The 54,822-nt window shown below is 72.1% G+C and carries 55 protein-coding genes, 4 tRNA genes and 1 riboswitch (2 of these 60 running past the window's edge); of the genes, 36 read left to right on the plus strand and 23 right to left on the minus strand.

Translation table 11 applies throughout. The features are described 5' to 3' along the window. The 5 genes from IE94_RS0100825 to fahA form a co-directional block, all read right to left on the minus strand. Positions 1–975 carry the 5' portion of an ABC transporter substrate-binding protein gene (locus IE94_RS0100825; RefSeq protein WP_030145385.1) on the minus strand. The gene continues 393 nt to the left of window position 1, outside the view, so the window shows 975 of its 1,368 coding nt (coding positions 1–975); it begins with the start codon at positions 973–975; its stop codon lies off the left edge, out of view. Positions 976–989: 14 nt separating this feature from the next. Continuing rightward, positions 990–1,217, minus strand: a complete 228-nt coding sequence (locus IE94_RS0100830; RefSeq protein WP_030145386.1) for a 4Fe-4S dicluster domain-containing protein — start codon at positions 1,215–1,217, stop codon at positions 990–992. A gap of 41 nt (positions 1,218–1,258) precedes the next feature. Then, positions 1,259–2,047 carry a GntR family transcriptional regulator gene (locus tag IE94_RS0100835; RefSeq protein WP_030145387.1) on the minus strand — a complete coding sequence of 263 codons (789 nt, stop codon included), beginning with the start codon at positions 2,045–2,047 and terminating at the stop codon, positions 1,259–1,261. A 342-nt stretch (positions 2,048–2,389) separates the two neighbouring features. After that, entirely contained in the window at positions 2,390–3,328 is a 939-nt protein-coding gene (locus tag IE94_RS0100840; RefSeq protein ID WP_030145388.1) for a M56 family metallopeptidase, read from the minus strand. 401 nt (positions 3,329–3,729) lie between these two features. After that, on the minus strand, positions 3,730–4,965 hold the full coding sequence (fahA, locus tag IE94_RS0100845; RefSeq protein WP_030145389.1) for a fumarylacetoacetase: 1,236 nt from the start codon (positions 4,963–4,965) through the stop codon (positions 3,730–3,732). Positions 4,966–5,387: 422 nt separating this feature from the next. Between fahA and IE94_RS0100850 the strand changes: the two genes are divergently transcribed. Then, on the plus strand, positions 5,388–6,197 hold the full coding sequence (locus IE94_RS0100850) for an HAD family hydrolase (protein WP_030145390.1): 810 nt from the start codon (positions 5,388–5,390) through the stop codon (positions 6,195–6,197). 23 nt (positions 6,198–6,220) lie between these two features. On the opposite strand, the gene IE94_RS0100855 is transcribed toward IE94_RS0100850, so the two are convergent. Then, entirely contained in the window at positions 6,221–6,712 is a 492-nt protein-coding gene (locus IE94_RS0100855) for a transglycosylase SLT domain-containing protein (RefSeq protein ID WP_030145391.1), read from the minus strand. Between the two features lie 4 nt (positions 6,713–6,716). Beyond that, positions 6,717–6,885, minus strand: a riboswitch (cyclic di-AMP (ydaO/yuaA leader). A gap of 736 nt (positions 6,886–7,621) precedes the next feature. Between IE94_RS0100855 and IE94_RS0100860 the strand changes: the two genes are divergently transcribed. The 4 genes from IE94_RS0100860 (at position 7,622) to IE94_RS0100875 (ending at position 12,233) form a co-directional block, all read left to right on the plus strand. After that, the gene (locus IE94_RS0100860) at positions 7,622–8,632 is read left to right on the plus strand and encodes a polyprenyl synthetase family protein (RefSeq protein WP_030145392.1); all 1,011 of its coding nucleotides are present in this window, start codon (positions 7,622–7,624) and stop codon (positions 8,630–8,632) included. A gap of 364 nt (positions 8,633–8,996) precedes the next feature. After that, entirely contained in the window at positions 8,997–10,271 is a 1,275-nt protein-coding gene (locus IE94_RS0100865; protein ID WP_030145393.1) for a LolA family protein, read from the plus strand. Positions 10,272–10,324: 53 nt separating this feature from the next. Then, complete coding sequence (locus IE94_RS0100870) at positions 10,325–11,308, plus strand: ABC transporter ATP-binding protein (RefSeq protein WP_030145394.1); 984 nt, start codon at positions 10,325–10,327, stop codon at positions 11,306–11,308. After that, positions 11,295–12,233: an ABC transporter permease gene (locus tag IE94_RS0100875; protein ID WP_030145395.1), complete on the plus strand. Its 939-nt coding sequence runs from the start codon at positions 11,295–11,297 to the stop codon at positions 12,231–12,233. Before IE94_RS0100870 ends, IE94_RS0100875 begins: the two co-directional genes overlap by 14 nt. On the opposite strand, the gene IE94_RS0100880 is transcribed toward IE94_RS0100875, so the two are convergent. After that, the gene (locus tag IE94_RS0100880; protein WP_030145396.1) at positions 12,223–12,825 is read right to left on the minus strand and encodes a flavodoxin family protein; all 603 of its coding nucleotides are present in this window, start codon (positions 12,823–12,825) and stop codon (positions 12,223–12,225) included. The genes IE94_RS0100875 and IE94_RS0100880 overlap by 11 nt on opposite strands. 249 nt (positions 12,826–13,074) lie before the next feature. Here IE94_RS0100880 and IE94_RS0100885 point away from each other — a divergent pair, with 249 nt between their 5' ends. After that, entirely contained in the window at positions 13,075–14,394 is a 1,320-nt protein-coding gene (locus IE94_RS0100885; protein ID WP_030145397.1) for a hypothetical protein, read from the plus strand. Between the two features lie 66 nt (positions 14,395–14,460). Here IE94_RS0100885 and IE94_RS0100890 read toward each other — a convergent pair whose 3' ends face one another. Then, the gene (locus IE94_RS0100890; protein WP_030145398.1) at positions 14,461–15,414 is read right to left on the minus strand and encodes a M28 family metallopeptidase; all 954 of its coding nucleotides are present in this window, start codon (positions 15,412–15,414) and stop codon (positions 14,461–14,463) included. A gap of 167 nt (positions 15,415–15,581) precedes the next feature. Beyond that, positions 15,582–16,052, minus strand: a complete 471-nt coding sequence (locus tag IE94_RS0100895; protein WP_030145399.1) for a VOC family protein — start codon at positions 16,050–16,052, stop codon at positions 15,582–15,584. A gap of 21 nt (positions 16,053–16,073) precedes the next feature. On the opposite strand from IE94_RS0100895, the gene IE94_RS0100900 reads away from it, so the two are divergent. Next, positions 16,074–16,718 carry a CGNR zinc finger domain-containing protein gene (locus tag IE94_RS0100900; RefSeq protein ID WP_209441018.1) on the plus strand — a complete coding sequence of 215 codons (645 nt, stop codon included), beginning with the start codon at positions 16,074–16,076 and terminating at the stop codon, positions 16,716–16,718. 21 nt (positions 16,719–16,739) lie between these two features. On the opposite strand, the gene rarD is transcribed toward IE94_RS0100900, so the two are convergent. From rarD to IE94_RS0100935, 7 genes are all read right to left on the minus strand, one after another. Beyond that, on the minus strand, positions 16,740–17,798 hold the full coding sequence (gene rarD / locus IE94_RS0100905) for an EamA family transporter RarD (protein ID WP_030145401.1): 1,059 nt from the start codon (positions 17,796–17,798) through the stop codon (positions 16,740–16,742). A 138-nt stretch (positions 17,799–17,936) separates the two neighbouring features. Beyond that, positions 17,937–18,791: an SDR family oxidoreductase gene (locus tag IE94_RS0100910; RefSeq protein WP_030145402.1), complete on the minus strand. Its 855-nt coding sequence runs from the start codon at positions 18,789–18,791 to the stop codon at positions 17,937–17,939. A gap of 157 nt (positions 18,792–18,948) precedes the next feature. Continuing rightward, positions 18,949–20,007 carry a 2-oxoacid:ferredoxin oxidoreductase subunit beta gene (locus tag IE94_RS0100915; RefSeq protein WP_030145403.1) on the minus strand — a complete coding sequence of 353 codons (1,059 nt, stop codon included), beginning with the start codon at positions 20,005–20,007 and terminating at the stop codon, positions 18,949–18,951. Then, positions 20,000–21,937, minus strand: coding sequence for a 2-oxoacid:acceptor oxidoreductase subunit alpha (locus IE94_RS0100920; RefSeq protein WP_030145404.1), 1,938 nt, complete (start codon positions 21,935–21,937; stop codon positions 20,000–20,002). Before IE94_RS0100920 ends, IE94_RS0100915 begins: the two co-directional genes overlap by 8 nt. A 270-nt stretch (positions 21,938–22,207) precedes the next feature. Beyond that, entirely contained in the window at positions 22,208–22,867 is a 660-nt protein-coding gene (locus IE94_RS0100925; protein WP_007443820.1) for a response regulator transcription factor, read from the minus strand. A 266-nt stretch (positions 22,868–23,133) separates the two neighbouring features. Continuing rightward, positions 23,134–24,501 (minus strand): sensor histidine kinase, encoded by a 1,368-nt coding sequence (locus IE94_RS0100930; RefSeq protein WP_030145406.1) that lies wholly within the window; start codon positions 24,499–24,501, stop codon positions 23,134–23,136. A 112-nt stretch (positions 24,502–24,613) separates the two neighbouring features. After that, complete coding sequence (locus IE94_RS0100935) at positions 24,614–25,840, minus strand: sensor histidine kinase (protein ID WP_030145407.1); 1,227 nt, start codon at positions 25,838–25,840, stop codon at positions 24,614–24,616. 196 nt (positions 25,841–26,036) lie between these two features. On the opposite strand from IE94_RS0100935, the gene IE94_RS0100940 reads away from it, so the two are divergent. From IE94_RS0100940 to IE94_RS0101000, 13 genes are all read left to right on the plus strand, one after another. After that, positions 26,037–26,477 carry an NADH-quinone oxidoreductase subunit A gene (locus IE94_RS0100940; RefSeq protein ID WP_030145408.1) on the plus strand — a complete coding sequence of 147 codons (441 nt, stop codon included), beginning with the start codon at positions 26,037–26,039 and terminating at the stop codon, positions 26,475–26,477. Continuing rightward, on the plus strand, positions 26,468–27,079 hold the full coding sequence (locus IE94_RS0100945) for an NADH-quinone oxidoreductase subunit B (protein ID WP_030145409.1): 612 nt from the start codon (positions 26,468–26,470) through the stop codon (positions 27,077–27,079). Before IE94_RS0100940 ends, IE94_RS0100945 begins: the two co-directional genes overlap by 10 nt. Beyond that, positions 27,076–28,698: an NADH-quinone oxidoreductase subunit C gene (locus IE94_RS0100950; RefSeq protein WP_030145410.1), complete on the plus strand. Its 1,623-nt coding sequence runs from the start codon at positions 27,076–27,078 to the stop codon at positions 28,696–28,698. The genes IE94_RS0100945 and IE94_RS0100950 overlap by 4 nt, the downstream gene beginning before the upstream one ends. Beyond that, a complete protein-coding gene (locus IE94_RS0100955) occupies positions 28,695–29,663 on the plus strand; it encodes a complex I subunit 1/NuoH family protein (RefSeq protein ID WP_030145411.1) in 969 nt (322 codons plus the stop codon). The genes IE94_RS0100950 and IE94_RS0100955 overlap by 4 nt, the downstream gene beginning before the upstream one ends. Before the next feature lie 2 nt (positions 29,664–29,665). Beyond that, a complete protein-coding gene (locus IE94_RS0100960) occupies positions 29,666–30,250 on the plus strand; it encodes a NuoI/complex I 23 kDa subunit family protein (protein ID WP_030145412.1) in 585 nt (194 codons plus the stop codon). Further along, positions 30,247–31,008: an NADH-quinone oxidoreductase subunit J family protein gene (locus IE94_RS0100965; protein WP_030145413.1), complete on the plus strand. Its 762-nt coding sequence runs from the start codon at positions 30,247–30,249 to the stop codon at positions 31,006–31,008. Before IE94_RS0100960 ends, IE94_RS0100965 begins: the two co-directional genes overlap by 4 nt. Then, on the plus strand, positions 31,008–31,415 hold the full coding sequence (nuoK, locus tag IE94_RS0100970; RefSeq protein ID WP_030145414.1) for an NADH-quinone oxidoreductase subunit NuoK: 408 nt from the start codon (positions 31,008–31,010) through the stop codon (positions 31,413–31,415). The genes IE94_RS0100965 and nuoK overlap by 1 nt, the downstream gene beginning before the upstream one ends. After that, positions 31,412–33,406, plus strand: a complete 1,995-nt coding sequence (locus IE94_RS0100975; RefSeq protein ID WP_030145415.1) for an NADH-quinone oxidoreductase subunit 5 family protein — start codon at positions 31,412–31,414, stop codon at positions 33,404–33,406. Before nuoK ends, IE94_RS0100975 begins: the two co-directional genes overlap by 4 nt. A gap of 6 nt (positions 33,407–33,412) precedes the next feature. Beyond that, positions 33,413–34,993 carry an NADH-quinone oxidoreductase subunit M gene (locus IE94_RS0100980; protein ID WP_030145416.1) on the plus strand — a complete coding sequence of 527 codons (1,581 nt, stop codon included), beginning with the start codon at positions 33,413–33,415 and terminating at the stop codon, positions 34,991–34,993. Next, positions 34,990–36,540 (plus strand): NADH-quinone oxidoreductase subunit N, encoded by a 1,551-nt coding sequence (locus IE94_RS0100985; RefSeq protein WP_030145417.1) that lies wholly within the window; start codon positions 34,990–34,992, stop codon positions 36,538–36,540. Before IE94_RS0100980 ends, IE94_RS0100985 begins: the two co-directional genes overlap by 4 nt. A gap of 258 nt (positions 36,541–36,798) precedes the next feature. Next, positions 36,799–37,662: a zinc metalloprotease HtpX gene (gene htpX / locus IE94_RS0100990; protein ID WP_030145418.1), complete on the plus strand. Its 864-nt coding sequence runs from the start codon at positions 36,799–36,801 to the stop codon at positions 37,660–37,662. Further along, the gene (locus IE94_RS0100995; protein WP_030145419.1) at positions 37,659–38,075 is read left to right on the plus strand and encodes a YccF domain-containing protein; all 417 of its coding nucleotides are present in this window, start codon (positions 37,659–37,661) and stop codon (positions 38,073–38,075) included. Before htpX ends, IE94_RS0100995 begins: the two co-directional genes overlap by 4 nt. A gap of 96 nt (positions 38,076–38,171) precedes the next feature. Continuing rightward, on the plus strand, positions 38,172–38,777 hold the full coding sequence (locus IE94_RS0101000) for an SMI1/KNR4 family protein (RefSeq protein WP_030145420.1): 606 nt from the start codon (positions 38,172–38,174) through the stop codon (positions 38,775–38,777). 79 nt (positions 38,778–38,856) lie between these two features. Here the strand turns inward: IE94_RS0101000 and IE94_RS0101005 are convergent, their stop codons facing one another. After that, positions 38,857–40,101 (minus strand): APC family permease, encoded by a 1,245-nt coding sequence (locus IE94_RS0101005; protein WP_030145421.1) that lies wholly within the window; start codon positions 40,099–40,101, stop codon positions 38,857–38,859. A gap of 140 nt (positions 40,102–40,241) precedes the next feature. Here IE94_RS0101005 and IE94_RS0101010 point away from each other — a divergent pair, with 140 nt between their 5' ends. Continuing rightward, positions 40,242–40,508 carry a GlsB/YeaQ/YmgE family stress response membrane protein gene (locus IE94_RS0101010; protein ID WP_030145422.1) on the plus strand — a complete coding sequence of 89 codons (267 nt, stop codon included), beginning with the start codon at positions 40,242–40,244 and terminating at the stop codon, positions 40,506–40,508. A 66-nt stretch (positions 40,509–40,574) separates the two neighbouring features. Here IE94_RS0101010 and IE94_RS0101015 read toward each other — a convergent pair whose 3' ends face one another. Then, the gene (locus IE94_RS0101015; RefSeq protein ID WP_030145423.1) at positions 40,575–41,063 is read right to left on the minus strand and encodes a YajQ family cyclic di-GMP-binding protein; all 489 of its coding nucleotides are present in this window, start codon (positions 41,061–41,063) and stop codon (positions 40,575–40,577) included. Positions 41,064–41,298: 235 nt separating this feature from the next. Here IE94_RS0101015 and IE94_RS0101020 point away from each other — a divergent pair. Both IE94_RS0101020 and IE94_RS37585 read left to right on the plus strand, forming a co-directional pair. After that, positions 41,299–41,380: transfer RNA gene (locus tag IE94_RS0101020), tRNA-Tyr, on the plus strand. 126 nt (positions 41,381–41,506) lie between these two features. Continuing rightward, positions 41,507–41,725 (plus strand): hypothetical protein, encoded by a 219-nt coding sequence (locus tag IE94_RS37585; RefSeq protein ID WP_076975826.1) that lies wholly within the window; start codon positions 41,507–41,509, stop codon positions 41,723–41,725. A 92-nt stretch (positions 41,726–41,817) separates the two neighbouring features. Here IE94_RS37585 and IE94_RS0101025 read toward each other — a convergent pair whose 3' ends face one another. Together IE94_RS0101025 and IE94_RS0101030 are read right to left on the minus strand one after the other, a co-directional pair. Then, positions 41,818–42,474, minus strand: coding sequence for an NAD(P)H-binding protein (locus IE94_RS0101025; RefSeq protein WP_030145424.1), 657 nt, complete (start codon positions 42,472–42,474; stop codon positions 41,818–41,820). Between the two features lie 89 nt (positions 42,475–42,563). Further along, entirely contained in the window at positions 42,564–43,994 is a 1,431-nt protein-coding gene (locus IE94_RS0101030) for an amidohydrolase family protein (RefSeq protein ID WP_245235144.1), read from the minus strand. Positions 43,995–44,240: 246 nt separating this feature from the next. Here IE94_RS0101030 and IE94_RS0101035 point away from each other — a divergent pair. The 5 genes from IE94_RS0101035 to IE94_RS0101055 all read left to right on the plus strand — a co-directional run bounded on the left by IE94_RS0101035 (position 44,241) and on the right by IE94_RS0101055 (position 45,714). After that, a tRNA-Thr gene (locus IE94_RS0101035) sits at positions 44,241–44,313 on the plus strand. A 46-nt stretch (positions 44,314–44,359) separates the two neighbouring features. Then, a tRNA-Met gene (locus IE94_RS0101040) sits at positions 44,360–44,432 on the plus strand. Positions 44,433–44,523: 91 nt separating this feature from the next. Continuing rightward, complete coding sequence (gene rpmG, locus IE94_RS0101045; RefSeq protein WP_003948671.1) at positions 44,524–44,688, plus strand: 50S ribosomal protein L33; 165 nt, start codon at positions 44,524–44,526, stop codon at positions 44,686–44,688. Positions 44,689–44,795: 107 nt separating this feature from the next. Beyond that, positions 44,796–45,248 (plus strand): MaoC family dehydratase N-terminal domain-containing protein, encoded by a 453-nt coding sequence (locus IE94_RS0101050; protein ID WP_030145426.1) that lies wholly within the window; start codon positions 44,796–44,798, stop codon positions 45,246–45,248. Positions 45,249–45,255: 7 nt separating this feature from the next. Continuing rightward, on the plus strand, positions 45,256–45,714 hold the full coding sequence (locus tag IE94_RS0101055) for a MaoC family dehydratase (protein WP_030145427.1): 459 nt from the start codon (positions 45,256–45,258) through the stop codon (positions 45,712–45,714). Between the two features lie 63 nt (positions 45,715–45,777). Here the strand turns inward: IE94_RS0101055 and IE94_RS0101060 are convergent, their stop codons facing one another. Further along, on the minus strand, positions 45,778–46,626 hold the full coding sequence (locus tag IE94_RS0101060; RefSeq protein ID WP_030145428.1) for a class I SAM-dependent methyltransferase: 849 nt from the start codon (positions 46,624–46,626) through the stop codon (positions 45,778–45,780). Positions 46,627–46,799: 173 nt separating this feature from the next. Between IE94_RS0101060 and IE94_RS0101065 the strand changes: the two genes are divergently transcribed. The 5 genes from IE94_RS0101065 (at position 46,800) to IE94_RS0101085 (ending at position 51,393) form a co-directional block, all read left to right on the plus strand. Beyond that, positions 46,800–47,402 carry a TetR/AcrR family transcriptional regulator gene (locus tag IE94_RS0101065; RefSeq protein ID WP_030145429.1) on the plus strand — a complete coding sequence of 201 codons (603 nt, stop codon included), beginning with the start codon at positions 46,800–46,802 and terminating at the stop codon, positions 47,400–47,402. A gap of 85 nt (positions 47,403–47,487) precedes the next feature. Then, entirely contained in the window at positions 47,488–48,060 is a 573-nt protein-coding gene (locus IE94_RS0101070) for a TetR/AcrR family transcriptional regulator (protein WP_030145430.1), read from the plus strand. Between the two features lie 143 nt (positions 48,061–48,203). Next, entirely contained in the window at positions 48,204–49,712 is a 1,509-nt protein-coding gene (locus IE94_RS0101075) for an MFS transporter (protein ID WP_030145431.1), read from the plus strand. A 73-nt stretch (positions 49,713–49,785) separates the two neighbouring features. After that, the gene (locus tag IE94_RS0101080; RefSeq protein ID WP_030145432.1) at positions 49,786–50,166 is read left to right on the plus strand and encodes a DUF3291 domain-containing protein; all 381 of its coding nucleotides are present in this window, start codon (positions 49,786–49,788) and stop codon (positions 50,164–50,166) included. A gap of 171 nt (positions 50,167–50,337) precedes the next feature. Further along, positions 50,338–51,393, plus strand: a complete 1,056-nt coding sequence (locus tag IE94_RS0101085; RefSeq protein ID WP_030145433.1) for a UDP-N-acetylmuramate dehydrogenase — start codon at positions 50,338–50,340, stop codon at positions 51,391–51,393. Between the two features lie 88 nt (positions 51,394–51,481). Here the strand turns inward: IE94_RS0101085 and IE94_RS0101090 are convergent, their stop codons facing one another. Further along, on the minus strand, positions 51,482–52,513 hold the full coding sequence (locus tag IE94_RS0101090; RefSeq protein ID WP_030145434.1) for an adenosine deaminase: 1,032 nt from the start codon (positions 52,511–52,513) through the stop codon (positions 51,482–51,484). A 125-nt stretch (positions 52,514–52,638) separates the two neighbouring features. Further along, positions 52,639–53,865, minus strand: a complete 1,227-nt coding sequence (locus IE94_RS0101095) for a pyridoxal phosphate-dependent aminotransferase (protein WP_030145435.1) — start codon at positions 53,863–53,865, stop codon at positions 52,639–52,641. Between the two features lie 239 nt (positions 53,866–54,104). Here IE94_RS0101095 and IE94_RS0101100 point away from each other — a divergent pair. The 3 genes from IE94_RS0101100 to nusG form a co-directional block, all read left to right on the plus strand. Further along, positions 54,105–54,177: transfer RNA gene (locus tag IE94_RS0101100), tRNA-Trp, on the plus strand. A gap of 108 nt (positions 54,178–54,285) precedes the next feature. Further along, complete coding sequence (secE, locus tag IE94_RS0101105; RefSeq protein ID WP_003974317.1) at positions 54,286–54,570, plus strand: preprotein translocase subunit SecE; 285 nt, start codon at positions 54,286–54,288, stop codon at positions 54,568–54,570. Between the two features lie 80 nt (positions 54,571–54,650). Beyond that, positions 54,651–54,822, plus strand: partial view of a transcription termination/antitermination protein NusG gene (gene nusG / locus IE94_RS0101110; protein WP_030145436.1) — the 5' portion only. The gene runs 686 nt beyond the window's last position; only the first 172 of its 858 coding nucleotides appear in the window; it begins with the start codon at positions 54,651–54,653; the stop codon falls past the right edge of the window.

The raw sequence follows: 54,822 nt of genomic DNA on the forward strand, positions 1-54,822 counted from the left end.
GTCCTTGAGGACCGAGACGTCCTCGTTGAGGGCCTCGACGAGCTGCGGCTTGATCGCCGGGTCGAAGGTGGCGATGCCCTGGGCGCCGTTGTAGAGGTAGACGGTCTCCGTGGGCAGGCCGGTGGCCTTCGCGACCTTCTCGGCGGCGGCCACGGGATGGGCGTCCAGATAGTCGGTCGCTTGCGCCTGGGCCTTCAGGAAAGCCTCCAGCACGGCGGGGCGCCGTTTCGCGAACTCCTCGACGGCGGTGACGCCGTGGAAGGTGGGCAGGTTCAGCTGAGCCCCGTCGTACAGGGCCTTCGCCTTGCCCTGCTGGGCGAGCAGGCCGGGCCAGGCGACGAACTGGGACAGGGCGTCCGCGCTTCCCGCGTCCAGGGCCGAGGCGCCCACGGCGGGCTGCTGGTTGAGCTTCTCGATGTCCTCGGCGGGGTCGAGACCGGCGCGTTGCAGGGCGCGTACGAGGGTCCCGTCGGCGGCCGAGCCGACGCTGGTCGAGACCTTCTTGCCCTTGAGGTCCTTCAGGGAGGCGAGGGAGGAACCGGGTGGGACGACGATGGTGTTGAGGCCGCCGCGCAGGTTGTAGCCGGTGACCGAGACCAGGCGGGTCGGCTTGCCGAGCTGCTTGCCGCGGGCCGCGTTGATGAGCAGGGGGAAGTCACCCATCGAGCCGATGTCGATCTTCCCGGCGGTCATCTGGGCGGTGATGGGCGCGCCGGTCGCGTAGTCCTGCCAGTCGACCTTGTAGGTGACTCCGTCGCCGAGGGAGTCGAGTTGCTTCTCGAAGTAGCCGAGGGAGCGCAGGAGGGTGCCGGCGGTGACCGTGTTGATCGTCCTGGACTGGTAGCCGACCGTCACGGTGACCGTGGAGCCGTCCCCGTCGGCGGAGGCGTCGCCGCCGCAGGCGGTGAGGGGGAGGAGCAGGGCCGCGGCGGCAGCGGCGGCGCCGGCGGGGAGCGAGGTGCGTTTCGCTTTCATGGGGGGTCGGCCTCTCACCGGAGCAGGTAGGGCATGTTGACCGTGACCGCCCCGGTGGGGCAGCGGGCGGCGCACGGGCCGCAGTACCAGCACTCGTCGACGTGCATGTACGCCTTGCCGTTGCGCTCGTCGATGGCGAGGGAGTCCAGCGGGCACATGTCCACGCAGAGCGTGCAGCCTTCGATGCACTTCGACTCGTCGATGGTCACGGGCACGTCGGCCCGCTGGGGCGCCAAGGGCATGGCTGTCTCCAGGGAGGGTGCGCGAAAGGGGGTTCAGCGGGTCACAGCGACCGGTGCAGCAGGCCGCTCATCGCGATGCGGTCGCCGCGGAAGCGGACGAACTCCAGGTCCACCGGGCGGCCGTCGGCGAGGTGGGTGAGCCGTTCCAGCATGAGGACCGCCGTGCCGCGCGGTGCCTCCAGTACGGCGGCGGAGTGCGCGTCGGCGGTGACGGCCTCCAGGGTGATCTCGGCGTGGCCGAGCGGCCGGCCGGTGACGGATTCCAGGAGCCGGAACACGTCGGTGTTCTCCAGGTCCGCGCCGAGCAGGGCGGTGCCGATGTCGAGGGGGAGGTAGGTGAGGTCGAGGGAGAGGGGGACGCCGTTGAGGCGGCGCAGGCGTTCGATGTAGAGGACGTCGGCGCCCGGTGGGACGCGGAGGCGTTCGGCAACCGGGGCGGGGGCCGGTACGGGGACGGTCGTACGGACCTCGTTGGTGACGCGGCCGTGTTCGTGCAGGGTCTCGGCGAGGCCCATCAGCCGGTCGAGCCCGTGGGCGTACTTGCGGGCCACGACCACGGTGCCGATCCCGGGCCGGCGGGCGACGAGGTCTTCGGCGCGCAGCAGGTCGAGCGCCTGGCGGACGGTGTTGCGGGTGGTGGCGTAGTCGGCGGCGAGGGTGTCCTCGTGGGGGAGGACGCCGTCGGGAAAGGAGTCGTCGAGGAGCTGGCAGCGCAGCAGGTCGGCCAGTTGACGGGCCCGGTCGGCGCGCAGCCGACGCCGCGTGCGGTGGGCGGCGACGGTGGTCGCGCCCTGGCCGGCGTGGTCTCGGATACGGTCGGTGGGCGGCATGGCTGGAACCATACCTATCCGGTGGGATTAGTGGTGTTGCGGCAATGTTGCGCCACCCCGGGCTCCGCGGTCCGCCGGGGTGAGCTGGGGTTTCTGTCGACGGCGGGGGAGTTCTGCCACCGCGGTTCCCATCGCGGTTCCCATCGGGGCTCCCACTGCGGTTCCTACCGGGGTTCTCCCACCAGGGTTCCCACCCGCGGGCCCCATCCTGGTTCCCCCCGGCGGCTCCACCGGGGGCGCAAGGCGCGCGGCGGGCTGTGCGGCCGGGCGCTCGCGGGGGTGCCGCTGCGACCGCCCCACCAGGCGCTGGAGGAGACACGGCCGCCTTCGGGACGCAGGGGGCTATGCCAGGGCCGTCAGACCCGGGGCGAAGGTGATCAGGAGGGGAAGGAGGGGGATCAGCGCGGCTGTCGCCGTGGTCAGGGCGCGGTGGCGGCGGGGCAGGCGGGGCCGGGGCTCCAGCAGGCGGTCGACCCGTTCGCCGAGGAGGCGGTGGCTGGAGGCGCAGGACAGGACGCCGCGGTGCTGGTTCAGCTCGATCAGGGCCAGCGCGGTGGTCAGGTGGCCGCAGCGCCGGGAGGCGGTGTCGTCGGCCGAGAGCTCGACCAGGCGGTGGGTCTGGTCGCAGAAGTGGGCGAAGAGCGGGACGCTCGGGAATCCGGTGGCGAGAGCGATCGACAGGTGCAGCAGCCAGTCGTGGCGGGCCCGCGCGTGGCCGCGCTCGTGGGTGAGGACGGCGTCCAGCTGGTGGTCGGTGAGGCGGTGCAGGGCGCCGGTGGTGACGATCAGCTGGGGCGGGCTGCCGGGCATCCACCAGGCGTCCGGGTACTCGTCCTCCAGCACCAGCAGGGGCCCGCGGGCGGCCGGGAGCCCGGCGGGCAGGTCGGGGGCGCGCTCGCGCAGATGGGCGCGGGACCGGGCGCGCCGACGGCGGGCCTCGACGAGTTCGCGCACGAGCATCGCGGTCGTCCAGGCGGCGCCGGCCGCCAGCAGCAGGGTGAGGACGGCTGCCCAGACCGGACCGGCGGAAAGGTTGTACGCCGCGGTGACCGCGGGCGGCGCCGGGGCGAAGAGCTGGGCGCGGACGGTCCCGAAGACGGCGGTGACACCGAGGACGAGAGCCGTCAGACAGCACAGCAGCACGGTGGCGACCAGGCACTGCCACACCCACAGCCCGACCACGGGGTCCCGCTCGGGCCACGCCGAACGGGTCAGCGCGCGCGGCACCGGCACCGCGGCGGTCACGGCGACGACGAACAGCAGGAGCAGGCAGACGGTCATGCCACTGGCTCCGGATCCTGGTCGAAGGATGGGCGGCTCTGGCTGTACAGGGCTGTGCTGGGTGCTGAGTTGGTTGCAGTGCTGAGTGCTGAGTGCTGAGTGCTGGGTGCTGCGCTGCGCCGGGCCGGGCCGTGTGCGCGCACCGCCCGACGCCAGTATGACGGGGCGGGGCGGTGCGAGTCAGGTGTCGGCGGGCACCGGATCCGGAATCCGTGCCCTCGCCCACCGGTCGGGAACAGCCTCCCGGCCGCACACGGCACCGCACGCAGCACCGCACGCAGCACCGCACACGGCACCGCACACGGCACCGCACACGGCACCGCACGCAGCACCGCACACGGCACCGCACGCAGCACCGCACGCAGCACCGCGCACGCCGCCGGGAGCCCTCCCGCGTCCGCTCAGGCGCCCCGTCCGACCACCCGCCCGGTCACCTCTCCCAGCCCCACCCGGGCACCGCCGGGTCCCGGCGCCCAGGCCGAGAGGGTCACCACGTCCCCGTCCTCCAGGAACGTCCGCTTGCCGTCGGGGAGTTCCAGCGGGTCGCGGCCGTTCCAGGTCAGTTCGAGCAGCGACCCCCGCTCCCGCTCGGCCGGCCCGCTCACCGTGCCCGAGCCGTAGAGGTCGCCGGTGCGCAGCGACGCGCCGTTGACGGTCAGGTGGGCCAACTGCTGGGCGGCCGTCCAGTACATGGTGGAGAACGGCGGCTCGGAGACGACGTGGCCGTTGAGGGCGACGGAGATCCGCAGGTCGTAGCCGCCGGGACCGTCCTGGTCGGTGTTCGTGTCGTCGAGGTAGGGCAGCAGCTCGTGGGTGCGCTCCGGCGGCGCCACCCGTGCCTCCTCCAGCGCGTCCAGCGGGGTGATCCACGCCGACACCGACGTGGCGAAGGACTTGCCGAGGAACGGTCCGAGGGGCACGTACTCCCAGGCCTGGACGTCCCGCGCGGACCAGTCGTTGAGCAGGCAGAGCCCGAAGACGTGCTCGCGGAAGTCGCCGAGCGCCACCGGACTGCCCGGCTCGGACGGCACGCCCACCACGAAGCCGACCTCGGCCTCGATGTCGAGGCGGACGGACGGGCCGAAGACGGGAGCGGCGTCGGCCGGTGCCTTGCGCTGCCCCGACGGGCGTACGACGTCGGTGCCGGACACGACGACCGTGCCGGAGCGGCCGTGGTAGCCGATCGGGAGGTGCTTCCAGTTCGGGGTGAGGGAGTCGGCGGCGTCGGGGCGGAAGATCCGGCCGACGTTGCGGGCGTGGTTCTCGGAGGCGTAGAAGTCGACGTAGTCGGCGACCTCGAAGGGCAGGTGCAGGGTCACCGACGACAGCGGATGGAGGAGCGGCTCCAGGACCTCCCGGTGGGAGGGGACCGTCACCCACGCCGTCAGCGCGCGTCGCACGTCCGACCACGCCGTGCGCCCGGCCGCCAGCAGCGGGTTGAGGGTGGGCCGGGCGAGCAGGGACGCGTACGGCGAGCCGAGTGCGTGGGCCGCCGCGCCCGCGTCGAGGACGTGGTCGCCGAGCCGGACGCCCACCGTCCGGTCCGACCGGTCGCGCGAGCCGGGGATCGAGAACACGCCGTAGGGAAGGTTGTGCGGACCGAAGGGATCGCCCTCGGGGACATCGAAGGGGGGCATCGGGTGCTGCCTCGCTTTCGTGCTCGCCATGTGCGCCGTGTGAAGCGGTGCGCCACATGAGCGGTGTGCGTCACGTGACATGTGGTCGGGCCACACGTTACGGCCGACCCACCGGTCTTGGGCAGAGCGGCGGATGGTGACCGCGCCCCGGACGCGATCTGGACGCGGTGGTGCGTACAGGGGCAAGTCACCCAGAACAAAAGGAAGGTACCGGCGAGATCGCCCGGAGGGCGGGCGGCGTTCCATGGTGACGCCAACCGGTGCAGAGGCCCTGAACCGGCTTTAGACGATGATGTGTCAGGTTTCGGGCACGAGTGGCCGTCCTCGGGCATTCTCGTTCCGGTACGAACGCACTCGCTACGCCCTCGTTCGGAAGCGGTCACGGGTGAGGCGGAGGGGTGCGGTGTCCGTATTCTCTGATCATGGACCGCACCGCATATTCACTCGTCGCCACCGACCTGGACGGCACACTGCTCCGCGGCGACGACACCGTCTCCGACCGGTCGCTGGCCGCGCTGGCGCGGGTCGCCGGGGCGGGTGCGCGGCACCTGGTGGTGACGGGGCGGCCGGCCCCCCGGGTGCGCCCCCTGCTCGACCGGCTCGGCTGCACGGGACTCGCGGTGTGCGGGCAGGGCGCGCAGGTGTACGACGCCGGGGCGCACCGGATGCTGTGGTCGGTCACCCTGGACCGGGAGCTGGCCGAGACCGCGCTCGGCAAGATCGAGGCCGAGGTGGGCCAGGTGTACGCCGCCGTCGACCAGGACGGCGTGGACGGGCTGACGCTCATCGAACCGGGCTACCTGATGCCCCACCCGACCCTGCCCGCGGTCCGCGTCGAGCGGCGCGAGCAGCTGTGGTCCACGCCGATCAGCAAGGTGCTGCTGCGCCACCCCGAGCTGACGGACGACGAGCTGGCGACGACGGCGCGCGCGGTGGTCGGTTCCCTCGCGACGGTCACCATGTCGGGGCCCGGCACAGTGGAGCTGCAACCGTGCGGCATCACCAAGGCGACCGGCCTGGCGCTGGCCGCCGAGCACCTGGGCCTCGGCCGGCGGCGGACGATCGCCTTCGGGGACATGCCCAACGACATCCCCATGTTCCACTGGGCGTCCCACGGCGTCGCCATGGCGGACGCCCACCCCGAACTCAAGGCGGTGGCCGACGAGGTCACCACGACGAACGAGGACGACGGCGTGGCCGTCGTCCTCGAGCGGATCTTCGGTACCTCCTAGGCGAGGCCCAGGCGGTGTACGGCTCAGTACGCGCTGAAGACGTTGTCCATCGAGCCGTAGCGGTCGGCCGCGTAGTTGCAGGCCGCGGTGATGTTGGCGACCGGGTCGTACGGGTCCCAGGAGGTGCCCTCGACGTGGTAGGCCTGGAAGGTCGGGTCGATCACCTGGAGCAGCCCCTTGGACGGGGTGCCGTTGATGGCGTTGATGTCCCAGTTGTTGATGGCGAGCGGGTTGCCGGAGGACTCACGCATGATGTTGCGGTGAATGCCCTCGTAGGTCCCGGGGATGCCGTGCTGGGCCATGATGTCGAGCGACTCGCGGATCCAGCCGTCGAGGTTGTCCGGGTAGGTCGTGGCCGCCGTGGTGGCGGTCGTGGCGGCGGCCGGGGTGGCCGCGGAAGCGGTGGTGGCGCCGATGAGCGGCAGCGCGAGCACCGCGGCACCGACGCCGGCCACGGCGAGCTTGCGGGCGAGGCGGCTGGTGCGGGCGTGACGGTTCTGACCGTTGGCAGACATGCGGTGTCCCTCTCCATACGCCTACGAGGTGAGCTGTCGGGTTCGGGCGGGGGAGTGCCCGGCCGTGCCCTGACGGGTACGGCTTCACCCCTAGCCGCTCCGGTGGTGACCGGTGCGGCGACTTACCTGGGTCCCCCGCTCCTGCCTGCGAGTGTGTTGGGTGGATGACTGTGCGACGGGCGGTGGCAGGATTCGGCGTCCGCCCGACAGGCCGGGAACGTATGCGAGAGCACATGTCCGGAACAAGTGCAGGAATCACCCTCCATGCCTGTTGACCTTGGTCTGGGGTGTTTGAGGCTCTTGATCCTTTGCTGTTGCCAAGCATCAACTGGCTTGTGGGGCAAAGGGAGGGCACAGGTTTGGGCGGGGTTGCCCGTGGGCGGTCCGGAGTGAGCCAACTCACTGGCCTCAACAAGCGCGGCAAAACGGGCATTGAGCTCAACTGTGTGCCAACCGGCCGCGGGTGGGGACGGCTTCGGGTGTCGAGCGCCGGAGGGAGGGAAACGGGGAGAGTGGGGAGGGGTGGGGCGGGGCGGGGAGGCAGGTGGGTGGGCCCGCGAGGTGCCGGTCGTGCGTGCGGACCGGAGCGGCCCATGCCGCGGGTGGCGTGTGCGGATTGGGTGACGTTCTCGAAGTGCGGGCCGTTGGGAGGGGTGGTGGGATCTTCGGTGGCGGCTCCGGCCCGTTCGCCCCTCCGGGTCCGGCTCGTCCCCCCTGGCGATATCAATCAAAATCTGCTCATATCACCTGATCAAAAACATACCGTTCATGATCCGATACCGACCAGCCTGTAACGGTGGGCGCTAGCGGTGATCGAAACGTGACCGGATACGCTGACTTGAGTGGTGGCAGCGACCTATCGACAAACCAGGTAATCGCCAGTAGACACCAGCAGACAGGAGACCCCTCGTGACCGTCGTCGGGCCGTTCGGGCTGAGCGTGCGGGACCAGGCTCTGGAAGCCGATGTCCAGGCCGGATTGGTTGCTGTCGAGGAAGGGTTGCTTGAGGCAACCAAAAGTGAGGTTCCGTTCATCACGGAGGCCGCCCAGCACCTGGTGCGGGCCGGTGGGAAACGGTTCCGACCGCTGCTGGTGATGCTCTCGGCCCAGTTCGGCGACCCCTACGCCCCCGGGATCGTGCCCTCGGCCGTGGTGGTGGAGCTGACCCACCTCGCCACGCTGTACCACGACGACGTCATGGACGAGGCCACCGTGCGGCGCGGGGTGCCCAGCGCGAACACCCGCTGGGGCAACTCGGTCGCCGTCCTCACCGGCGACTTCCTGTTCGCCCGTGCCTCGCAGATCCTCGCCGACCTCGGTCCCGAGGCGGTCCGCGTCCAGGCCCTCGCGTTCGAGCGGCTGGTCACCGGTCAGATCCTGGAGACGGCGGGCCCGCAGGACGGCCGCGACCCGGTCGACCACTACCTGGACGTGCTCGGCGGCAAGACGGGCTCCCTGGTGGCCGTCTCCTGCCGGTTCGGCGCGATGATGTCCGGCGCCGACGAGACGGTGGTGGACGTGCTGACCCAGTACGGCGAGCGGCTCGGCGTCGCCTTCCAGCTGGCGGACGACGTCCTGGACATCGCCTCCGACTCCGACGAGTCCGGCAAGACCCCCGGCACCGACCTGCGCGAGGGCATCCCCACCCTGCCCGTCCTGCGGCTGCGCGAGCGGGCGGCCCGGCTGGGGCTCGCCGAGGACGTCGCGCTGTGCGAGCTGCTCGACTCCGACCTGAGCGACGACGCGCGGCACGCGGAGGCGCTGCGCCTGCTGCGCGCCCACCCCGCGCTGGAGCAGGCCCGGCGGGACACCGTCCGGTACGCCAAGGACGCCCGGGCCGCGCTGGCCCCGCTGCGGGAGTGCGACGCGAAGGCCGCGCTGATCGAGCTGTGCGACGCGGTGGTCCACCGGGCCGGCTGACCGCCCGGCGGTTCGGAGCGTGCCGACCTTCGCGCCGTCGGCCGCGCGCCGTCTGCCGTCGCGTCACACCCCGCCACGTCTGCTGTATCCGCTATGTCCGTCACTTGGGCCACGTGCGGCCCCGTCCCCTGCCGTGGGCGTACTGCGGCCCCTACGGGCCCGGGGAGCCGGCACCCCCGGGTGTCATCCCGCAGGAGTAGGCGGAGTTGAGCCCGCGGTCTGACGCCTGCACTCCGGTGATTTGGTCAGATGGACACCACGGAAAAACACCAATCCTCACCGATTCGGGTGAGAATGGCGGCTCACGGGTGAACGAGTGCGAGGTCGCGAGACAGCCGCCGCCGACGACGGAGGTAGGGCACACATGGCACCGATCGATTCCGACGACAACACGACCGCCGGGGAGGGCGAGGAGCTGCGGGCCGGCCGGCGCAAGGCCGCGCGGTACGTCGTCCCGGTCGCGGTGATGGGAGTGGCGGCCGCGACGATCGGGCTCGTCCCCGCGCTCGCGGACTCCGGCGACCCGGACCTGCCGAAGGTCACGGCGGAGCAACTGATCGAGAAGATCGCCAAGTCGGACGTCCAGCAGCTGTCCGGCACGGTGCGCATCAACACCGACCTGGGTCTGCCCGACCTCGGCGGGCTGGAGAGCGGCCTGATGTCCGGAATGTCGGGAGGTCCGGGCTCGGGCGAGGACGGTGGGGGCTCCGCCGCCGACCCGTCGGCCAAGCTCACCGAGCTGGTCTCCGGCAGCCACACGCTGCGCGTCGCGGCCGACGGCCCCGACCGGCAGAAGCTCTCCCTGCTGGAGAACGCCGCCGAGTACAGCCTGATCCACAACGGCAAGGACGTCTGGGGCTACGACAGCCGGTCCAACGAGGTCTACCACTCCACCGCCGCCGACAGCACCGAGCGGCCGGAGCGGGACGCGCCGGGCAAGGACGTGCCGGCCACCCCGAAGGACTTCGCCGACCAGGCGCTCAAGGCGATCGACGACACCACGTCCGTGACCGTCGGCGGCACCGCGCACGTGGCCGGCCGGGACGCCTACCGCCTGGTCGTCGAGCCCAAGCGGGACGGTTCCACGGTCGGTGCGATCACCGTGGCCGTGGACGCCGAGACCGGCACCCCCCTGAAGTTCACCCTGACCCCGGCGAGCGGCGGCGCCGCCGTCGTGGACGTGGGCTTCACCGAGGTCAGCTTCGCGAAGCCGGACGCGTCGACGTTCGACTTCACCCCGCCCGCGGGAGCCAAGGTCACCGAGGCGGACAAGGGCGACAAGGGCGACAAGGGCGACAAGACCGGCGAGCGGGCCGAGGTCCCGGGGCACGGGCGCACGGCCGAGGGCGACCTCGCCAAGGGGATGGACGGCCTCAAGGTCATCGGCGAGGGCTGGAACTCGATCGCCACGTTCGACACCGGCACCGGCACTGGCCTGCCCACGGCGTCCGCGGGTGGCGACCTCGGTGACCTCGGCGGCTTCCTCGGCTCCTTCGGCGACCAGGTCAAGGGCGACTTCGGCTCGGGCACGGTCTTCAAGACCCGCCTGGTCAACGCCCTGATCACGGACGACGGCAAGGTCTACGCCGGTGCGGTCACCAAGGACGCCCTGGTGAAGGCGGCCGACGCCGCGCAGTAGGACCCGCGCGGCATCCACACCCGTACGGCGACGAGGACGAGAAGAGGGAGCCGATGGCCGAAGTGTCCGTCACGGAGCAGGAGCGCCCGGACCGGGACCGCGCGGATGACGCCGTCATCGCCACCCGCGGGCTCACCAAGCGCTACCGCGGCGGGCAGCTCGCCGTCGACGGTCTGGACCTGACCGTCCCGGCGGGCAGCGTCTTCGGCTTCCTCGGGCCCAACGGCTCCGGCAAGACCACCACCATCCGCATGCTGATGGGGCTGATCGAACCCACCTCGGGCAGCGCCCGGGTCCTCGGCCTGCCCATGCCGCGCGCGTCCCGCGCCGTACTGCCCCGGGTCGGCGCCCTCATCGAGGGCCCGGCCCTGTACGGCTTCCTCTCCGGGCGCGACAACCTGCTGCGCTACGACGCCGCCGACCCGACCGCCGACCCGCGCACCCGGCGCGAGCGCGTCGCGGCGGCGCTGGACCGGGTGGGCCTCGCGGCCGCAGGCGGCAAGAAGGCGAAGGCGTACTCGCTCGGCATGAAGCAGCGGCTGGGTCTCGCCGCGGCGCTGCTCCAGCCGCGCCGGCTGCTCGTCCTGGACGAGCCGACCAACGGGCTCGACCCCCAGGGCATGCGCGAGATCCGCTCCCTCGTACGCGAACTGGCCTCCGACGGCACCACCGTCTTCCTCTCCTCACACCTGCTGGACGAGATCGAGCAGGTGTGCACCCACGCCGCCGTGATGGCGCAGGGGCGGCTGATCACCCAGGGCGCGGTCGCCGACCTGGCGGCCGGGGCCCGGGGCCGGCTGGTGGTGACCACGCCGGACGCGGGCGAGGCGGCCCGGGTGCTGAAGGAGCAGGGGGCGGCGGACGTGGTGGTCGACGGTGACCGGGTGACGGCGGAGCCGCCGGAGCGCGACCTCGCCGAGGTGAACGCGGCGCTGGTCGCGGCCCGGGTCAGGGTCCGGGGCTTCGGGCTGGAACGGGCCTCGCTGGAGGACGCGTTCGTGGCGCTGACCGGGGAGGGATTCGATGTCGCGGGCTGATGTGCGGGGCGAGCCGGTGGGGGAGTCCGAGGGCGCGGCCCCGAGTGCGGTGCCCGAACCGGGGACCGCGCGGGCCCCGGGTCCGCTGTGGTCCCTCGGGCTGCTGCGCAGCGAGCTGCTGACCACCTTCCGGCGCTGGCGGACCCTCGCCCTGCTGGGCGTGCTCGCCGCCGTGCCGGTCCTGGTGGGCATCGCCGTGAAGATCGAGACGAGCGACGGATCCCCGGTCGGCGGCGGAGGCGGTGGCGGCCAGGGACCGGCGTTCATCTCGCAGGTCAGCAACAACGGGCTGTTCCTGGTCTTCACCGCGCTCGCCGCGACCCTCCCGTTCTTCCTGCCGATGGCCATCGGCGTCGTCGCGGGCGACGCGATCGCGGGCGAGTCCAGCGCGGGCACGCTCCGCTACCTCCTGGTCGCCCCGGCCGGCCGCTCCCGGCTGCTGCTGACCAAGTACGCGACGGTGATCGCCTTCTGCCTCGCGGCCACCCTGGTGGTCGTGGTCTCGGCGCTCGCGGTCGGCGCGCTGCTGTTCCCGGTCGGCGACCTGATCACCATCTCCGGCACCCGGATCACCTACGCCGAGGGTCTGGGGCGCGCGCTGCTGATCGCCCTGGTCGTGGCCGCCTCACTCGTCGGCATCGCCGCCCTGGGCCTGTTCGTCTCCACCCTGACGGGCAGCGGCATCGCGGCGATGGCCACCACGGTCGGCCTGCTGATCACCGTCCAGATCCTCGACCAGATTCCCCAGCTCGACGCCCTCCAGCCGTACTTCTTCTCGCACTACTGGCTCTCCTTTGCCGACGTGATGCGCGAACCGGTCTACTGGGACGACCTGGTGAAGAACCTCGGCCTCCAGGCCCTCTACGCGGCGGTCTTCGGCTCGGCGGCCTGGGCCCGGTTCACGACGAAGGACATCACCGCGTAACCGCGCCGCCCGCACGCTCGTACGAGAACCGTGCGTACGGGGCCCGACGCGCGAAGAAGGTCTTGGCGCGGGCCAGTGCCTCCGTGTCCCGCAGGACGTCACCGGGCTTGCTGCCGTTGCCCAGCAGTACCCCGCCGAACCGCATGCCCATGTACGCCGCCGAGTTGTGCAGGGCGCCGATCAGCGGGTCGGCGACCTCCCGCTCCTCGTGGGCGAGCGCGGTGACGCCCCACAGGGTGCGGCCGGCCAGGGTGGCCTTGAAGTCGAGGCCGGGGGTGCGCAGCCAGCCGGACCAGTGGTCGAGGTAGCGCTTGACCGGTGTGGACAGCGTGTACAAGTACAGCGGCGAGGCGATCACGATGTCCGTGGCGGCGAGGGTCGCGTCGAGCAGCAGGCGCGCGCTGCCCTCCGTGGGGCGCGTGTGGTCGCTGTCGTGCCGCAGGTCCTCGAACTCGGGCAAGGGGTGCCGGGCCAGGTCGATCCAGTGCTGCTCGACGTCCGCGGGCAACTGCTCGGCGGCGCGGCGGGCGAGCAGCTCGGTGTTGCCGTCGGGGCGGGTGCTGCCCGGCAGGAAGAGGAAGCGGCGCGTCATGAGGACCCCACGGTTGCTAGGCGACAGACGGTAACCTGCGTACGCCGGTATATGCGCATGCATTCAAATTGCCAGGCGTACGCGGTCAACGTGCTGCGTGACCTCCTGGAACGAGCCTGTGACACCCCGGTGACGCGCGAATCGGGGGCGAGCGGCGAGACTCGTCAGTAGGTGCACGACAGGCATGACAGGCTCTGGACGGCAGGGAACGGGAACCGCCGACGGAAGCCGCCGATGAGTGGGGGAACGATGTCTCGACTCGGCCGCGACAAGCAGCGGGACCACGAGCGCGCCGAGGGCTCGCCCGGACCCGCGACGACGCCGATCGACGTCCGCGTGCCGGAGGCCGGCTCCGGCGCACGAGGTGCCACGGTCGACGGCGCCCTGGTGGTCGCGGCCCCGGGCGAGGAGATCCAGAACGCCGTCCTGAACCGCCTCCACCGCCTCGCCCTGGCCGCCGGACACCCCGTTCTCGCCACGATCCACGATCGTCGCGTCGGCTACTCCGTCCCCCTCCGGGTCGATCCGGACGGCTCCAGCCACCTCGCCGCGGAGCCGGTGCCGACGGCACCCGAGGAGGCGCCGGCGCGGACAGCCCCGGAGGCGCCCGCTCGGCAGGACCGGCACACGCACGTCCTGCGCTCGGTGGCGCCGGTCGGGGACGGTGTGCCGACGTTCCCGCTGCGCGCCGTGCCGGAGCCGGCCGGGGGGACGCCGCCCGGGACGGTGGCGCCGCCGACGGGTGAGTTCGGGCCGCCGCCCCGCATGGACGCCGCTGCCGCGACCGGCGCCTCGCGGCACGCGGGGCCGTGGTCGACGCCCGGCCCGTTCGCCACCGCACCGGCGCCGACCCACGCGCCCGAGCCGACCCCCGAGCGGATCCCCGAGCCGACCCCCAAGTCGACCCCCAAGTCGATCTCCGAGTCGATCGCGGAACCGGCACCCGCTCCCGCCCCCCAGCCGGAAACCGCCCCCGCCCCCCGTCTCGGCCCCCGCCCCGACCCGTACTCCGATCCCGACCCCGGGCCCACGCCGCCCCGCGGCTTCGACGCCGTGGCCGAGGCCGTGCTCGGGGACGCACCGCTCACCGCGCCCGGTGACGCCACCGCCCCCGCCCTGCTCGCGGAGCCGACGGTCCGCATCAACGAGGCCGTCAAGGAGGGGCGTACCGAGGTCGCGGCGCGGCTGGCGGAGGAGACGGTGACGGAGGCCTCGCGCACACTGGGGCCGGAGCACCCCGAGGTACTCCGGCTCCGTGAACTGACGGCGTACATCGCCTACTTGTCGGGCGACCCGGACCGCGCCTTCCGGCTCTCCCTCGACCTGGCCCGGATACACCGGCGCTCGGGCGACGCCGAGGCCGCCTACGGAAACGTCCAGAGCGCCGCCACCGCCTGGCGTGCCGTACGCGACCCCGCACGGGGCCTGGAGCTGGGGGACGAGCTGGTCGGCCTGTGGGGCGAACTCGCCGCCGAGGACGGCCCGGCCGCCGAGGACGCCGAGGAACTGCACTCCGCCCGTGCCCGCATGAGCCGCCTCGCCCGGCGCGTCCGCGCCCAGGCGGGCTGACGCCGACCGGTGGGCGCCGTGCGGGCCGTGCCGCCCGGACGGCGCCCGGCGCGGGGCCGCCCCGTCCTACTGCGACAGGGTCCAGACCGCGTACGCGATGGCGTCGCTGTTGCGGTCCAGGGCCGTGTCGTTGATGTTTGCGGTCGTGTCGCAGGACGAGTGGTAGCAGCGGTCGAAGGGCTGGCCCACGGTGCCGCCCCACTTGGCCGCCTGCGCGGACGTCTTGCGGTAGTCCGCGCCGCTGAAGAGACCGCCCACGGGGACACCCGCGTTCTTGAAGGGCGCGTGGTCGGAGCGTCCGTCGCCCTCGGTCTCGATCTCGGTGGAGACGCCCAGCCCGGCGAAGTAGTCCTTGAAGGTCTTCTCGATCGTGGCATCGTCGTCGTAGACGAAGTAGCCGGGGTTGGGCGAGCCGATCATGTCGAAGTTCAGATAGCCGCTGATCTTCGCGCGTTCGGCGGAGCCGAGGCTGTTGACGTAGTAGCGGGAGCCGACGAGTCCCAGCTCCTCCGCCCCCCACCAGGCGAAGCGCAGGTGCTTGGTGGGCTGGTAGCCGGAGCGGGCGACGGCGAGTGCGGCCTCCAGGACGGCCGAGGAGCCGGAGCCGTTGTCGTTGATGCCGGGCCCCGAGGTGACGCTGTCCAGATGTGACCCGGCCATGACAATCTGATCGGCGTCGCCGCCGGGCCAGTCCGCTATCAGGTTGTACCCGGTGCGGCCCGAGGCGGTGAACTGCTGGACCCGCGTGGTGAACCCGGCCGCGTCCAGCTTGGCCTTCACGTAGGTGAGCGAGGCCTGGTAGCCGGCACGGCCGTGGGCGCGGTTGCCGCCGTTCGCCGTCGCGATGGACTGCAGTTGCGCGAGGTGCGCCTTGACGTTGGCTATCGGTATGTCGGGCGCGGCGGCGGCCGCGGGGCGGGTGGGCGCGGTCGCCGCGCCGGCGGCGGAACCGCCGGTCACCAGAGTGGCGACGGCGACGGCCGAGGCCGTCAGCGCACGTCCGGAGAGCAGGAGCTTCATGTGGGGGGCTCCGAATTCCTAGGGGGCCCCGGGTCGGGGCCCCGCAGTGAAGGGGTGCCTGGATGGTGCGGGTGGGACTGACCACCCGTCAAGACCGCTATCCGGCCACCGCGTCGCACATACCGGAAGTCCCCGTCGGCCCCGCCCGCCGCGCGGCCCCGCCCGTCCTAGTGGACGCAGAACTCGTTCCCCTCGGGATCCGTCATCACCACCCACTCCCCGCCCGGCTCCTTCACCTGCCGCTGCACGCTCGCCCCCAGCGCCTCCAGTCGGGCGACCTCCTCCTCCCGCCGGCCGTTCGGCGCGTGCACGTCGAGGTGGATTCGGTTCTTGACGGTCTTGGCCTCCGGCACGCGCTGGAACAGCAGCCGCCGCCCCAGCCCGGTGCCGCTCTCCTCCTGGAAGGGGTCGTCGGGGTGGCGCACGGCGGCCAGGTCCCGCCAGGCGCGACGGCCGTGGGACTCAAGGGTCAACTCCGCGGGTACGGCCCCGAATCCCAGCAGCTTCTCGATGAGCGCGCTGTTGTCCTCCACCTCGTAGTGGAGGGCCGCGGCCCAGAAGTCCGCCTGGGCGTGCGGGGCGGCCGCGTCGATGACGATCTTGATGTGCAGAGGAGCCGGTCGTGAGGTCGGTGTCATGTAACCACTTATACTGGTTGCATGACCGAGCGGACAGCGGAATCGCCGGAATCGCCGAAGTCGGCCCCGGGCCGACCTCCCGGCCTGACGCTGGTGTCGTCCCAGGGCAAGCCGTACCGCTTCGACCCGGGCGCGCTCTGCCTCGAACTGCTGACGACGGGAGGGCCCGGCGCCTTCGCGCGCTGGGAGGTGCTGCACGAACCCGCCGACCTGGTGGCGTGGGCCGACCGCAGCCGGCTGCCGGACGGGCTGGACCTGTCGGTGGACCGCACGGACGTGGAGCGGGCCAGGACCCTGCGCGACGCCCTCTTCCTCCTGGCCGCGGACCGCGCCCACGGACGGCCGCTCCGCGCCGCCCACCTCGGCGTCGTCAACGCCGCCGCGGCCGCGCCCCCGCTCGTCACCCGCATGGAACCGGACGGCGGGCGCGGCTGGGCCCCGGGTGCCACCGGCTCCCGTCTGCTGTCGTCGGTGGCGCGCGACGCGATCGAGCTGTTCACCGGTCCCTACGGGGACCGCATCCGCGAGTGCGGTGCCCACAACTGCTTTCTGCTGTTCGTCGACACCTCACGTCCCGGCCGCCGCCGCTGGTGCGCGATGGAGCACTGCGGCAACCGGGAGAAGGTCCGTGCCCACCGCGCCCGGCGGGCGCCGCACGAGCACTGACCCGGCGCCCACGAGGTGCCGCTACGGCTGCCCCGCCCTGGTGCCGTGCTGCTGCCGGGGCGCGGACTCGTCGGAATGCGGCACCGGGGTCCCGGACGCCACCACCCCCGGCTCCCTCGGTTCGGCGTCCCCCTCGACCGGCGGCACACCCGCGCCCGCCCGGTCCAACCGCTCCCGCAGCGCCCTCGCGGTCCGGTGGGCCGTGCGCAGGGCGTCCCAGGTGAGCAGCGTCAGCGCCAGCCAGACCAGTCCGAAGCCCGCCCAGCGCTCGGGCGGCATGGCCTCGCCGAAGTACAGGACGCCCAGCAGGAACTGGAAGACCGGCGCCAGGTACTGCAGCAGCCCCAGCGTGGACAGCGGCACGCGGATCGCCGCCGCGCCGAAGCAGACCAGGGGGAACGCGGTGACGACACCGGTCGCCGCGAGCAGGGCGGAGTGCCCGAGTCCCTCGGTGGTGAAGGTCGACTCGCCCTGGGCGCCCAGCCACAACAGATAACCGAGCGCCGGCAGGAACTGGATCGCCGTCTCCGCGGCCAGCGACTCGACGCCACCGAGATTGACCTTCTTCTTCACGAGTCCGTACGTGGCGAAGGAGAAGGCGAGGCAGAGCGAGATCCACGGCGGCTGGCCGTAGCCGACGGCGAGGACGAGCACGGCCGCGAGGCCGGTGCCGACCGCCGCCCACTGCGCGGGCCGCAGCCGCTCCTTGAGCAGCAGCACGCCCATCGCGATGGTGACCAGCGGGTTGATGAAGTACCCGAGCGAGGCCTCGACGACGTGGCCGCTGTTCACGGCCCAGATGTAGACGCCCCAGTTGACGGTGATGACCGCGGCGGCGACCGTGACCAGGGCGAGTTTGCGCGGCTGCCGCAGCAGCTCGCCGGCCCAGGCCCAGCGCCGTACGAAGAGCAGGGCGACGGCGACGAAGACGAGGGACCACACCATCCGGTGGGCGAGGATCTCCCCGGCCCCGGCGGGCTTGAGCAGCGGCCAGAACAGCGGGACCAGGCCCCACATCCCGTACGCCGCGAAGCCGTTCAGCAGGCCTATTCGCTGATCACTCCTGGACGACCCGGCCACGGGCACCTCCTTCTCGCACACGGCATGCCGGGGACGGGGAGGCATGCCAGGACGAAGGTAGCGCCGCACCCGCCCGCCTGTCATGCCCGTATCGGCATACGGTCATGACAGGCGGGGTGGGTCGGAGGAGGGCGCAGGTCAGCCCTTGAGCGCGGCGGCGACGGCCTGTGCGAGCGGCGTCGTCGGGCGGCCGGCCAGTCGGGACAGGTCGCCGGTGGACACGACCAGCTCGCCCTCGGCGATGGCGGCGTCCACGCCCGCGAAGACGTCCGCGAGCGGGCCCGGCACCCCGGCGCCGGTAAGGATGCCGGTGTAGGCCTCGACGGAGACGGGGTTGTAGACGATCTCCCTGCCCGTCTGCCGGCTCAGCTCGGCGGCGTACTCGGCGAAGCTCCAGGCCTCGTCGCCGCCCAGCTCGTACGCCCTGTTCTCGTGGCCCTCGCCGGTCAGTACGGCGACGGCGGCGGCCGCGTAGTCGGCGCGGGACGCGGAGGAGACCCGGCCCTCGCCGGCCGCCTGGACGACGGCGCCGTGCTCCAGGACCGGGGCGAGCTGCTCGGTGTAGTTCTCGTGGTACCAGCCGTTGCGCAGCAGCACGTACGGCACGCCCGAGCCGACCAGCACCTCCTCGGTGGCGCGGTGGTCGTCGGCGAGCGCGGCCTTGAGGCTGCTGGGGGCACTGGTGTAGGCGAGCAGGGCGACGCCGGCCTTCTTCGCCGCGTCGATCACGATCGTGTGCTGCCGCACGCGGCCCTTGTCGAACTCGTTGCCGGAGATCAGCAGGACCCGGTCGCCGGCCGCGAACAGGCCGTCGAAGGTCTCGGGGGCGTTGTAGTCGGCGACCGCGAGCCGTACGCCGCGGGCGGCGAGGTCGGCCGCCTTGTCGCGGTCCCGGACGACGGCGGTGACCTGGTCGGCCGGCACCTTCTCCAGCAGTTGCCGCACGACGTGGCGGCCGAGGTGTCCGGTGGCTCCGGTGACGACGATGCTCATGGCTTCAGTGCTCCTTGGGGGGTGTGTTGCCACTAACCCTAGAGGCTGCGCTAACCAGAGGAAAGTGCCCACTTTGAAGTAAGGTACTTCCCTCTGGGTAAGGAGGAGGGCCCGGACGCTTCCCGCCCGGGCCCTCGTGTGCCGTGAACGGCGTCCGTCAGCCGACGACCGTCCAGGTGTCGTTGCCGGCGAGCAGTGCGGCGAGGTCGCCCTTGCCGTGCTGCTCGACGGCGGTGTCGAGCTGCTCGGACATCAGCGTGTCGTAGACCGGTCGTTCGACCGAGCGCAGGACGCCGATGGGGGTGTGGTGCAGGGTGTCCGGGTCGGCGAGGCGGGAGAGCGCGAAGGCCGTGGTCGGGGACGCGGCGTGCGCGTCGTGGACCAGGATGTCGGCCTCGTTGTCCGCGGTCACCGCGACGACCTCCAGGTCGCCGGTGGCCGGATCGCGGACGACGCCCTTCGCGTCGTCGGCGCCGAAGCGGATCGGCTGCCCGTGCTCCAGGCGGATCACCGCTTCCTCGGCCCGCTGCTTGTCCTTGAGGGCGTCGAAGGCGCCGTCGTTGAAGATGTTGCAGTTCTGGTAGATCTCGATCAGGGCGGTGCCGGGGTGGTCGGCGGCCTGTCGCAGGATCTCGGTGAGGTGCTTGCGGTCGGAGTCGACGGTCCGGGCGACGAAGGACGCCTCGGCGCCGAGGGCGAGCGAGACCGGGTTGAAGGGCGCGTCCAGCGACCCCATCGGCGTCGACTTGGTGATCTTGCCGACCTCGGAGGTGGGGGAGTACTGGCCCTTGGTCAGGCCGTAGATCCGGTTGTTGAACAGCAGGATCTTGAGGTTGACGTTGCGGCGCAGGGCGTGGATGAGGTGGTTGCCGCCGATGGACAGCGCGTCGCCGTCGCCGGTGACCACCCACACGCTCAGGTCCCGGCGCGAGGCGGCGAGGCCGGTCGCGATGGCGGGGGCGCGGCCGTGGATGGAGTGCATCCCGTAGGTGTTCATGTAGTACGGGAAGCGGGAGGAGCAGCCGATGCCGGAGACGAAGACGATGTTCTCCTTCGCCAGGCCGAGCTGGGGCATGAAGCCCTGCACGGCGGCGAGGATGGCGTAGTCGCCGCAGCCGGGGCACCAGCGCACTTCCTGGTCGGACTTGAAGTCCTTCATGGACTGCTTGCCCTCGGCCCGGGGGACGAGCTGGAGCAGTGCGTCGGTGTCAGCCATCGATGGCCTCCTTCAGGACGGTGGCGAGCTGTTCCGCCTTGAACGGCATGCCGTTGACCTGGTTGTAGGACTGCGCGTCGACCAGGTACTTCGCCCGGATCAGGGTGGCGAGCTGCCCGAGGTTCATCTCCGGGACCACCACCGCGTCGTACCGCTTCAGGACCGCGCCGAGGTTGGCCGGGAAGGGGTTGAGGTGGCGCAGGTGGGCCTGGGCGATCCGGCCGCCCTCCTTGCGGATCCGCCGCACCGCCGCCGTGATCGGCCCGTACGTCGAGCCCCAGCCCAGCACCAGCGTCCGCGCGCCGTCGGGGTCGTCGGTCTCCAGGTCGGGGACGGTGATGCCGTCGATCTTGGCCTGGCGGGTGCGGACCATGAAGTCGTGGTTGGCCGGGTCGTAGGAGATGTTCCCGGTGCCGTCCTGCTTCTCGATGCCGCCGATGCGGTGCTCCAGACCCGGCGTGCCCGGCACCGCCCACGGACGGGCCAGCGTCTGCGGATCCCGCTTGTAGGGCCAGAACACCTCGGTGCCGTCGTCCAGGGTGTGGTTGGGACCCCGCGCGAACTGCACGGCAAGGTCGGGGAGTTCGTCGGGCTCGGGGATCCGCCACGGTTCGGAGCCGTTGGCCAGGTAGCCGTCGGAGAGGAGGAAGACCGGTGTGCGGTACGTCAACGCGATCCGCGCGGCCTCCAGGGCGGCGCCGAAGCAGTCGGCCGGGGTGCGCGGGGCGACGACCGGGACCGGCGCCTCGCCGTTGCGCCCGTACATCGCCTGGAGCAGGTCGGCCTGCTCCGTCTTGGTCGGCAGACCGGTCGACGGACCGCCCCGCTGGATGTCCACCACCAGCAGCGGCAGCTCCAACGACACCGCCAGCCCGATCGTCTCGCTCTTGAGCGCCACCCCCGGACCGCTCGTCGTCGTCACCGCCAGCGACCCGCCGAAGGCCGCGCCCAGCGCGGCGCCGATCCCGGCGATCTCGTCCTCGGCCTGGAAGGTGCGCACGCCGAAGTTCTTGTGCCGGGACAGCTCGTGCAGAATGTCGGAGGCCGGGGTGATGGGGTACGAGCCCAGGAACAGCGGCAGGTCCGCCTGCCGGGAGGCGGCGATCAGACCGTAGGCCAGGGCCAGGTTCCCGGAGATGTTGCGGTAGGTGCCGGGCGGGAACGCCGTCGCCGCGGGCGCGACCTCGTAGGAGACCGCGAAGTCCTCCGTGGTCTCGCCGAAGTTCCAGCCCGCCCGGTAGGCCGCGATGTTGGCGGCGGCGATGTCCGGCTTCTTCGCGAACTTCGACTTCAGGAACCGCTCCGTGCCCTCGGTGGGCCGGTGGTACATCCACGACAGAAGGCCGAGCGCGAACATGTTCTTGCTGCGCTCGGCCTCCTTGCGGCTGAGGTCGAACTCCCCCAGCGCCTCCACGGTCAGCGTCGTCAACGGCACCGGATGCAGGTGGTACCCGTCGAGGGAGCCGTCCTCCAGCGGAGAGGTGTCGTAGCCGACCTTCTGCATCGCCCGCTTGGTGAACTCGTCCGTGTTGACGATGATCTCCGCGCCCCGGGGCAGGTCGCCCACGTTCGCCTTCAGCGCGGCCGGGTTCATCGCCACCAGCACGTTGGGCGCGTCGCCCGGCGTGAGGATGTCGTGGTCGGCGAAGTGCAGCTGGAAGGACGAGACGCCCGGGAGGGTGCCGGCGGGTGCCCGGATCTCGGCCGGGAAGTTCGGCAGGGTCGACAGGTCGTTGCCGAACGACGCGGTCTCCGAGGTGAAACGGTCTCCGGTGAGCTGCATCCCGTCGCCCGAGTCACCCGCGAACCTGATGATCACCCGGTCCAGCCGGCGGACGTCCTTCGCCCCGACCGGTTTGCGCTGCGCTCCCACGACGGTCTCGTCGGTACCGTCGGCCTGCTCCGCTGGGCTGCTGACCTGGCTGGTCACTTACTGGACCTCCCTAGGGACGGCTGTCCGGGGACTGGTCTCCCACCGACCGTCCCAGGATCAACCCTACGTCCGCACGCGATGACTTCCGGTGGACATTCGCAGGATGGACACGACGTCGGGATGTCCCACGGCCCCGGAATCCCACCGCCTCGCCGCCCCGGCACCTTGAGGACGTGCCCCGCCCGCCCTCCGGCTTCTCATTCGTCCGGATGAGCCTGCGCACCGCCGGGGGCCCGGCGGTGCCCGCGAGGCGTGGGCTCCCGGGGGTCAGGAATTGAGATAGGTGAGCACCGCGAGCACCCTGCGGTGGTCACCGTCGCTCGGGGACAGGCCCAGCTTCATGAAGATGTTGCTGACGTGCTTCTCGACGGCCCCGTCGCTCACGACGAGCTGCCGGGCGATCGCCGAGTTCGTCCGGCCCTCGGCCATGAGGCCCAGCACCTCCCGCTCGCGCGGGGTGAGCCCCGCCAGCACGTCCTGCTTGCGGCTGCGCCCGAGCAACTGCGCGACCACCTCCGGGTCCAGCGCCGTACCGCCCTGCGCCACCCGCACCACGGCGTCCACGAACTCCCGGACCTCGGCCACCCGGTCCTTGAGCAGGTACCCGACGCCCCGGCTGGAACCGGCCAGCAGCTCCGTCGCGTACCGCTCCTCCACGTACTGGGACAGCACCAGCACGCCGAGACCGGGATGCGCCTTGCGCAGCCGCACCGAGGCCCGCACCCCCTCGTCGGTGTGCGTCGGCGGCATCCTCACGTCCGCCACCACGACGTCCGGCAACTCGCCCTGGGCATCCAGCTCGGTGATGGTCTTGATCAGAGCCTCACCGTCGCCGACGCCGGCCACGACCTCGTGCCCGCGGTCGGTCAGCAACCGGGTCAGCCCCTCTCGGAGCAGCACTGAATCCTCGGCGATGACCACCCGCACCCTGTCCTCCACGATCCTCGGCCCCCCACAGCCCGTGCACCTCACGGCCCGCGCGGCCCGCGCCGCGTCCACGAACCGTCCGTGCGACGGGTCCAGCATCCCAGCTTCCGGGGCCGGACGCCCTCGGGCGGCGGGAAACAGGCCCTCGGGCAGCGGGAAAGAGCGGGAGGTCCTGGGTGTCAGTCCGGGTTCCGCCGCTCGACGGCCGGTTCCCGGTCACCCCACCGGGCCGCTGCCGCGCCGGTCCGGGGCCCTGCCCGGGGCGATCAGCCGGTGACCGGCTCGTTCCGCCACGGCAGCTCCGCCGTGATCCGCGTCGGCCCGCCGGCCGGCGAGTCCACCACGAGGATCCCGTCCACCGCGTCGAGCCGCTCCGCCAGACCGGCCAGCCCGGACCCGGCCGACGCCCGCGCACCGCCCACGCCGTTGTCCACGACCTGGAGCATCAGCCGGTTCTCCACCCGCCACACCTCCACCGCGGCCGCCGTGGCCCTCGCGTGCTTGCTGATGTTCTGGAGCAGCTCCGAGACGGTGAAGTAGGCGATGCCCTCGATCGCCGACGCCGGCCGCTCCGGCAGGTCGACCTCCACCCGCACCGGTACCGTGCAGCGCGAGGCGACCGAGGAGAGCGCCGCGTCCAGACCGCGGTCGGTCAGCACCGCGGGGTGGATGCCCCGGGCCAGGTCCCGCAGCTCCTGGAGCGCCGTCTTCACCTCGCCGTGCGCCTCGTCCACCATGACGGCCGCCGCCCGGGGGTCCTCCCTCAGCTTCTCCTTGGCCAGGCCCAGGTCCATGGCGAGGTTGACCAGGCGGGCCTGGGCGCCGTCGTGCAGGTCCCGCTCGATGCGCCTCAGGTCGGCCGCGGCCGTGTCCACCACGACCCCCCGGTCCGACTCCAGCTCCACGACCCGCGTCGCCAGCCGCGACGGGCCGAGCAGACCGTGCACCATGACCCGGTCCACCGTGGTCAGCGCCCGCACCAGCCACGGCGTCGCCAGGGTGAACAGCAGGCCGACCAGCGCGGTCACGGCGATCTCGAAGGGGTTGTCCAGGTAGATCCGGTGCGTCTGGTCGCCGTACAGCTGGAGCCCGTCCTGCCCGGCGTACATCGGGAACACCCAGAACCACAGCGGGTACGTCAGCATCGCCCACCCGATCGCCCACACGGTCAGGGCGACGACGAACGAGAACACGGCCCACGGGAACTGCAGCACCGCGTACAGCAGGCTCCGCCAGGAGGCGCCGCTCTTGAGCACGGCTCCCATCCAGCCCATCGCGCCCTGCTTCTTCAGCCGCAGCGGCTCCGGGTCGGACACCCGCAGGCCCAGCAGGGCGCGGGCCCGGGCCCGCTCCATCGCCCCGAAGCCCCTGCACCCGGCGAGCGCGGCCGCCAGCACCGGCACTCCCAGGAACGTCACCAGCAGGCCCGCCCCCAGCGACACCATCGTCACGGCGTACGTGAAGAGCAGGATGCCGACCGGCAGACCCAGCAGGACGTAGCCGAACTCCCGCCAGCTGCGCGCCTCGAACGGTGCCCGCAGTCCCGCCGGCAGCCGGTGGCGCCGCGCACCGGTGTCCCCGGGGAAGCCGGACCCGCTCCCGAGCCCGTAACCCTGTCCGTATTCCGTGGCCATCGGTGCCGTCCTTCTCCTCGTCGTGTGCGGCTGTGCTGTCGTACCTCCACCCTCCTCGTCCGCGCCGCCGCGGCCAATGGAGCCCGTCGGCGTCCGGGCAGGGGGGTTTTCCCTACCTCCTGGCGGCAGAGGCGGCCGCGTCGGCCTCCGTGCGGTCGCGCCACGGCAGCTCGGCCGTGATCGTCGTGGGGCCGCCCTCCGGGGAGTCGACGACGAAGAGACCGTCGACGGCGGACAGCCGGTCGGCGAGGCCCTTCATCCCCGTGCCGCCGTCGAGACGCGCGCCCCCGCGGCCGTCGTCCCCCACCTGTATGAGCAGCCGGTCGGACGACCGCCACACCTCCACGGAGGCCGAGCCGGCCCCGCTGTGCTTGCTGACGTTCTGGAGCAGCTCCGAGACGGTGAAGTAGGCGATGCCCTCGATGGCCGCCGCGGGACGCTCCGCCAGGTCGACGGTCACCCTGACCGGCACGGTGCAGCGGGAGGCGACCGAGGAGAGCGCCGCGTCCAGACCGCGGTCGGTCAGGACGGCCGGATGGATGCCGCGGGCCAGATCCCGCAGCTCCTGCAGGGCCAGCTTCACCTCGCCGTGCGCCTCGTCGACCATCGCCGCCGCCGCGTCGGGGTCCTCCAGGAGCTTCTCCTTGGCCAGGCCCAGCCCCATCGCGAGGTTGACCAGGCGGGCCTGGGCGCCGTCGTGCAGGTCCCGCTCGATGCGCCTCAGGTCGGCCGCGGCCGTGTCGACCACCACCCCCCGGTCCGACTCCAGCTCGGCGATCCGCCGCTCCAGCTCGTCGGACGGGGACAGAAGCCCGCGCACCATGGCCCGGTCGACGTTGGCCAGACCCCGCGCCATGAACGGCAGCACCGGCCACAGCACGAACAACGACGTCAACGTGACGACGAAGGTGGCCACGCCCCAGGGGAACCGGATGACGTCGTACAGCACCGTGCGCCAGCCCACCGGATCCTTCAGGGACATCCACAACTGTGCGAAGAAGCCGCGCCCGCCGCGCAGCGGCAGCGGACTCGGCTCGTCCACCCGCACGCCCAGCAGGACCCGGGCCCGCGCCCGCTCCAGCTTGCCCAGCTGCCGCGCGCCCAGCAGACCGGCCGCCAGCAGCGGGAGCCCGATCACCGTGACCGTCAACCCGACGCCGACGGACAGCATCGTCACGACGTAGGTGAACCCGAGCAGCGCCGCCGGGAGATTCGCCAGCAGATGCGCGATCTCCTTCCAGGTGTGCCGGTCGTAGGCGAGACGGGCCGGTGGCAGGCGGTCGCCGGCCGCTGCGCCGGTGGTCCCGGCGAGACTGGATGTCGAGAGGCGTTCGGTCATACCCGAAGCGTGCCGTGCGGTGCGGCGCCGCGCCATGAGGTGGACCGCCGGGGACGCACTGAGGAAAACCCCACCCCCGCGTCCCAAGGTGCGACGGGCTGCTTACCGTCTCTTTATCAGGCCCTAGACTCCCGTGCGTACAGATCGTCGAACAGCGGCGTTCACGACGTCCACGACAGGGAGCGAGGGGGCGCACGTGCCGGAACCGACCGTCGGCGACGCGACCGCCGGCGCCGTGACCACAGCCGATGCGACCGTCGGGCTCGCGGCGGACTACTTCCAGTCCTACTCGGTCGTCGGCCTGCTCGCCGTCGTGGGGGTGCTCTTCGTCGCCGTGGCCTTCGGCGCCGGACGGCTGCTGCGACCGGTGGTCCCGACGCCCGAGAAACTGCTCACGTACGAGTGCGGCGTCGACCCCGTCGGCGAGGGCTGGGCACACACCCAGGTCCGCTACTACGTGTACGCGTTCCTCTACGTCATCTTCGCGGTCGACTCGATCTTCCTCTTCCCCTGGGCGACGGTCTTCGCCGACCCTGGTTACGGGGCCACGACCCTCGTGGAGATGTTCGTCTTCCTCGGCTTCCTCGCCGTGGGTCTGTTGTACGCATACAAGAAGGGCGTCCTGTCATGGACGTGAACCCCTCCGAACCCGTCCCGCTCCCCGAGCCCAAGAGGCTGGGCACGCTGGCACGCCTCGCCCCGGAACCGATGAAGGTCGTCCTGAACTGGGGCCGGCGCTACTCGCTCTGGGTCTTCAACTTCGGCCTCGCCTGCTGCGCGATCGAGTTCATCGCCGCGTCCATGGCCCGCCACGACTTCATCCGGCTCGGTGTGATCCCGTTCGCGCCCGGCCCGCGCCAGGCCGACCTGATGGTCGTCTCGGGCACGGTGACCGACAAGATGGCACCGGCCGTCAAGCGCCTGTACGAGCAGATGCCCGAGCCGAAGTACGTCATCTCCTTCGGCGCCTGCTCCAACTGCGGAGGCCCCTACTGGGACTCCTACTCCGTGACGAAGGGCGTCGACCAGATCATCCCCGTCGACGTCTACGTCCCCGGTTGCCCGCCGCGCCCCGAGGCGCTGCTCCAGGGGATCCTCAAGCTCCAGGAGAAGATCGCGCGGGAGTCGCTCGGGGAGCGGTACGGCGCCTCGCCCCGGCCGTCGACGGCCGCGCTGCGGAGCGGCCTGGTACGACCCCCGGCCTCGTCCCCGGCCTCCGACGCGGAGGAGGGCCGATGACCGCGGTCGGCTGGCTGCCCTCCGACGCCGAGGAGATCTTCGGCCCGGACGCCACGGCGGCGGAGTCGTACGACCTCCTGACCGTCGACGTGCCGCCCGCGTCCTGGATCACCGCCCTGGAGACGGCGCGCGACCGGCTCGGCTGCACGTACTTCGACTGGCTGAGCGCGGTCGACGAACCGGGCACCGGGTTCCGCGTCGCGGCACATGTCGTGGCGCTGGGCCCGGTACGCAGGCTGCTGCTGCGCACGACCGTCCCGCACGAGGCCCCGGTGCTGCCCACCGCCGTCGCGGTGTACGCGGGCGCGGCCTGGCACGAACGCGAGACCCACGAGATGTTCGGTGTCGCCTTCGAGGACCACCCCGGGCTGGACCACCTGCTCCTGCCGGAGGGCTTCGAGGGCCACCCGCTGCGCAAGGACTTCGTCCTCGCCGCCCGCGTCGCCAAGGCCTGGCCCGGGGCCAAGGAACCCGGCGAGTCCGATCACGGCGGCCCCCGCCGCCGCCAGATGCTGCCGCCGGGCGTCCCCGATCCCAACGAGTGGGGCCCGCTGAAGGGCCAGCTGCCCCCCGCTCCGGCGCGCCCGGCCCGAGGCGCGGGGCGTGCGGCGGGGGAGCGTCCGGTCCGCGCCGCGGGCGAACGCCCTGCCCGCCGCCCCAGCCCGGCCACCGAGGGCTCCGCCGACCAGCCGACCCCCGGCACGGAGACCCCGGCCGCACCGCGTCGTGCACGTTCGGCTGCGGAGGGTTCGGTCAGTCAGTCGGTTCCGGGCACGGAGGCTCCGGCTGCGCGGCGTCGTGCGCGTTCGGCTGCGGAGGGTTCGGTCAGTCAGTCGGTTCCGGGCACGGAGGCTCCGGCTGCGCGGCGTCGTGCGCGTACGGCCGCCGAGGGCTCGGTCAGCCAGAGCTCCCCGGCCGGCGAATCGACGGGTGCCCCGGTACCGGGGCGGTCGCGCAGCGCGAGCCAGGGCTCCGCTTCCCAGCGAGCGGCCGGTACGCCGGACGGAGCCACCGCCGACCCGGCCGCCGGGCAGCAGGGCGCCGCCGGCACCGGTACTCCGGCGGCCGGACGGACCCCCGGCACCGACGCCTCCGCGGGCCCGCGGCAGGAGCGGTCGGGCGGGTCGGGCGGGTCGGGCGGGACGGGCGGGACGGGCGGGGCTGCCGGGAGCGTCGGCCCCCGGCGCGCCCGGAGCGCGTCGCAGGGCTCGGCGAGCCAGCGGGACACCTCCGACGCCGGGCAACCGGACGACGCGGGACCCGGCAGCACCTCCCGGGGCCGTGACGGCACCGCCTCCACACCCCCCGAGGCACCGGCCCCGAAGCCGGCGCCCTCGGCACCGCGCAGCCCGGACGCCCCGTGGCACCACGCCCGTCCGGCGTTCGACGAGCCCGACGCCGCCGGGCAGCCGGGAACGCCCGACGAGTCACCGGACACCCCCGACGGGCCGGAGGAACCGGGCGAGCCGCCCGCTTCCGAGGCGCCGGACGCCCCGGGCGAGCCGCTCGCCTCCGACGCCCCCGACGCCCCCGACAGGGACAGCGACAGCGACAGCGCAGGCTCCAGCGACGTCGACGCCCCCCGGAATCCCCCGAACTCCCCAGGAGGCCCGCAGTGAACGACGCGCTCGACGTCACCCTGCGCCTCCTGGTCGTCTTCGTCGTCTTCCTCACGTTCCCCCTGATCGTCGGCCAGACCGAGCACAAGGTGATGGCGCACATGCAGGGCCGCCTGGGCCCGATGTACGCGGGTGGCTTCCACGGCTGGGCCCAGCTCGTCGCGGACGGAGTGAAGTTCGCGCAGAAGGAGGACGTGGTCCCCGCCGACGCGGACCGCCGCATCTTCCAGCTCGCCCCGGCCGTGGCCCTGCTGCCGTACCTCCTGGTCCTCCTGGCCGTCCCGGTCGGACCCGGTGAGGGCGCGGTCGGCCAAGTCGTCGACGCCGGTGTCTTCTTCGTGCTCGCCGTCATGGGCGTGGGCGTCCTCGGCTCGCTCATGGCGGGCTGGTCCTCCGCCAACAAGTTCTCCCTCCTCGGCGGCCTGCGCACCGCCGCCCAGCTCCTCGCCTACGAACTCCCGATGCTGCTGACCGCGGCCTCCGTGGCCATGGCGGCCGGCACCGTCTCCCTCGTCGGCATCCTGGACGCCTTCGAGTGGTGGTGGCTGCCCTGGCAGATCGTCGGCGCGGTCGTCTTCTTCGTCGCCGGGCTGGCCGAACTGCAGCGCCCCCCGTTCGACATGCCCGTCGCCGACTCGGAGATCATCTTCGGCGCCTACACCGAGTACACCGGCCTACGCTTCGCCCTGTTCCTCCTCGCCGAGTACGCCGGAATCGTCGTCCTGTGCGGTCTGACCACCGTCCTCTTCCTGGGCGGCTGGCACGGCCCCTGGGGCGCCGACGGTCTCGGCTGGGTGTGGACCCTGCTCAAGGCGGCCGTCCTCGCCTTCGTCGTGATCTGGCTGCGCGTCACCTACCCGCGACTGCGCGAGGACCAGCTCCAGAAACTGTCCTGGACGCTCCTCGTCCCCCTCTCCCTCGCCCAGATCGCCCTCACCGGCATCGTCAAGGTGGTGATCCAGTAACCATGGCCGCGTCCACCCCGCCCTCCCGGCCCCGCGTTCCCGGCTCGGGTCTGGCCAAGGGTCTGGCCGTCACCCTGCGCACGATGACGAGGAAGACCGTCACCGAGCAGTACCCCGACGCCCAGCCCGAACTGCCGCCCCGTACCCGCGGCGTGATCGGCCTGTTCGAGGAGAACTGCACGGTCTGCATGCTGTGCGCCCGCGAGTGCCCCGACTGGTGCATCTACATCGACTCCCACAAGGAGACGGTCCCGGCGGCCACCCCCGGCGGACGCGACCGCAGCCGCAACGTCCTCGACCGTTTCGCCATCGACTTCTCCCTGTGCATGTACTGCGGTATCTGCATCGAGGTCTGTCCTTTCGACGCCCTGTTCTGGTCCCCGGAGTTCGAGTACGCCGAGACCGACATCCGCGAGCTCACCCATGAGCGGGACAAGCTCCGCGAGTGGATGTGGACCGTGCCGGCCCCGCCCGCCCTCGACCCCGGTGCGGAGGAGCCCAAGGAACTCGCCGCCGCCCGCAAGAGCGCCGACAAGCTGGCCGAGCGGCAGCGGACGGACCAGCCCGGACAGGAGGACCGGTCATGACACCGGCTGCGACCGTCGGCCACCTCACCGCGTCCGCGTACCCCACGACCACCGCCGCCGGATCCCACGGCTTCCTGTCCCCGACCGGTGTGGAGATCGCCTTCCTCCTCGTCGGTCTGGTCACCTTCGGAGCCGCCGTCATCACCGTCACCACCCGCCAGCTCGTCCACGCCGCCCTGTGGCTGGTGGTGGCCCTGGGCGGCCTCGCCGTCGAATACCTGCTGCTCACCGCCGAGTTCATCGCCTGGGTCCAGGTCCTCATCTACGTCGGTGCCGTCGTCGTCCTCATCCTGTTCGGGCTGATGCTCACCAGGGCGCCCATCGGCCGGTCCCCGGACGCCGACTCCGGCAACCGCTGGGCCGCGCTCACCGTGGCCGTGGCCTCCGCCGCGGCCCTGGTGTGGGTCGTGGTCGACGCCTTCCGCACCACCTGGATCGACCTGGACGGCCCGGCCGCCGGCTCCACCGCCGTCACCGGAGCGAGCCTCTTCCAGAACTGGGTCCTCCCCTTCGAGGCCCTCTCGGTCCTCCTCCTCGCCGCCCTGGTCGGCGCCATCGTCCTGTCCCGCAAGGTCAAGGCGGCCCGCGCCGGGGAAGCGCCCCGGGCCGGAACCCGCGCGGCAGGGGCCCCCGAGTCCCCGAGTCGCGCGGCAAGGACCTCCGAGTCCCCGAGTCGCGCGGCAAGGACCTCCGAGTCCGGAGCTTCCCGCTCCGCAAGCTCCCACCCCGGAGACTCCCGGACGGACGGTGCCCGCTGATGCACCTCGCCTATCCCGCCGTCCTCTCCGCCCTCCTGTTCTGCACCGGCCTCTACGGCGTCCTCGCCCGCCGCAACGCGATCCTGGTCCTGATGTCGGTCGAGCTGATGCTCAACGCCGTGAACCTCAACCTGGTCGCCTTCGACGTCTGGCTCAGCAGGGCCGCGGAGGAGACCCTGCACTCCGGCCAGGCCTTGACCCTGTTCACCATCGCCATCGCGGCCGCCGAGATCGGCATCGGCCTGGCGATCGTCCTCGCCGTCCACCGCAACCGCGGCACCGCGGACATCGACAAGCTCCGCGACACCGCCGAGGGCCACGAACCCGACGGCCCCGACTCCGACACTTCCGACTCCGACACCCCCGCGACCGGGACGGCCGCCGAGAAGGCTGAGGCCACCGCGTGACCACGACCACCCTCGCCGTCCTCGTCCCCCTCCTTCCCTTCCTCGGAGCAGCCGCCGGTCTCCTCCTGGGCCGGTCGGCCCCCGGATTCGTCCGCCCCCTCGCCGTCCTGCCGACGCTGGCGGCCCTCGTCCTCGCCGCGGTCGTCGCGGCCCGCCAGGGCGGTGGCCCGGCCCTCGACGCCGTCACCGAGCTGACCCCCACCGGTTCGGTCCCGGTCGAACTCGCCCTGCACATCGACGGCTTCGCCGCCCTCGTCGCCGTCCTGGTCGGCACCGTCGCCGCCTGCGTGCAGATCTACTCGACGGGCTACCTGCGCGACGACCCGCGTTACGCCTCGTACGCCGCTCTCGTCTCCCTGTTCACCTCCGCGATGTTCCTCGTCGTCTACTCCGGCGACCTGATGGTGCTGCTGGTCGGCTGGGAGGTCATGGGCATCTGCTCGTACTTCCTGGTCGGCCACTACTGGGAGACCCCGGAGGCGCGCGCCGCCTCCCTCAAGGCCTTCCTGGTGACCAAGCTCGGCGACGTCCCCTTCCTGATCGGCCTGCTGGCGCTGGCCACCGAGACCGGCTCGTTCCGGATCACCAGGATCCTCGCCGCGGTGGCCGACGGATCGCTCGGCCACCCCACGGTGATCGCCCTGCTGCTCCTGGCCGGTGTGGCCGGCAAGTCGGCGCAGTTCCCCCTGCACACCTGGCTCCCCGACGCGATGGCGGGCCCGACGCCGGTCTCCGCGCTGATCCACGCCGCGACGATGGTCGCCGCCGGTGTGTACTTCGTCGCCCGGCTCCTTCCGCTCTTCGAGGCCTCGCGGGCCGCGATGGTCGTCCTCGCCGTCATGGCCGCCGTCACGATGGTCGGCTCGGCGCTCGCCGCCCTCGCCCAGGACGACATCAAGCGCGTCCTGGCCTACTCGACGATCGGACAGCTCGGCTACATGACCGGGGCCCTCGCCACGGGCGACCGGGGTGCCGCCGTCTTCCACCTCCTCGCGCACGGCGCCTTCAAGGCGCTCCTGTTCCTCGCCGCCGGCGTGGTCATCCACGCCGCCGGCACCAACTCGCTGGCCGCCATGTCCCGCATGCGGGGCCTGCGCGACCGGGTCCCGGACGCCTACTGGACGATGACCGTGGCACTGCTCGCGCTCGCCGCGATCCCGCCCTTCAGCGGCTTCTTCTCCAAGGAGTCCGTCCTGGGCGCCGCGGAGCACGTCGCCACCGGCCACACCGAGCACGCGCCCGGCGCCGCGGGCTGGACCGTGCTCGTCGCCGGGCTGATCGCGGCCGTGCTCACCGCCGCCTATGCGACCCGCCTGTGGCTGCTGGCCTTCCGCGGCCGAGGCGCCGAGGCCCCGGACCACGGCAGGCAGCCGGTGGTCATGAACGCCGTGCTCTGGGTGCTCGCCATCCCCTCACTCGCCCTGGGCGGACTCGCCTTCCGACTGCTGCCCGACTGGTTCGACGGCCACGACCTCACTCCGACCCTCGCCACCTCCGTGCTCGGCACGGGTGTGGCGCTGGTGGGCGGCATCGTCACCTACGCCGCCTGGCGGCACACCTCGGCGCTCGCGGTCCGCACCCCGCTGGGCGCCGTCGCCGCCCACCCCGAGGGCGACGCCGCCCTGGTGGAGTCCGAGGCCATTGCCACCCACCGGCCGGCCTACGGAGACCTCGCCTCCGCTCCCGACCCGTCGGATCCGGGACGGCTCCTGCTGGGCCCCGTGCACCGGCACGCGGCAGCGGGCTTCCACCTGGACGCGGTGTACACCACCCTCTTCGTCCGCCCGGTCCGGGCAGGCGCGAGCCTCGTCCGGTTCCTGGACCGCGAGGTGGTCGACACCTACGTACGTGCGGCGGGCGGGCTGCCCCGCCTGCTCGGGGCCGCCGTACGACGTGCCCAGACCGGCAATGTGCAGACCTATGTGAGCGCGCTGCTCGCCGGCACCGTCGTCCTCGCGGTCGCCGCCGTCCTCGTCGCCACGGGAGCGTGAGCAGGCGTGATCGATATCAACGAGTCCGTGATGCAGGTCCTTCTCGCGTTCATCGTCGTCGGCCCGCTCCTCGGTGCGGCCGCCGCCCTTCTGCCGGCCCCGCCCGGACTGAAGGGGAAGTCACCCGAGCAGGCCGTACTCCGGCACGGCGTCACCGTCACCGGCGCGGTCCTCGTCGCCGCGGTCGTCCTCGTGCTCGGCTTCGACCACGACCATCCGTCGAAGATGCAGGCCAGCACGGACATCAGCTGGATCCCCGCACTCCACGTGCGCATCCACCTCGGCATCGACGGCATCTCCCTCCCCCTGCTGGTCCTGACCGCGCTGCTGACCTTCCTCTGCGCGCTCTACTCGTACTCGAAGATGCCGTCGGGCCCGAGCCCGAAGGCATTCGTCGCGCTGCTGCTCGTCCTGGAGTCCGGCACCCTCGCGACCTTCGCCGTCCTCGACCTCATCCTGTTCTTCCTCGCCTTCGAGACGGTCCTCATCCCGATGTACTTCCTCATCGCCCGCTGGGGCGGCGAGGGACGGGCCGGGGCCACCTGGAAATTCATCCTGTTCACGCTCCTCGGCTCCGTCGTCATGCTGCTCGGCCTGCTCCTGATCGGAATCACGGCGGGCACATTCGACATGGTGGCACTCGCCACTGACAACGGCCGGTCGCTGACCACATCCGTGCAGGTCATCGCCGTTCTGGCGATCGGGATCGGGCTCGCGGTCAAGACCCCGATGTGGCCGCTGCACAGCTGGCTGCCCGACGCCCACACCGCCGCGCCGACCGTCGGCTCGGTCCTGCTGGCCGGCATCCTGCTGAAGATGGGTACGTACGGGTTCGTCCGGATCCTGCTCCCGGTCGCCCCGGACGGCTTCCGCACCTTCGCGCCGTACCTCGCCGCCTTCGCCGTGGTCGGCATCATCTACGGCTCCCTGGCCTGCCTGGCCCTCGCCAGGAGAGGCGCGAAGGGCGACCTCAAGCGCCTCATCGCCTACTCCTCCGTCGGCCACATGGGCTTCGTCCTGCTGGGCGTCGCGACCATGACCCCGACCGGCGTGAACGGTGCGCTGTTCGCCAACATCGCCCACGGCCTGATCACCGGCCTGCTCTTCTTCGTGGTCGGCGCGCTCAAGGACCGCACCGGAACCACCGACCTCGACGCCCTCGCCGAGGAGACCGGTCACGCCCTGTACGGCAAGGCCCCCCGCCTCGGCGGACTGCTCGCCTTCGCCGCGGTCGCCTCGCTCGGCCTGCCGGGCCTGGCCGGGTTCTGGGGCGAGATGCTCGCCCTGTTCGGCGCCTTCGACCCGCACGAGGACCTCAGCCGCCCCGCCTTCCTCACCTTCATGGTCGTCGCCGCCTTCGGCACCCTGCTGACGGCCGCGTACATGCTGATCGTGGTCCGCCGCGTCTGCATGGGCGCCGTACCGCAGGACGCGCCGCAGCCGGGGCTCGTCGACGTGCGCGCCTACGAGTTCGCCGCCTGGACGCCGCTCGTCGCCCTCACCGTCGTCGCCGGACTGTGGCCCAGGACCCTCCTCGGGCTGACCGACCCGGCCGTGCAGCAGCTCCTCTCAGGAGGCACCCGATGAGCTCCCCGGCCCAGCCCCTCGCCGAGACGGCACTGGCCCAGCCACTGGCCCAGAACCTCGTCCAGTCCGTCGACTGGCTCGCCGTCGCGCCGCCCACCATCACGGCGGTCGTGGGACTCGTGGTCCTCGTCACGGACCTGTTCGTCAAGGACGCCCGCAAACCCCTGCTCGGCTGGATCTCGGTCGCCGGACTCGCCGCCGCCGCCCTCATGCTGCTGCCCCTGGTCAACGACGACCGCTCGACGTTCTGCCTGACCGGCGAGCCCGGCGTCTGCAGCTACACCGCGGACACCTTCACCCTCGCCATCCAGTTCCTGGTCCTCGGCGGGGCCCTGCTGACCGCCCTCCCGTCCGTCACCGCGGTGAAGGACGCCGACCGGGGACTGCCCGAGGGCGAGTTCTGGTTCCTGCTGCTCTCCTCGGCGGCCGGCGCCGCGCTCCTGCCCGCCTCCCGGGACCTCGCGACCCTCGTCGTCGCCCTGGAGGTCGCCTCCCTGCCCGCCTTCGCCCTCGTCGGCCTCCGACAGGGCGACCGCAGGTCCTCCGAAGCGGCCCTGAAGTTCTTCCTGTCCTCGGTCACCGCGACCGCGGTCAGCCTCATGGGCATCAGCTTCGTGTACGCCACCACCGGCACCCTCTACCTCACCCAGGTGGCCGACCGCATCCAGCACGTCGACGGGCAGTTCACCACCCTCGCCCAGACCGGCGTCGTCCTCACCCTCGTCGGCTTCGCCTTCAAGACGGCCGCCGTCCCCTTCCACTTCTGGGTGCCCGACACCTACGTGGGCGCCCCCCTGCCGATCGCGGCCTACCTGTCCGTGATCGGCAAGGCGGTCGGCTTCTCCGGCCTCATCCTGGTCACGGTCGTCGCCCTGCCCTCCTACGCCGACGTATGGGGCCCCGCCCTGGCGGCACTGGCCGCGCTCACCATGACCGTGGGCAACGTCGGCGCCCTCCGGCAGCAGGCCACGCGCGCGTACAGCGCGGTACGCCTGCTCGCCTGGTCGTCCGTCGGCCAGGCCGGCTACCTCCTGGTGCCGATCGCCGCCGCCGCGTACTCCGACGACCCCGAACGCTCCATCGGCTCCACGGTCGCCTACGCCCTCATGTACGCCGCGGTGAACCTCGGTGCCTTCGCGGTGGCCGCGCTGGTGGGCCGCAGCAGGGCCCTCAACCGCGTCGCGGACTACCGCGGCCTGTACGCCTCCAACCCCGTCACCGCGCTGCTCCTGGCGTTCTTCCTGCTCTGCCTCGCGGGGCTCCCGCCCGGCGTCATCGGCCTCTTCGCCAAGGTCACCGTGTTCACCGCGGCCGTCGACGCCGGACTCGGCTGGCTGGCCGTCGTCATGGCCGTCAACGTCGTGATCGCGCTCTTCTACTACCTCCAATGGACGGCTCTGCTGTTCCGGGCGCCCGAGGACGCGACCGCCGGCCACCGTGCCCCCGGCCCCCTCACGGCCGCGATCAGCGCGACCGCGATCCTCGCCGTCGCCCTCTCCGGAGCACCCCAGCTGATCCTGCGCTTCGCCGACACCGGCCTCTTCTGACGCACCCGCCCGGCACACGCGCGTGCCGCACCCGGCTCCCCGCGCGCGTGCGCCCGCCACGGCCGTCACCCGTACGGACCACACGTGCCGCGCCGGGCGTCGGGGAACTGGTGGCCCTCGCCTGGCGTTGACCAGTACGGAAGGGTCCACTGGACGTGTCACCCACGGCACCGGTGGCACCGGAGACCAGGAAGCAACCACAGCGAGCGAGACCAGCAAGCAAAGGGTTCCCCTGCTGCACGACTTGGAGGGCGTACCGTGCACCGCCGGCACAACGGGCTCAGGACCGCAGTACTCCTCGGGGGACTGTCCGCGCTCATCATCGTCATCGGCAGCTTCTTCGGCCGAGCGGGGCTCGTCGTCGCCGTCCTCGTCGCCCTGGGCACCAACGCGTACGCGTACTGGAACAGCGACAAACTCGCGCTCCGCGCGATGCGCGCCCGCCCGGTCAGCGAGTTCGAGGCCCCGGCGCTCTACCGCATGGTCCGCGAGCTCTCCACCCAGGCCCGCCAGCCGATGCCCCGCCTCTACATCTCACCGACGGAGGCACCCAACGCCTTCGCGACCGGCCGCAACCCGCGCAACGCGGCCGTGTGCTGCACCGAGGGCATCATGCGCCTGCTCGACGAGCGTGAACTGCGCGGCGTCATCGGGCACGAACTCAGCCACGTCTACAACCGCGACATCCTCATCTCCTCCGTCGCCGGGGCCCTCGCCTCGGTGATCATGTTCCTGGTCAACTTCGCCTGGCTCATCCCGGTGGGGCGGTCCAACGACGATGACGGACCGGGTCTGCTGGGCATGCTCCTCATCATGCTGCTCGGACCGCTCGCAGCCACCGTCATCCAACTGGCGATCAGCCGCTCCCGTGAGTACGAGGCCGACGCCTCGGGCGCCCAGCTGACCGGCGACCCGCTCGCCCTGGCCGGCGCCCTGCGCAAACTGGAACTCGGCACCAAGCAGCTCCCGCTCCCCCCGGAGCCCCGGCTGGAGACCGCCAGCCACATGATGATCGCCAATCCCTTCCGGCCGGGGCAGGGACTCTCGAAGATGTTCTCCACCCACCCGCCGATGGCGGAGCGCATCGCCCGACTCGAAAAGATGGCAGGTCGTCAGCAGTGAAGACCATCCTCAACGTCATTTGGCTCGTGTTCAGCGGCTTCTGGCTGTTCCTCGGCTACCTGCTCGCGGGCGCGCTGCTCTGCGTCACGATCATCGGAATCCCCTTCGGTATCGCGGCCTTCCGTATCGGCGTCTACGCCCTGTGGCCCTTCGGGTACACGGCGGTCGAGCGCCGCGACGCCGGAGCGCCCTCGTGCATCGGAAACGTGCTGTGGCTCGTCCTCGCCGGCTGGTGGCTGGCGCTCGGCCACATCGTCACCGGCATCGCGCTGTGCGTCACGATCATCGGAATCCCGCTCGGCCTCGCCAACTTCAAGCTGATCCCCGTCTCACTGCTCCCGCTGGGCCGCGAGATCGTGCGCACGGACCAGCCCTTCACCGCTGCGGGGACGGCGCAGCGGACCGGCTGGTAGAGGATTCTCGAGGGCCGTCGCGGCCCGCGTTGTCCACAGCTGCCCGGTTGTCCACAGGCCCGCCCGGATGTCAGTGGCGGCCTGCATCATGAATCCATGACCGAGAACGAGCAGTTGCTGGAACGGGTGGCCGCCAAGGCGCGGAGCACCCGGCCGTGGGGTTGGGCCTCCCTGCCCGAGCCCGTGGACGCGGCGACGTCGGCCCGCGCCGAGGCAGCCCTCGGCTTCCCCCTCCCCACCCTGCTCGCCGAGCTGTACCTGCGCATAGGCGACGGCGGATTCGGCCCGGAGTACGGTCTGTTGCCCCTGCTCGACAGCCCGCCCTCGGGCGAGCCCGCCGCCGTCGCCCAGTACCTCGCCAACCGCGACAGCGGTGCGAAGGACCCCGACTGGCCCTGGCCCGAGGGCGTCCTGCCCATATCCCACTGGGGCTGCGCGATGTACGCCTGCGTCGACTGCCACTCCCCGCAGGCCACCGTCCTCCTCTTCGAGCCCAACGCCGGTGACGCCGACCATTCCTGGTACGTCGACGCCCCGAGCCTCGCCGACTGGCTGCGCGCCTGGGTCGAGGGCACGGGCTGGTACGAGGAGGACCACGAGGGCCCGGAGCCGCCCCCGTGGGGCGACTTCCCCCTGCGCACCGGCAGAGGACCCGTCAGAGGAAGCCTGACCACAGGTCCGGTCCCCGCCCGGGCGACCTGAGGGAAACCGGCCGAGCCCTCGCGCCGGGCCACACCGAGGGAGTGCCGACGCGCGACCACCTCGGCGCCCCGGCCGCCGTCTACCGCTGGACTTGCTGTCCCCGCACCCCGTACGCCACCACACCCACCGCCAGCACACCCACGCCCACGGCGACCGACACCGCCGGAAGGGAGAACGCGAGCACCACACAGCCGATCAGCCCCAGCGCCGGTACGACCCGCGACACCCGCGAAGGGTCGAGAGTCCAGGCCGACGCGTTGGCCACGGCGTAGTACGCCAGCACACCGAAGGAGGAGAAGCCGATCGCCCCACGCACGTCCACCGTCGCCGCCAGGACCGCGACCACCGCGCCCACGGCCAGCTCCGCCCGGTGCGGCACCTGGAAACGCGGATGCACCGCGGCCAGCGCCCGGGGCAGATGACGGTCCCGGGCCATGGCCAGCGTCGTCCGGGAAACGCCCAGGATCAGCGCCAGCAGGGAGCCCAGGGCGGCCACGGCGGCACCCACCCGCACGACGGGCGCCAGCTCCGGCAGGCCGGCCGCCCGTACCGCGTCGGCCAGGGGCGCCGTCGCCCGCCCCAGACCGGTCGGTCCCAGCACGGAGAGGACAGCCATCGCGACACACACGTACACCGCCAGGGTGATCCCCAGCGCCAGCGGGATCGCGCGCGCAATGGTGCGCCGCGGATCCCGCACCTCCTCACCGAGCGTCGCCACGCGCGCGTACCCCGCGAAGGCGAAGAACAGCAGGCCGGCCGCTTGCAGGACGCCGCCGACGCCGCCCGACACGCCGATCTCCAGCCGTCCGGCATCGGCCTGCCCCGACCCCAGGCACACCACCACCACGGAAGCGAGGACAGCGAGAACAACGGCCACGATCACCCGCGTCAGCCAGGCGGACTTGCGAATCCCGCCGTAGTTCACCGCGGTCAGCGCCACCACGGCCGCTACCGCCACCGCATGCGCCTGCTCCGGCCACACGTACACGCCCACGGTGAGCGCCATGGCGGCACAGGAGGCCGTCTTCCCGACGATGAACGACCAGCCCGCGAGATAGCCCCAGAACTCCCCGAGCCGCTCACGCCCGTAGACGTAGGTGCCACCCGAGGCCGGGTACCGGGCCGCCAGCCGGGCCGACGACATGGCGTTGCAGTAGGCGACGACGGCTGCCACGGCGAGGGCGAGGAGCAGCCCCGAGCCGGCGGCACGGGCCGCAGGAGCCAGGGCGGCGAAGACCCCGGCACCGATCATGGAACCCAGCCCCACGACGACGGCATCACCCAGACCAAGGGTGCGACGCAGCTGTGAACCCGCAGGTGTCATGGGTCGCACCCTACTGACCGGCGCAACCACCCGACGCGGTCGGAACGTCCTCTTCCCCAAGAGGACATGAACACCGCGCGGAGGAACGGCCCGCAGCACTGGCACCGTGTGGGCACAGAGAGAAAGGGCAGGGTCACGGCATGACCGTCATCAGCTGGATCATCCTCGGACTGTTGGCCGGAGCCATCGCCAAGTTCCTGCTGCCGGGCCGCGACCCCGGAGGGCTCATCGGCACCACCCTCATCGGCATCGCGGGTGCGTTCATCGGCGGCTGGATATCGGCCCGCTGGCTCGACCACCCGATCAGCAAGGACTTCTACGACGGCGCCACCTGGGCGGCGGCGATCGGCGGTTCGCTGGTGCTCCTGGTCGCCTACCGGCTCCTGTTCGGCAACTCGCGCGACTGACGCGCACGGGCCGGACGGGAATGGGCGGGCACCGAAGGGGTGCCCGCCCATTCCCGGTTCAGCAGCTCACCGGTAGTTGACGAACTGCAACGCGAACTCGAAGTCCTGGGCCTTCAGCAGGGTGATCACGGTCTGCAGATCGTCCCGGCTCTTCGAGGAGACCCGCAGTTCCTCGCCCTGCACCTGGGCCTTGACGCTCTTGGGGCCCTCGTCGCGGATGAGCTTGGCCACCTTCTTCGCGTTCTCCTTGGAGATGCCCTCCTCGATCGACGCGAAGATCTTGTATTCCTTGCCGGAAAGCTGGGGCTCGCCCGCGACCAGGGACTTGAGCGAGATGCCGCGCTTGATCAGCTTGGACTGGAAGACGTCGAGGACTGCGTTCACCCGGTCCTCGGAGTTGGCCTCCATGAGGATCTTCTCCCCGGACCACGAGATCGAGGCGCCGACGCCCTTGAAGTCGTAGCGCTGCGAGATCTCCTTGGCGGCCTGGTTGAGGGCGTTGTCGACCTCCTGCCGCTCGACCTTCGAGACGATGTCGAAACTGGAGTCGGCCATGTCCTGTGGCTCCTTGTATCTGGGTGCGTGTCGGGCCGCGAATCGGGTCCGTACCGGCATACGTCGGCGGCCACCGGGCCCGGCAGGGTCCACGGCCGCATCCGCACAAGCCTAGCCACCCGTCGCGGTCGGGGCGGCGATCAATCGGGTGGCGAAGCACCCCTCCGCATCGGGTATTGTTTACGTCGTTGCCACGGAGCACCGCCCACCAGCGGTACGACGGGCAGCGAACCCCGGCGGTGTGCCCGAGCGGCCAAAGGGAGCAGACTGTAAATCTGCCGGCTCAGCCTTCCCAGGTTCGAATCCTGGCGCCGCCACACGGGATCGAAAGGACCCCGTGACCTGCATAAACAGCAGGTCACGGGGTCCTTCGTCATGTGCCGGACCGCGCGCGGGAGCGTGGGCGCGGCTCAGCCTGCGGGCGGTCCGGGCAGACTGGTGGCATGGCCTCGTCCTCCCGCCGTAGAACCTGCCCCGAGTGCCGTCGCGAGATCGCCGTCGTCGCGGGGCGGTACGCGCGCCACGATCCGCCCGGCGCACGGGAGAGCGGTGAGCTCGTGTCCTGTCCCGGTTCGCGTCGGTCGGCGCAACTGGGCGCGGCGCAGCCGTCCTTGGACGGGTACGTCGTCCCTGAGTTCCCCGGACAGCTGCCCCTCTTCTGACCGTTCTTCCGACCGTTCGCCCGCGGTGCCGAGCCCCCGTGCTCCGCGACCCGCGCGCCGGGAGTCGCCGCGCGCCGAGCGGTCCGCCGCCGTCAGTTCCCGGCCACCGACTTCACCGCCACCGACACCGGCGCCGAACCGCTGATCAGCTCCAGGGTCAGGCCGTTGGTGGCCGGGGTGTCGACCAGTTCGGCAAGGACGGCCGCGACGTCGTCGCGCGGAACGGGGCCGCGGCCGGTGTGCGCCTCCAGACGCACCAGCCCCGTGCCCGCGTCGTCCGTCAGGGCGCCGGGCCGCAGGATCGTCCAGTCCAGGGCGTCCAGGGAGCGGACGTACGCGTCCGCCTCGCCCTTGGCGCGCAGGTAGACGTCGAAGATCTCGTCGCCCCGGTGCCCCGGGTCGGCTCCCATGGACGAGACGACCAGGAAGCGCCGTACGCCCGCCCGGACCGCCGCGTCCGCGAAGAGGACCGCCGCCGCCTTGTCCACCGTGTCCTTGCGGGCCGCCCCGCTGCCGGGCCCCGCCCCCGCCGCGAAGACCGCCGCGTCCGCTCCCCGCAGCCGCTCGGCGACCTCCTCGACCGAGGCCGACTCCAGGTCGAGCACGATCGGTTCGGCGCCCGCGGCGCGCAGGTCGTCGGCCTGCTCCGCCTTGCGGATGATGCCCGCCACCTCGTCCCCGCGCGCGGCGAGCAACCGCTCCAGCCGCAGCGCGATCTGACCATGACCACCAGCGATGACAATGCGCATGCCTTCGACCGTACGCCCCGACGGCCGCCCGCGCCGCACGGCTTCGACCGCCCCGCGCACGCCCCGCCCGCCGCCCGCCCGTCTCCCGCTCAGGCCATGTTCCCGCGCTCGCCATGACCGCCGGGCTCGCCATGACCGCCGCGCTCGCCATGACCGCCGGACCCGGCATGACCTCCGGGCCCGGCGCGCCCGTCGCCTCGCCCTCGCCCGCCACCGCCCTGCCGGGGCAGCCCCAGGTCCGACGCGCCGGTCGAGTCGCCGTACTCCCGCACCGCGCTGGTCCGCGCCACCACGCGCCCCCGGTGCACGACGATCCGGCTGTAGGCCAGCGAGAGCGCGCCCGCCAGCCGGTCCCCGCGCACGGCCACGAGTTCGGCCGGGAAACCCGCCTCCACCCGCACCTCGGGCAGACCGAGGGCCGACCGTGCCGCCGCGCTCACCGCGTCGTACGCCTCCTCGGGGCGCAGTCCGTGGCGGGAGGCCAGCTGATAGGCCGCCTCCAGGGGATCGCCGCGTCCGACCGGGTTGGACACGTCCCGCAGCGCGCCGCTCCCGGCGGCGACCCGGACCCCGGCCGCCCGCAGCAGCCGTACCGGAGGGGTGCCGTCGGGGCGGTCCACCGTCCCGCAGGCGCCCTGCGGGAGGCAGACCACCGTCACGCCCGCCGCCGCGAGCTGGTCCGCGGCCCGGGAGACCGCGTCGGCGGGCAGCAGGCCCAGGCCGTCGCAGGGGCCGATGGCGACCCCGGGGCGCAGCCCGCCCGCCATGGCCGCCAGCCGGGCCAGCCGCGCCGGGTCGGCGGCGTCCGTGTGCAGGTCGACGGGGCAGCCGTGCTCGGCGGCGACCTCCAGGACCGCCTCCACGTACCCCGCCGGATCGGGGTCGAGGTCCGGACACCCGCCCACCACGTCGGCGCCCATCTTGAGCGCGTCCCGCAGCATCGCCAGGCCGTCGGCGCCGGCCGCCCCGGTCAGCACCCGGGGCATGGCCACCGCGGTCAGTTCGGCGAGCCCGCGCAGCGAGCGCCGGGTGCGCAGCACGGCCGTCAGCGCGCCGAGGCCGGCGACGTCGCCCACCCGCACGTGTGCCCGCAGCGCGGTGGCACCGTGTCCGAGCTGGAGCAGGGCGGCCTCGGTGGCCCGGCGCTGGACGTCCTCGGGCCGGTAGGAGACGGGGCCGGGGACATCAGCCGTGAGTGCCGTGTCGGCGTGGACGTGGGGATCGGCCGGGGCCGGCAGCAGCAGGTAGCCGGCCAGGTCGAGGTGGCCGCCGGGGTTCAGGTGACCGCCCGGGCCCGGACGGGTGCCGGGGGCCGGCGCGCGTCCCGGGGGCAGGCTGCCGAGGGTACGGCGCGGGGTCAGGCTGCCGGCCGTGCCGACGGCTTCGATGCGGCCGCCGTGGAGCCGTACGTCCACGGTCCGGCCGTCGGTGAGCCGCGCCCCGGTGAGCAGGAGCGAGCCGCGGTCGGCGGGGTCCGAGGGGGAGGGCGAATGGGGCGGCTGCGGCTGGCTGTCGGGCATCGCGCTCCTCTGGGCTCGGGGCTGCGCAGTGGGGGACGCAAGATCACGCAGAGTGAGTCGAGCCTAGGACGGTGATCAGCCCGTGGCGCGGAGGAGCGCAATAGTCGTACCGGTGCGGTCTGTCCGGGCCGGGCCGGGTGATCCAGGCCGTTCGCCCCGTTCTCCGGCGGTCGGGACGGGACGGGGCAGGGTCGGCGAAACGGATTTGGGCGAACGGCGGGCGACCGTGTAATGTCTTCATCGCTCGCCCCAATAGCTCAGTCGGCAGAGCGTCTCCATGGTAAGGAGAAGGTCAACGGTTCGATTCCGTTTTGGGGCTCTGGTGTGAGAGGTTCCCGTCGCGAGGCGGGGCCCGATCGCATCACAGCGGTGTAGCTCAGTCGGTAGAGCAAGCGGCTCATAATCGCTGTGTCACCGGTTCAAGTCCGGTCACCGCTACTCTTAGTAGCCGATTGCGGGGTCGGTCCTTCAATCGGCTACTCTTTCTTGCGTTAATACCATCAATCCGTTCGTCAAGGAGTGCACTCACGTGGCTGCCACCGACGTCCGCCCGAAGATCACGCTGGCCTGCGTGGAGTGCAAGGAGCGGAACTACATCACCAAGAAGAACCGGCGTAACAACCCGGACCGACTGGAGATGAAGAAGCACTGCCCGCGTTGCAACGCGCACACCGCGCACCGCGAGACGCGATAGAACAGGCTCGTACACGAGGCCGTCCCCGAGGCTTGGGGGCGGCCTCGTGTCGTTGTCACGGTCGCTCGGCGACACCGGTACGAAGAGCAGCAGGAGGTTGCGAGCCCATGGCGCTCGACCAGTCGTTCGTGGGGCGGACCTATCCGCCCACCGCGCCCTACGAGGTGGGCCGGGAGAAGATCCGCGAGTTCGCGGAAGCGGTGGGGGACGCCAACCCGGTCTACGTCGACACGGAGGCCGCGAAGGCGCTGGGCCATCCTGACGTGATCGCTCCACCGACCTTCGTGTTCTCGATCACGTTCAAGGCGGCCGGTCAGGTCATCCAGGACCCGCAGCTCGGGCTGGACTACAGCCGGGTGGTGCACGGCGACCAGAAGTTCGCCTACGCCCGCCCGGTGCGGGCCGGTGACCGGCTCACCGTCACCTCGACCATCGAGGCGATCAAGTCGATGGCCGGCAACGACATCCTGGACATCCGCGGCGAGGTCCACGACGAGGCCGGCGAGCGCGTCGTGACCGCCTGGACCAAGCTCGTGGCCCGCGCGGCCGAGGAGGCGTGAGCACCCCATGACGCATCCGACGGATCAGACGCTTCCCCCGACGGCGAAGATCGCCTACAGCGACGTCGAGGTCGGCACCGAACTGCCCTCGAGGAGCTTCCCCGTGGACCGCGCCACGCTCGTGCGGTACGCGGGTGCCTCCGGCGACTTCAACCCGATCCACTGGAACGAGAGGTTCGCCAAGGAGGTGGGCCTGCCGGACGTCATCGCGCACGGCATGTTCACCATGGCCGAGGCGATCCGCGTGGTCACCGACTGGACCGGCGACCCGGGCGCGGTCGTGGAGTACGGCGTCCGCTTCACCAGGCCCGTCGTCGTCCCGAACGACGACCAGGGCGCCGTGATCGAGGTCAGCGGCAAGGTGGCGGCCAAGCTCGACGACAACACCGTCCGCGTCGACCTCACGGCCACCAGCGGCGGCCAGAAGGTCCTCGGCATGTCCCGGGCGGTCGTACGACTGGGCTGACCGGTCCGCTGCGGCCCCCTCTGCTCGCCCCGTGCCGGGAATCCGCCCCGGCCGGAGCGAGCGTCAGCGGTCGGTGCCAGCGACTGCCGCGGTGGTCGCCAGCGTCGTGTACCGCATCGTGAAGCTGCCGCCCAGAGCGTCGATGGCGTGGCCGACCGCGCCGAGGATCTCGGCCAGTGGGCCGGGGCGGAGCCGGGTGAGCGCTCCGGTGGTGGGAAGCAGCTCCAGCCACTGGTCGCGCGTGTAGGCCCGCTGCCAGTCGAACCGCCACTGCTCCGGGTCGCCGAACCGCCCGGTCTCGCGGATCCGGTCGGCGGTCTTCGCGTACCCCGCCAGGTACATCTCCAGCGGACGTCGCGCCGGCTGACCGCTGAACGGCGAGTCGGGCGCCACCCGGCGGTGGGCGGCGGCGAACGGCTCGGCCACCTCGGGCGGCGGCTCGAAGACGTGCCCGAAGATCGCCAGGCGCCCGTTCGGACGCAGCACCCGAGCCGCCTTCAGGGCGCCGGCGGCCGGGTCCACCCAGTGCCACGACTGGGCGGCGATCACCGCGTCGAAGGCCCGGCCGGCCGGTTCCCAGGCCTCGAAGGCCGCCACCTCGACCGGCAGGCCGCGGGCCCGCGCGAAGTCGGCCATCCGCGCGTCCGGCTCGACACCGAGCACGGTGCAACCGGCGGCCTGGAACTGCCGGGCCGCGATGCCCGTGCCGCAGCCGACGTCGAGTACGTCGGGCCCCGGGCTCCCCGCGACGACCCGTGCCACCAGGTCCTCGGGGTAGCCCGGCCGGGCCCGGTCGTAGCGTTGCGCGTCCGCGCCGAAGGACTCGGCCGTCTGCCGGGCCCGGTGCGGCGGTGGCGTCGGTTCCGGTTGCTTCGGCGACGGTCGCTCCGGCGACGGCGGTAGAGTGGGCATGCGTTCACCTTAGTGGGCAAGCGCCCACACGCGACAGTGGGCGAGCGCCCATAAGCCGACGACGAGCCAGTGGCGAGTCAGTGGCGGGTGAGCGCCCACGAGTCAGTGGTGGGCCTGGAGCCCACGAGTCGACGGACGTGCCAGGAGTGCCTGGCGCGCGGGAGGATCCGCAAGTGCCGACCGGAGTGCACCTTCGCGACGCGCGCAGGCAGCTGTTCGACGCCGCTGAGCGCGTACTGCTGCGCGACGGCCCGAACGGGCTGACCAGCCGGGCCGTCACCGACGAGGCGGGCTGCGCCAAGGGTGTACTGCACCGGCACTTCGCCGACTTCGACGCCTTCCTCGCCGAACTCGTCCTGGATCGCGCCGCGCGGCTCGATACGCAGGCGTCGGCGTTGCGCGAGGCCGTGGGCACCGGCACGGTGGCCGACAACCTCACCCGGGCGCTGACCACCCTGTTCGGGCCGGTGCCGGTGGCGATCATCCCGCTCATCACCTTCCGGGACGAGTTGCGGGCACGGCTGCGGCAGGCCGTGCCCGGGGGCGGCATCGCGATCCTCGCCCAGGTCGCGTCGGCGGTCTCCGCCTACCTGGACGACGAGCGCGCCGGCGGCCGGATCTCGGCCGACGCCGACATCGACTCGCTCACCCTCTCCCTGGTCGGCGGGGGGCATCTCCTGTTCGCGGACCGCGACCCCGGCCCGCCCGACCCGGCGGCGGTCGGCAAGCTGGTGGCCACGGTGCTCGCCGACGTCCTGCGGCGGCGGTCGCACTGACCCGGCGCCGCCCTTCCGGGGGTCCAGCAGGTCCCGGACGCGTCGCCCTTGACGAAGTTAGTGATTGAGCACTAACTTACATCCCATGGTCAGGATGAGTGCCGAGGAACGGCGCGAGAGCGTCATCCGCGCGGCGACGAGCGAGTTCGCCCGGGGTGGCTACCACGGCACCTCCACGGAGGCCATCGCCAAGCGGGTGGGCGTCTCCCAGCCGTACCTCTTCCGCCTGTTCCCGGGCAAGAAGGCGATCTTCCTCGCGGTGGCGGAGCGCTGTCTGCGGGAGACGCGCGAGGTCTTCGAGAAGTCGTCCGAGGGTCTGCACGGCGAAGAGGCCCTGCACGCCATGGCTGACGCGTACACGCAGCTGATCGCCGACCAGCCCGAGAAGCTCCAGATGCAGTTGCAGGTGTACGTCACCGTCGCCGCCGCCGAGGCGGCCGGGGACCACGAGTTCGGCGAGATGGTGCGCAAGGGCTGGCTCGAACTGTGGGACGCCGTGCACCTGCCGCTGGGGGCCGACATCGCTCAGACGACGACCTTCCTGGCGTACGGCATGCTGATCAACACCCTGGTCGGCATGGGATTTCCGCCGGGGCACCGGATCTACGGCGGTCTCTACGAATCCGGGCGGGCCAAGTCGGGCCCGGGCGACGCGTAAGGGTCCGAGGTGCGGCACGAAGGCGTGGGCCGCGAGGTGTGAAGGCGTGAGGGCACGATCACTTCTCGTCTCCGGACGACCATAGAAGTTAGTCATCAATTACTAACCACATCCACGGCAAGTGCACACCCTCTGGGGGAGAGATGTCACAGCACGGAGCACGTCGGAACGCACGGGGCGGGGGAGCGGCCTGGGCCCTCGTCATCACCAGCGTGGCCGGTTTCATGGCGGCCCTGGACAACCTCGTCGTCACCACCGCCCTGCCCTCCATCCGCGAGGACCTGGGCGGCGCGCTGCACGACCTCGAATGGACCGTGAGCGCCTACACGCTCACCTTCGCCGTCCTCCTCATGTTCGGCGCGGCCCTCGGCGACCGTTTCGGCCGCCGCCGGCTCTTCCTCGCCGGCATCACCGTCTTCACCGCCGCCTCCGCCGCCGCGGCCATGGCACCCGGGATCGACTCGCTCATCGCCGCCCGCGCGGTGCAGGGCGTCGGCGCGGCGATCATGATGCCGCTGACGCTGACCCTGCTGACGGCGGCGGTCCCCGCCGAACGCCGCGGGATGGCGTACGGCATCTGGGGCGCCGTCAACGGGCTCGCCGTGGCCTCCGGGCCGCTGGTCGGCGGCAGCCTCACCGAGCACATCTCGTGGCAGTGGATCTTCTGGCTGAACGTTCCGCTCGGCCTGGCCCTGCTGCCCCTCGCCCGACTGCGCCTCGCCGAGTCGCACGGCACCGGAGCCCCGCTCGACATACCCGGCACCCTGCTCGCCAGCGGCGGACTCTTCGGCATCGTCTACGGCCTGGTCCGGGGCCCCGCCGACGGCTGGACCGGCGCCGTGGTGCTGACCGCCCTGTTCGCCGGGGCCGCGCTGCTCACCGGCTTCGTCCTCTACGGCACCCGCGCCAGGAACCCCATGCTCCCGATGCGGCTGTTCCGCTCCCGTGCCTTCTCCGGCGTCAACGCGGCGAGCCTGCTGATGTTCCTGGGGATGTTCGGCTCGATCTTCCTGCTCAGCCAGTACATGCAGGGCGTGCTCGGCTACTCGCCCACCGAGGCGGGCCTGCGCATGCTGCCCTGGACGGGCATGCCGATGCTGGTGGCGCCGATCGCCGGCATCCTCTCCGACCGGATCGGAGGCCGCCCGGTCGTCGCGGCCGGACTCTTCCTCCAGGCGGCCGGCCTCGGCTACCTCGCCTCCGTGATCACGGCCGACGCCTCCTACGCGGTCCAGCTGCCCGGCCTGATCGTCAGCGGCATCGGCATGGCCCTCTACTTCGCCCCCGCCTCCGCGCTGGTGATGTCCAGCGTCGCCGCGAAGGAGCAGGGGATCGCCTCCGGCGCCAACAACGCACTGCGCGAGGTGGGCGGCGCGCTCGGCATCGCGGTCATGTCGTCGATCTTCGCGGCGCAGGGCGGCTACGAGTCCGCGCAGACCTTCGTGGACGGACTGCGTCCCGCGGTCGCCGTGGGGGCCGCGGTGGTGGCCCTCGGCGGCCTCGCGGCCCTGGCGATCCCGGCGCGCCGCCGGACCGGCGACGGGGAGCGGGAACCGGCCGCACCGGCGGCCGCACCGGCGGCGGAGCCTGCCCCGGGCCCGGTGCCCGAACCGGCCCTCGCCACGACGGCACCGACGCGGCCCGCGCACTGACCCACGACCCGTACGACCCGTACGACCTACGACCCGTACGACCCGCACGCACAGGACACGAGAGGAGTACGTCATGCCCACCCTTCCCTGGACCGTGCCGAACCAGCCTCCCCGGGCCACCGAGGTCCACGTCTTCGCCTCCCGCTTCGAGACCCGGACCCTGTGGGGAGCGCTGAGGTTCCTGGCGCGCACGCCGGGCGTGTGGCGGCAGATCGGGAGCGCGCCCGGAGCGTACGGCGCCTCCCTGAAGGCGGAGCCCTTCAGGCGGACCTTCTGGACGCTCTCCGCCTGGGAGTCGCCCGAGGCCCTCAAGACCTTCGCCCACTCCGGCACCCACGAGCCGACCTCCCGCGGCCTGTCGGCGCAGATGCGAGACGCGAAGTTCGCCTCCTGGGCGGCGTCGAGCGACGAACTCCCGGTGAGCTGGGCGGAGGTGCGCCGGCGCCTGACCTGAAGCGCACCCGCGCACCGCGCACCCACGCACCCGCGCACCCGCGCATCGCGCACCCACACGCCTCGCGGCACCGCACGCCCCGACGGCGCCCGGCACCCCGACCGCCCGGTCGGGGTGCCGCGTGTTTCCCACCGCCCGGGGCTGTCGGTCCCGTCTCGTAGTCTTGAGCGCGTGCAGGAACTCCACGACGCCCCCCTCGCCCCGTTGACCACCTTCCGCCTGGGCGGGTCCGCGACCCGGCTGGTCACGGCCACCACCGACGCCGAGGTGATCGCCGCCGTCCGCGAGGCCGACGACACCGGGACCCCGCTGCTGCTCATCGGCGGCGGATCCAACCTGGTCATCGGCGACAAGGGCTTCGACGGCACCGCCCTGCACATCGCCACCCGCGGCCTGAGCCTCGACGGCACGACGCTGGAGCTGGCGGCCGGCGAGGTCTGGACCGACGCCGTCGCCCGCACCGTCGAGGCGGGCCTGGCGGGCGTCGAGTGCCTGGCCGGCATCCCCGGCTCGGCGGGCGCGACCCCGATCCAGAACGTCGGCGCGTACGGCCAGGAGGTGTCCGCCACGATCACCGAGGTCACCGCCTACGACCGCAGGAGCCGAGAGACGGTCGCCCTGTCCAACGCCGACTGCGCCTTCTCCTACCGCCACAGCCGCTTCAAGGCCGAGCCCGAGCGCTACGTCGTCCTGCGGGTCCGCTTCGAGCTGGAGGACGCCGGCGGCCTCTCCGCGCCGCTGCGCTACGCAGAGACGGCCCGCGCCCTCGGCGTCGAGGCGGGCGAGCGGGTGCCGCTGGCGGCCGCCCGGGAGACGGTGCTCGGACTGCGCGCCGGGAAGGGCATGGTGCTGGACCCCGAGGACCACGACACCTGGTCGGCCGGATCGTTCTTCACCAACCCGATCCTCACCGACGAGCAGTTCGCCGCCTTCCGCGCGCGCGTCGCCGAACGCCTGGGGGACGCCGCGGAGCCGCCCGCCTTCCCGGCCGGGGAGGGCCGCGTCAAGACCTCCGCGGCCTGGCTGATCGACAGGGCCGGCTTCACCAAGGGGTACGGCACCGGCCCCGCCCGCATCTCCACCAAGCACACCCTCGCCCTCACCAACCGCGGCGAGGCGACCACCGAGGACCTGCTCGCGCTGGCCCGCGAGGTCGTCGCCGGGGTCCACGAGGCCTTCGGGGTCACGCTGGTCAACGAACCGGTGACGGTCGGCGTGAGCCTGTGACCGGGCGCCGTAAGCCGGGGGCGGCGGGGGCGCCCGACCTGGCCGCGGGGCGTCGGCGGGCCCCCTCGCCCCGCGTCACCGTCCGGCCCTAGGACGCCAGCCAGTCGTCCACTCCCGCCAGCAGCCGGCCCTTCACGTCCTCGGGGGCCGCCGACCCCCGCACCGACTGGCGCGCCAGTTCCGCCAGCTCCGCGTCGGTGAACCCGTGGTGCTCGCGCGCGATCTCGTACTGGGCCGCCAGCCGGGATCCGAACAGCAGTGGGTCGTCCGCGCCCAGCGCCATCGGCACCCCCGCCTCGAACAGCTTCCGCAGCGGCACGTCCTCCGGCTTCTCGTACACGCCCAGGGCGACGTTCGACGCCGGGCACACCTCGCAGGTCACCTGCCGGTCCGCCAGCCGCTTCAGCAGCCGGGGGTCCTCCGCGGCCCGCACCCCGTGCCCGATCCGGTCCGCCTCCAGGTCGTCCAGGCAGTCCCGCACCGACGCGGGGCCGGTCAGCTCGCCGCCGTGCGGCGCGCTCAACAGGCCCCCCTCCCGCGCGATCGCGAACGCCCGGTCGAAGTCCCGTGCCATCCCGCGCCGTTCGTCGTTCGACAGCCCGAAACCGACCACGCCCCGCTCCGCGTACCGCACCGCCAGCCGGGCCAGCGTCCGCGCGTCCAGGGGATGCTTCATCCGGTTCGCGGCGACCAGCACCCGCATCCCGATCCCGGTGTCCCGCACGGTCGTCTCCACCGCGTCCAGGATGATCTCCAACGCGGGGATCAGCCCGCCCAGCCGCGGTGCGTACGACGTCGGATCGACCTGGATCTCCAGCCACCCCGACCCGTCCCGCAGGTCCTCCTCCGCGGCCTCCCGCACCAGCCGCTGGATGTCCTCCGGCGTCTGCAGGCACGACCGCGCCGCGTCGTACAGCCGCTGGAAGCGGAACCAGCCCCGTTCGTCGGTCGCCCGCAGCTTGGGCGACTCCCCGCGGCCCAGCGCCTCGGTCAGCGCCTCGGGCAGCCGTACGCCGTGCTTGTCGGCCAGTTCCAGCAGGGTGGTGGGCCGCATCGACCCGGTGAAGTGCAGGTGGAGATGGGCCTTGGGCAGTTCAGAGACATCACGTACACGCTCCATCTGGTGATCCTGCCGTACGACACGCCCGGCCCGACAGCACTTTCCCCGTTCGTGGTCTTGCTCGCACAAACAAACAGGGGCCGCACCGGAACGTTCCGGTGCGGCCCCTGGGGCGAGGGGGACGGTCAGTCCCGCGCCTCCGCCAGCAGCTTCTGGATCCGGCTCACGCCCTCGACGAGGTCCTCGTCCCCGAGCGCGTACGACAGCCGCAGGTACCCCGGTGTGCCGAAGGCCTCACCCGGCACCACCGCGACCTCGGCCTCCTCCAGGATGAGCGCGGCCAGCTCGACCGAGTCCTGCGGACGCCTGCCGCGGATCTCCTTGCCGAGCAGCGCCTTCACCGACGGGTAGGCGTAGAACGCGCCCTCGGGCTCCGGGCAGAGCACACCGTCGATCTCGTTGAGCATCCGCACGATGGTCTGCCGACGCCGGTCGAAGGCCTCCCGCATCTTCGCCACGGCGTCCAGGTCGCCGGAGACCGCGGCCAGCGCCGCCGCCTGCGAGACGTTGGACACATTGGACGTGGCGTGCGACTGGAGGTTGGTCGCGGCCTTGACGACGTCCTTCGGGCCGATGACCCACCCGACCCGCCAGCCGGTCATCGCGTACGTCTTCGCCACGCCGTTGACCACGATGCACTTGTCGCGCAGCTCCGGCAGCACGGCCGGCAGGGACACGGAGACGGCGTCGCCATAGACGAGGTGCTCGTAGATCTCGTCGGTCAGTACCCACAGACCGTGCTCGACGGCCCACTTGCCGATCGCCTCGGTCTCCGCCTCGCTGTACACCGCGCCCGTCGGGTTCGACGGCGACACGAAGAGGACGACCTTGGTCTTCTCGGTGCGCGCGGCCTCCAGCTGCTCCACCGTCACCCGGTAGCCGCTCGTCTCGTCGGCGACGACCTCCACCGGGACACCGCCGGCCAGCCGGATCGACTCCGGGTACGTCGTCCAGTACGGCGCCGGGACGATGACCTCGTCGCCCGGGTCGAGGATCGCGGCGAACGCCTCGTAGATGGCCTGCTTGCCGCCGTTGGTGACGAGGATCTGGGACGGGTCGACCTCGTAGCCGGAGTCGCGCAGCGTCTTCGCGGCGATGGCGGCCTTCAGCTCGGGCAGCCCGCCGGCCGGCGTGTAGCGGTGGAACTTAGGGTTCTTGCACGCCTCGACGGCGGCCTCGACGATGTAGTCCGGCGTCGGGAAGTCGGGCTCACCCGCGCCGAAGCCGATCACGGGGCGCCCGGCGGCCTTCAGGGCCTTGGCCTTGGCGTCCACGGCGAGGGTCGCGGACTCGGAGATCGCGCCGACTCGGGCGGAGACCCGGCGCTCGGTGGGAGGGGTTGCAGCGCTCATGACCCCATCGTTCCAGACCGGAAACCTCCCGGGCACAGGGGTTTCACGGACTGAACCGGACGGGTCCAGGACCTGAACGCCAGTCCGGTCCTCGGCCTGAACATCAGTCCGGACGTGCTTTCTGTTCGACGCCCGGCCCGTGAGCACGTACACTCTCACCTCGTTGGCCTTCAGCGGTCCGCGATCATCCGGTGCACACCAAGCATCCGGGCCGATGCGGTACGTTGGGGGACGAACAAAGGGTCGTAGCTCAATTGGTAGAGCACTGGTCTCCAAAACCAGCGGTTGGGGGTTCAAGTCCCTCCGGCCCTGCTACACACACCATCGCCAGGATGTGTGCGCATGTACGTACAGCAATGCACCGCCGTGCGGCTCCAACCGGGCGCGGCACGGCCACGACCCGGAATCAGGTGAGGACGAGTGACGGACGCCGTGGGCTCCATCGACATGCCTGATGCCCAGGACGAGGCGCCGGACTCCAAGAAGTCCCGCAAGGGCGGCAAGCGAGGCAAGAAGGGTCCGCTGAAGCGGCTCGCTCTCTTCTACCGCCAGATCGTCGCGGAACTGCGCAAGGTCGTCTGGCCCAGTCGCAACCAGCTGACGACGTACACCACCGTGGTGATCATCTTCGTGGTCATCATGATCGGCCTGGTGACTCTGATTGACTATGGCTTCTCTCACGCCGCCAAGTACGTCTTCGGCTGAGTCGAGAGCGAAGGGCGCCGAGGTACCCGGCGCCCCTTTCGCGTGTTCCACCCCTATGTATCCAGGAAGAAGCAGCCACAGTGTCTGACCCGAACGTGAACGACGCCATCGAGCCGGTCGAGTCCGTCGAGGACGAGCTCGGCACCGTCGAGGGCGCCGACAACGAGGACACCGAGGCCTCCGCCGAGGCCGAGGCTGCCGACGACACGGTCGTCGCGGAGACGGACGAGGACGACGCGGAAGCGGAGTCGG

Source organism: Streptomyces violaceorubidus, from assembly GCF_000717995.1.
Lineage (GTDB): Bacteria > Actinomycetota > Actinomycetes > Streptomycetales > Streptomycetaceae > Streptomyces > Streptomyces violaceorubidus.

Bases quoted from the DNA above. Each gene is read 5' to 3' on its own strand.
- IE94_RS0100935 (WP_030145407.1), bottom strand. From the start codon at position 25,840: ATGACCGAACGCCTCTCGACATCCAGTCTCGCCGGGACCACCGGCGCA.
- IE94_RS0101025 (WP_030145424.1), bottom strand. From the start codon at position 42,474: ATGCGCATTGTCATCGCTGGTGGTCATGGTCAGATCGCGCTGCGGCTG.
- IE94_RS37585 (WP_076975826.1), top strand. From the start codon at position 41,507: ATGGCCTCGTCCTCCCGCCGTAGAACCTGCCCCGAGTGCCGTCGCGAG.
- IE94_RS0100880 (WP_030145396.1), bottom strand. From the start codon at position 12,825: ATGACGCGCCGCTTCCTCTTCCTGCCGGGCAGCACCCGCCCCGACGGC.
- IE94_RS0100950 (WP_030145410.1), top strand. From the start codon at position 27,076: ATGACCGCGGTCGGCTGGCTGCCCTCCGACGCCGAGGAGATCTTCGGC.
- IE94_RS0100855 (WP_030145391.1), bottom strand. From the start codon at position 6,712: ATGTCTGCCAACGGTCAGAACCGTCACGCCCGCACCAGCCGCCTCGCC.
- IE94_RS0101075 (WP_030145431.1), top strand. From the start codon at position 48,204: ATGTCACAGCACGGAGCACGTCGGAACGCACGGGGCGGGGGAGCGGCC.
- IE94_RS0100965 (WP_030145413.1), top strand. From the start codon at position 30,247: ATGACACCGGCTGCGACCGTCGGCCACCTCACCGCGTCCGCGTACCCC.
- IE94_RS0100915 (WP_030145403.1), bottom strand. From the start codon at position 20,007: ATGGCTGACACCGACGCACTGCTCCAGCTCGTCCCCCGGGCCGAGGGC.
- IE94_RS0100870 (WP_030145394.1), top strand. From the start codon at position 10,325: ATGGCCGAAGTGTCCGTCACGGAGCAGGAGCGCCCGGACCGGGACCGC.
- IE94_RS0101080 (WP_030145432.1), top strand. From the start codon at position 49,786: ATGCCCACCCTTCCCTGGACCGTGCCGAACCAGCCTCCCCGGGCCACC.
- IE94_RS0100865 (WP_030145393.1), top strand. From the start codon at position 8,997: ATGGCACCGATCGATTCCGACGACAACACGACCGCCGGGGAGGGCGAG.
- IE94_RS0101030 (WP_245235144.1), bottom strand. From the start codon at position 43,994: ATGCCCGACAGCCAGCCGCAGCCGCCCCATTCGCCCTCCCCCTCGGAC.
- IE94_RS0101005 (WP_030145421.1), bottom strand. From the start codon at position 40,101: ATGACACCTGCGGGTTCACAGCTGCGTCGCACCCTTGGTCTGGGTGAT.
- IE94_RS0100890 (WP_030145398.1), bottom strand. From the start codon at position 15,414: ATGAAGCTCCTGCTCTCCGGACGTGCGCTGACGGCCTCGGCCGTCGCC.
- IE94_RS0101000 (WP_030145420.1), top strand. From the start codon at position 38,172: ATGACCGAGAACGAGCAGTTGCTGGAACGGGTGGCCGCCAAGGCGCGG.
- IE94_RS0100910 (WP_030145402.1), bottom strand. From the start codon at position 18,791: ATGAGCATCGTCGTCACCGGAGCCACCGGACACCTCGGCCGCCACGTC.
- IE94_RS0100930 (WP_030145406.1), bottom strand. From the start codon at position 24,501: ATGGCCACGGAATACGGACAGGGTTACGGGCTCGGGAGCGGGTCCGGC.
- IE94_RS0100985 (WP_030145417.1), top strand. From the start codon at position 34,990: ATGAGCTCCCCGGCCCAGCCCCTCGCCGAGACGGCACTGGCCCAGCCA.
- IE94_RS0100895 (WP_030145399.1), bottom strand. From the start codon at position 16,052: ATGACACCGACCTCACGACCGGCTCCTCTGCACATCAAGATCGTCATC.
- IE94_RS0101070 (WP_030145430.1), top strand. From the start codon at position 47,488: ATGGTCAGGATGAGTGCCGAGGAACGGCGCGAGAGCGTCATCCGCGCG.
- IE94_RS0101015 (WP_030145423.1), bottom strand. From the start codon at position 41,063: ATGGCCGACTCCAGTTTCGACATCGTCTCGAAGGTCGAGCGGCAGGAG.
- IE94_RS0100835 (WP_030145387.1), bottom strand. From the start codon at position 2,047: ATGCCGCCCACCGACCGTATCCGAGACCACGCCGGCCAGGGCGCGACC.
- IE94_RS0101090 (WP_030145434.1), bottom strand. From the start codon at position 52,513: ATGGAGCGTGTACGTGATGTCTCTGAACTGCCCAAGGCCCATCTCCAC.
- IE94_RS0101060 (WP_030145428.1), bottom strand. From the start codon at position 46,626: ATGCCCACTCTACCGCCGTCGCCGGAGCGACCGTCGCCGAAGCAACCG.
- IE94_RS0100830 (WP_030145386.1), bottom strand. From the start codon at position 1,217: ATGCCCTTGGCGCCCCAGCGGGCCGACGTGCCCGTGACCATCGACGAG.
- IE94_RS0100850 (WP_030145390.1), top strand. From the start codon at position 5,388: ATGGACCGCACCGCATATTCACTCGTCGCCACCGACCTGGACGGCACA.
- IE94_RS0100875 (WP_030145395.1), top strand. From the start codon at position 11,295: ATGTCGCGGGCTGATGTGCGGGGCGAGCCGGTGGGGGAGTCCGAGGGC.
- nuoK (WP_030145414.1), top strand. From the start codon at position 31,008: ATGCACCTCGCCTATCCCGCCGTCCTCTCCGCCCTCCTGTTCTGCACC.
- IE94_RS0100960 (WP_030145412.1), top strand. From the start codon at position 29,666: ATGGCCGCGTCCACCCCGCCCTCCCGGCCCCGCGTTCCCGGCTCGGGT.
- IE94_RS0100840 (WP_030145388.1), bottom strand. From the start codon at position 3,328: ATGACCGTCTGCCTGCTCCTGCTGTTCGTCGTCGCCGTGACCGCCGCG.
- fahA (WP_030145389.1), bottom strand. From the start codon at position 4,965: ATGCCCCCCTTCGATGTCCCCGAGGGCGATCCCTTCGGTCCGCACAAC.
- IE94_RS0101050 (WP_030145426.1), top strand. From the start codon at position 44,796: ATGGCGCTCGACCAGTCGTTCGTGGGGCGGACCTATCCGCCCACCGCG.
- IE94_RS0101010 (WP_030145422.1), top strand. From the start codon at position 40,242: ATGACCGTCATCAGCTGGATCATCCTCGGACTGTTGGCCGGAGCCATC.
- IE94_RS0100900 (WP_209441018.1), top strand. From the start codon at position 16,074: ATGACCGAGCGGACAGCGGAATCGCCGGAATCGCCGAAGTCGGCCCCG.
- IE94_RS0100945 (WP_030145409.1), top strand. From the start codon at position 26,468: ATGGACGTGAACCCCTCCGAACCCGTCCCGCTCCCCGAGCCCAAGAGG.
- IE94_RS0101055 (WP_030145427.1), top strand. From the start codon at position 45,256: ATGACGCATCCGACGGATCAGACGCTTCCCCCGACGGCGAAGATCGCC.
- IE94_RS0100885 (WP_030145397.1), top strand. From the start codon at position 13,075: ATGTCTCGACTCGGCCGCGACAAGCAGCGGGACCACGAGCGCGCCGAG.
- IE94_RS0101095 (WP_030145435.1), bottom strand. From the start codon at position 53,865: ATGAGCGCTGCAACCCCTCCCACCGAGCGCCGGGTCTCCGCCCGAGTC.